Source organism: Lawsonia intracellularis PHE/MN1-00 (assembly GCF_000055945.1).
GTDB lineage: Bacteria > Desulfobacterota > Desulfovibrionia > Desulfovibrionales > Desulfovibrionaceae > Bilophila > Bilophila intracellularis.
The window spans coordinates 403,699-461,369 of sequence record NC_008011.1; the positions used below are offsets into that span (position 1 = coordinate 403,699).

General features: G+C 33.6%; 52 protein-coding genes (2 of these 52 only partly in view). 27 read left to right on the top strand and 25 right to left on the bottom strand.

The genetic code is table 11. The features are described from left to right. The 3 genes from hemA to thiE all read left to right on the top strand — a co-directional run. Window positions 1-381: the end of a glutamyl-tRNA reductase gene (gene hemA / locus LI_RS01780; RefSeq protein WP_041817038.1), read on the top strand. 912 nt of this gene lie to the left of the window's left edge; only the last 381 of its 1,293 coding nucleotides appear in the window; its start codon lies off the left edge, out of view; its stop codon occupies window positions 379-381. Window positions 382-509: 128 nt separating this feature from the next. Next, on the top strand, window positions 510-1,817 hold the full coding sequence (gene ftsY, locus LI_RS01785) for a signal recognition particle-docking protein FtsY (protein ID WP_011526408.1): 1,308 nt from the start codon (window positions 510-512) through the stop codon (window positions 1,815-1,817). Between the two features lie 69 nt (window positions 1,818-1,886). Beyond that, entirely contained in the window at window positions 1,887-2,540 is a 654-nt protein-coding gene (thiE, locus tag LI_RS01790) for a thiamine phosphate synthase (RefSeq protein ID WP_011526409.1), read from the top strand. Between the two features lie 130 nt (window positions 2,541-2,670). On the opposite strand, the gene LI_RS01795 is transcribed toward thiE, so the two are convergent. After that, the gene (locus LI_RS01795) at window positions 2,671-4,098 is read right to left on the bottom strand and encodes an NAD(P)-dependent oxidoreductase (RefSeq protein WP_011526410.1); all 1,428 of its coding nucleotides are present in this window, start codon (window positions 4,096-4,098) and stop codon (window positions 2,671-2,673) included. Window positions 4,099-4,350: 252 nt separating this feature from the next. Here LI_RS01795 and LI_RS01800 point away from each other — a divergent pair, with 252 nt between their 5' ends. Together LI_RS01800 and LI_RS01805 are read left to right on the top strand one after the other, a co-directional pair. Beyond that, entirely contained in the window at window positions 4,351-5,277 is a 927-nt protein-coding gene (locus LI_RS01800) for an SAM-dependent methyltransferase (protein ID WP_011526411.1), read from the top strand. A gap of 205 nt (window positions 5,278-5,482) precedes the next feature. Further along, window positions 5,483-5,761 carry an HU family DNA-binding protein gene (locus LI_RS01805; RefSeq protein ID WP_015353721.1) on the top strand — a complete coding sequence of 93 codons (279 nt, stop codon included), beginning with the start codon at window positions 5,483-5,485 and terminating at the stop codon, window positions 5,759-5,761. A gap of 156 nt (window positions 5,762-5,917) precedes the next feature. Here LI_RS01805 and LI_RS01810 read toward each other — a convergent pair whose 3' ends face one another. After that, window positions 5,918-6,844, bottom strand: coding sequence for a hypothetical protein (locus LI_RS01810; protein ID WP_011526412.1), 927 nt, complete (start codon window positions 6,842-6,844; stop codon window positions 5,918-5,920). A 43-nt stretch (window positions 6,845-6,887) separates the two neighbouring features. Further along, on the bottom strand, window positions 6,888-7,337 hold the full coding sequence (locus tag LI_RS01815; RefSeq protein ID WP_011526413.1) for a DciA family protein: 450 nt from the start codon (window positions 7,335-7,337) through the stop codon (window positions 6,888-6,890). 373 nt (window positions 7,338-7,710) lie between these two features. On the opposite strand from LI_RS01815, the gene LI_RS01820 reads away from it, so the two are divergent. Genes LI_RS01820 through glgP form a run of 4 tightly spaced genes read left to right on the top strand, consistent with a single transcriptional unit; the run spans window position 7,711 to window position 16,688 of the window. Then, entirely contained in the window at window positions 7,711-9,768 is a 2,058-nt protein-coding gene (locus LI_RS01820; protein WP_011526414.1) for an amylo-alpha-1,6-glucosidase, read from the top strand. A gap of 18 nt (window positions 9,769-9,786) precedes the next feature. After that, window positions 9,787-11,127 carry a glycosyltransferase gene (locus tag LI_RS01825; RefSeq protein WP_011526415.1) on the top strand — a complete coding sequence of 447 codons (1,341 nt, stop codon included), beginning with the start codon at window positions 9,787-9,789 and terminating at the stop codon, window positions 11,125-11,127. 2 nt (window positions 11,128-11,129) lie between these two features. Then, entirely contained in the window at window positions 11,130-12,416 is a 1,287-nt protein-coding gene (locus LI_RS01830; RefSeq protein WP_011526416.1) for a glycoside hydrolase family 57 protein, read from the top strand. Between the two features lie 9 nt (window positions 12,417-12,425). Further along, window positions 12,426-16,688 (top strand): alpha-glucan family phosphorylase, encoded by a 4,263-nt coding sequence (glgP, locus tag LI_RS01835; protein WP_011526417.1) that lies wholly within the window; start codon window positions 12,426-12,428, stop codon window positions 16,686-16,688. A 73-nt stretch (window positions 16,689-16,761) separates the two neighbouring features. On the opposite strand, the gene argB is transcribed toward glgP, so the two are convergent. The 7 genes from argB to LI_RS01870 all read right to left on the bottom strand — a co-directional run bounded on the left by argB (window position 16,762) and on the right by LI_RS01870 (window position 23,650). Beyond that, the gene (gene argB / locus LI_RS01840; RefSeq protein WP_011526418.1) at window positions 16,762-17,652 is read right to left on the bottom strand and encodes an acetylglutamate kinase; all 891 of its coding nucleotides are present in this window, start codon (window positions 17,650-17,652) and stop codon (window positions 16,762-16,764) included. Between the two features lie 20 nt (window positions 17,653-17,672). Continuing rightward, a complete protein-coding gene (gene hslU, locus LI_RS01845) occupies window positions 17,673-18,974 on the bottom strand; it encodes an ATP-dependent protease ATPase subunit HslU (protein WP_011526419.1) in 1,302 nt (433 codons plus the stop codon). An 84-nt stretch (window positions 18,975-19,058) separates the two neighbouring features. Then, window positions 19,059-19,766 (bottom strand): ABC transporter ATP-binding protein, encoded by a 708-nt coding sequence (locus tag LI_RS01850; RefSeq protein WP_011526420.1) that lies wholly within the window; start codon window positions 19,764-19,766, stop codon window positions 19,059-19,061. A 52-nt stretch (window positions 19,767-19,818) separates the two neighbouring features. After that, window positions 19,819-20,580: an ABC transporter ATP-binding protein gene (locus LI_RS01855; RefSeq protein WP_011526421.1), complete on the bottom strand. Its 762-nt coding sequence runs from the start codon at window positions 20,578-20,580 to the stop codon at window positions 19,819-19,821. Window positions 20,581-20,589: 9 nt separating this feature from the next. Continuing rightward, window positions 20,590-21,576, bottom strand: a complete 987-nt coding sequence (locus LI_RS01860; protein ID WP_011526422.1) for a branched-chain amino acid ABC transporter permease — start codon at window positions 21,574-21,576, stop codon at window positions 20,590-20,592. Then, the gene (locus LI_RS01865) at window positions 21,573-22,475 is read right to left on the bottom strand and encodes a branched-chain amino acid ABC transporter permease (protein ID WP_011526423.1); all 903 of its coding nucleotides are present in this window, start codon (window positions 22,473-22,475) and stop codon (window positions 21,573-21,575) included. The genes LI_RS01860 and LI_RS01865 overlap by 4 nt, the downstream gene beginning before the upstream one ends. A 50-nt stretch (window positions 22,476-22,525) precedes the next feature. Further along, on the bottom strand, window positions 22,526-23,650 hold the full coding sequence (locus LI_RS01870; protein ID WP_011526424.1) for a branched-chain amino acid ABC transporter substrate-binding protein: 1,125 nt from the start codon (window positions 23,648-23,650) through the stop codon (window positions 22,526-22,528). A gap of 365 nt (window positions 23,651-24,015) precedes the next feature. On the opposite strand from LI_RS01870, the gene LI_RS01875 reads away from it, so the two are divergent. The 6 genes from LI_RS01875 (at window position 24,016) to LI_RS01900 (ending at window position 28,898) form a co-directional block, all read left to right on the top strand. Beyond that, on the top strand, window positions 24,016-24,993 hold the full coding sequence (locus LI_RS01875) for a YIP1 family protein (RefSeq protein WP_011526425.1): 978 nt from the start codon (window positions 24,016-24,018) through the stop codon (window positions 24,991-24,993). A gap of 264 nt (window positions 24,994-25,257) precedes the next feature. Continuing rightward, window positions 25,258-25,962 (top strand): hypothetical protein, encoded by a 705-nt coding sequence (locus tag LI_RS01880; RefSeq protein WP_011526426.1) that lies wholly within the window; start codon window positions 25,258-25,260, stop codon window positions 25,960-25,962. 157 nt (window positions 25,963-26,119) lie between these two features. Continuing rightward, window positions 26,120-26,821, top strand: a complete 702-nt coding sequence (locus LI_RS01885; RefSeq protein WP_011526427.1) for an LOG family protein — start codon at window positions 26,120-26,122, stop codon at window positions 26,819-26,821. Between the two features lie 68 nt (window positions 26,822-26,889). Beyond that, entirely contained in the window at window positions 26,890-27,402 is a 513-nt protein-coding gene (gene tadA / locus LI_RS01890; RefSeq protein WP_015353722.1) for a tRNA adenosine(34) deaminase TadA, read from the top strand. Window positions 27,403-27,620: 218 nt separating this feature from the next. Continuing rightward, on the top strand, window positions 27,621-27,908 hold the full coding sequence (locus tag LI_RS01895; RefSeq protein WP_011526429.1) for a hypothetical protein: 288 nt from the start codon (window positions 27,621-27,623) through the stop codon (window positions 27,906-27,908). A gap of 198 nt (window positions 27,909-28,106) precedes the next feature. Then, window positions 28,107-28,898, top strand: coding sequence for a class I SAM-dependent methyltransferase (locus LI_RS01900; RefSeq protein ID WP_011526430.1), 792 nt, complete (start codon window positions 28,107-28,109; stop codon window positions 28,896-28,898). An 82-nt stretch (window positions 28,899-28,980) separates the two neighbouring features. Here LI_RS01900 and LI_RS01905 read toward each other — a convergent pair whose 3' ends face one another. From LI_RS01905 to LI_RS01920, 4 genes are all read right to left on the bottom strand, one after another. Next, entirely contained in the window at window positions 28,981-29,229 is a 249-nt protein-coding gene (locus LI_RS01905) for a HypC/HybG/HupF family hydrogenase formation chaperone (RefSeq protein WP_015353723.1), read from the bottom strand. 265 nt (window positions 29,230-29,494) lie between these two features. After that, window positions 29,495-30,919 (bottom strand): DegQ family serine endoprotease, encoded by a 1,425-nt coding sequence (locus LI_RS01910; protein ID WP_011526431.1) that lies wholly within the window; start codon window positions 30,917-30,919, stop codon window positions 29,495-29,497. Between the two features lie 200 nt (window positions 30,920-31,119). Then, window positions 31,120-33,534 (bottom strand): penicillin-binding protein 1A, encoded by a 2,415-nt coding sequence (locus LI_RS01915; RefSeq protein ID WP_011526432.1) that lies wholly within the window; start codon window positions 33,532-33,534, stop codon window positions 31,120-31,122. 150 nt (window positions 33,535-33,684) lie between these two features. Further along, a complete protein-coding gene (locus LI_RS01920) occupies window positions 33,685-35,193 on the bottom strand; it encodes a flagellar hook protein FlgE (RefSeq protein WP_011526433.1) in 1,509 nt (502 codons plus the stop codon). Between the two features lie 364 nt (window positions 35,194-35,557). On the opposite strand from LI_RS01920, the gene LI_RS01925 reads away from it, so the two are divergent. From LI_RS01925 to dnaB, 7 genes are all read left to right on the top strand, one after another. Then, complete coding sequence (locus tag LI_RS01925) at window positions 35,558-36,454, top strand: phosphoribosylaminoimidazolesuccinocarboxamide synthase (RefSeq protein WP_011526434.1); 897 nt, start codon at window positions 35,558-35,560, stop codon at window positions 36,452-36,454. A gap of 40 nt (window positions 36,455-36,494) precedes the next feature. After that, on the top strand, window positions 36,495-37,259 hold the full coding sequence (locus LI_RS01930; RefSeq protein ID WP_011526435.1) for an enoyl-ACP reductase FabI: 765 nt from the start codon (window positions 36,495-36,497) through the stop codon (window positions 37,257-37,259). A 179-nt stretch (window positions 37,260-37,438) separates the two neighbouring features. Beyond that, the gene (locus LI_RS01935; protein WP_011526436.1) at window positions 37,439-38,758 is read left to right on the top strand and encodes a malic enzyme-like NAD(P)-binding protein; all 1,320 of its coding nucleotides are present in this window, start codon (window positions 37,439-37,441) and stop codon (window positions 38,756-38,758) included. 197 nt (window positions 38,759-38,955) lie between these two features. Next, window positions 38,956-39,273 (top strand): 30S ribosomal protein S6, encoded by a 318-nt coding sequence (rpsF, locus tag LI_RS01940; RefSeq protein WP_011526437.1) that lies wholly within the window; start codon window positions 38,956-38,958, stop codon window positions 39,271-39,273. A gap of 1 nt (window position 39,274) precedes the next feature. After that, a complete protein-coding gene (gene rpsR / locus LI_RS01945; RefSeq protein ID WP_015353724.1) occupies window positions 39,275-39,538 on the top strand; it encodes a 30S ribosomal protein S18 in 264 nt (87 codons plus the stop codon). Between the two features lie 10 nt (window positions 39,539-39,548). After that, window positions 39,549-40,070, top strand: a complete 522-nt coding sequence (rplI, locus tag LI_RS01950; RefSeq protein WP_011526438.1) for a 50S ribosomal protein L9 — start codon at window positions 39,549-39,551, stop codon at window positions 40,068-40,070. Beyond that, the gene (gene dnaB / locus LI_RS01955) at window positions 40,000-41,496 is read left to right on the top strand and encodes a replicative DNA helicase (RefSeq protein WP_223604098.1); all 1,497 of its coding nucleotides are present in this window, start codon (window positions 40,000-40,002) and stop codon (window positions 41,494-41,496) included. The genes rplI and dnaB overlap by 71 nt, the downstream gene beginning before the upstream one ends. Before the next feature lie 254 nt (window positions 41,497-41,750). On the opposite strand, the gene LI_RS01960 is transcribed toward dnaB, so the two are convergent. Genes LI_RS01960 through LI_RS01970 form a run of 3 tightly spaced genes read right to left on the bottom strand, consistent with a single transcriptional unit; the run spans window position 41,751 to window position 45,261 of the window. After that, window positions 41,751-42,341, bottom strand: coding sequence for a TrmH family RNA methyltransferase (locus LI_RS01960; RefSeq protein ID WP_011526440.1), 591 nt, complete (start codon window positions 42,339-42,341; stop codon window positions 41,751-41,753). A gap of 49 nt (window positions 42,342-42,390) precedes the next feature. Further along, the gene (locus tag LI_RS01965; RefSeq protein ID WP_011526441.1) at window positions 42,391-44,388 is read right to left on the bottom strand and encodes an ABC-F family ATP-binding cassette domain-containing protein; all 1,998 of its coding nucleotides are present in this window, start codon (window positions 44,386-44,388) and stop codon (window positions 42,391-42,393) included. A 3-nt stretch (window positions 44,389-44,391) separates the two neighbouring features. Beyond that, window positions 44,392-45,261, bottom strand: a complete 870-nt coding sequence (locus tag LI_RS01970; RefSeq protein WP_011526442.1) for a tRNA (adenine-N1)-methyltransferase — start codon at window positions 45,259-45,261, stop codon at window positions 44,392-44,394. A 164-nt stretch (window positions 45,262-45,425) separates the two neighbouring features. On the opposite strand from LI_RS01970, the gene LI_RS01975 reads away from it, so the two are divergent. Beyond that, the gene (locus LI_RS01975; protein ID WP_011526443.1) at window positions 45,426-47,438 is read left to right on the top strand and encodes an AsmA family protein; all 2,013 of its coding nucleotides are present in this window, start codon (window positions 45,426-45,428) and stop codon (window positions 47,436-47,438) included. A 21-nt stretch (window positions 47,439-47,459) separates the two neighbouring features. Here LI_RS01975 and mgtE read toward each other — a convergent pair whose 3' ends face one another. Next, the gene (gene mgtE / locus LI_RS01980; RefSeq protein ID WP_011526444.1) at window positions 47,460-48,833 is read right to left on the bottom strand and encodes a magnesium transporter; all 1,374 of its coding nucleotides are present in this window, start codon (window positions 48,831-48,833) and stop codon (window positions 47,460-47,462) included. 229 nt (window positions 48,834-49,062) lie between these two features. On the opposite strand from mgtE, the gene nadC reads away from it, so the two are divergent. Genes nadC through nadB form a run of 3 tightly spaced genes read left to right on the top strand, consistent with a single transcriptional unit; the run spans window position 49,063 to window position 52,637 of the window. Then, entirely contained in the window at window positions 49,063-49,953 is an 891-nt protein-coding gene (nadC, locus tag LI_RS01985) for a carboxylating nicotinate-nucleotide diphosphorylase (RefSeq protein WP_011526445.1), read from the top strand. After that, window positions 49,950-51,005: a quinolinate synthase NadA gene (gene nadA, locus LI_RS01990; RefSeq protein ID WP_011526446.1), complete on the top strand. Its 1,056-nt coding sequence runs from the start codon at window positions 49,950-49,952 to the stop codon at window positions 51,003-51,005. The genes nadC and nadA overlap by 4 nt, the downstream gene beginning before the upstream one ends. A 48-nt stretch (window positions 51,006-51,053) precedes the next feature. Continuing rightward, complete coding sequence (nadB, locus tag LI_RS01995; protein WP_011526447.1) at window positions 51,054-52,637, top strand: L-aspartate oxidase; 1,584 nt, start codon at window positions 51,054-51,056, stop codon at window positions 52,635-52,637. 54 nt (window positions 52,638-52,691) lie between these two features. Here nadB and LI_RS02000 read toward each other — a convergent pair whose 3' ends face one another. Then, window positions 52,692-52,997 (bottom strand): YggT family protein, encoded by a 306-nt coding sequence (locus LI_RS02000; RefSeq protein WP_011526448.1) that lies wholly within the window; start codon window positions 52,995-52,997, stop codon window positions 52,692-52,694. Between the two features lie 105 nt (window positions 52,998-53,102). After that, window positions 53,103-53,777 carry an HAD family hydrolase gene (locus tag LI_RS02005; RefSeq protein ID WP_011526449.1) on the bottom strand — a complete coding sequence of 225 codons (675 nt, stop codon included), beginning with the start codon at window positions 53,775-53,777 and terminating at the stop codon, window positions 53,103-53,105. 170 nt (window positions 53,778-53,947) lie between these two features. On the opposite strand from LI_RS02005, the gene LI_RS02010 reads away from it, so the two are divergent. Continuing rightward, entirely contained in the window at window positions 53,948-54,145 is a 198-nt protein-coding gene (locus LI_RS02010; RefSeq protein WP_015353725.1) for a twin-arginine translocase TatA/TatE family subunit, read from the top strand. 120 nt (window positions 54,146-54,265) lie between these two features. Here the strand turns inward: LI_RS02010 and LI_RS02015 are convergent, their stop codons facing one another. The 5 genes from LI_RS02015 to fbp all read right to left on the bottom strand — a co-directional run. Continuing rightward, window positions 54,266-54,988 (bottom strand): outer membrane protein assembly factor BamD, encoded by a 723-nt coding sequence (locus tag LI_RS02015; protein WP_011526450.1) that lies wholly within the window; start codon window positions 54,986-54,988, stop codon window positions 54,266-54,268. 5 nt (window positions 54,989-54,993) lie between these two features. Next, a complete protein-coding gene (locus LI_RS02020) occupies window positions 54,994-55,920 on the bottom strand; it encodes an NAD(P)/FAD-dependent oxidoreductase (RefSeq protein WP_011526451.1) in 927 nt (308 codons plus the stop codon). Next, window positions 55,917-56,240, bottom strand: coding sequence for a thioredoxin (gene trxA, locus LI_RS02025; RefSeq protein ID WP_011526452.1), 324 nt, complete (start codon window positions 56,238-56,240; stop codon window positions 55,917-55,919). Before trxA ends, LI_RS02020 begins: the two co-directional genes overlap by 4 nt. A 125-nt stretch (window positions 56,241-56,365) precedes the next feature. Further along, window positions 56,366-57,433 carry a tRNA (adenosine(37)-N6)-threonylcarbamoyltransferase complex transferase subunit TsaD gene (tsaD, locus tag LI_RS02030; protein ID WP_011526453.1) on the bottom strand — a complete coding sequence of 356 codons (1,068 nt, stop codon included), beginning with the start codon at window positions 57,431-57,433 and terminating at the stop codon, window positions 56,366-56,368. A 103-nt stretch (window positions 57,434-57,536) separates the two neighbouring features. After that, window positions 57,537-57,671 carry the 3' end of a class 1 fructose-bisphosphatase gene (fbp, locus tag LI_RS02035; protein WP_011526454.1) on the bottom strand. Its footprint extends 873 nt past the window's final position, so 135 of the gene's 1,008 nt are visible here — the last part of the coding sequence; the start codon falls outside the window, past its right edge — the gene reads right to left on this strand; it ends in the stop codon at window positions 57,537-57,539.

Genomic DNA, 57,671 nt, shown 5'->3' on the forward strand with positions numbered 1-57,671 from the left:
ATTGTTGAAGATAATATTGTACAACGACAAGATGAAGCTATAAAGGCAAAGCATATAATACAAGATGAAATTGACTCTTTTTGTGCATGGTTACAAGCTCTTATTTTACAACCCACTATTGTTGACTTACGAAAACGCTTTTCTACTTATGCAGAAGAAGAACTTGAAAGAACATTAAAAAAGATTGGTCCTGTTGATAGAAAAACTCGAGAAGCATTAGAAACTATGATCGATGCTCTCATTCGAAAACTTACCCATGATCCTATAAGTTATTTAAAATGTGCTCATCGAACTATTGACACTAACCATATAACCTTAGCACGGCAGATGTTTAACCTAGATAAAATTCCTCAAACAAACAAGGCTGTTAATGAAGACTAACAATGGATCTAGGTATCTTTTCTTCCCTAACATTAACTATGATACAATCCTTTTACTTCTAGTAATAATAACGTATATACTATTTGAGCAACATTAAACTTATCACTTCTACCATTCAAGGTTTATCTATGGGCTTCTTTTCCTCCTTAAAAAATGCATTATTATCATCTAATAGTAAGGTAACTAATTCTACAAAGTTAAATATAGAGCTCCAACCATCCACAACAACTGCTAACAATGGCTGGAAAGAGCAACTTATTATATCATTACGGCAAGCAAAACCTCAGCTCTCTCTTTGGTTAGATTTAACACTTAAAGGGATCACTCATGCAAATGAACAACTATGGGAACGTGTTACCTTTTTACTTGTTACCTTAGGAGTTTCTGAAAATGAAGCCAGAGCTTTTACTCAAAACTTTCAACAATGGTCAATGGATCTAGGCTATACAAAATTAAGTGATTTTCGTTCTGAACTTCAATATAGATTATCTCTCACTCTTGAATTAGAAGATGAAGAAAGTGAGCAAAATAGATTACTAACCAAAATACATACAGGACTTGCTAAAACAAGAGAACATCTTAGCCAAGGACTAAAAACTGTTTTTTCTCATCATAAAAAATTATCTAACGACTTTTGGGATGAACTAGAAGAACTTTTTATTCTTTCAGATATGGGTGTAGAAACAGCAGAAATGTTAACATCCCGTCTTAAGATACGGGCCACCAAAGCTAATATTTCTATACCAGAAGAGCTTTCTCCTTTACTTGCTAATGAATTAGAAATTATTTTAAAAATTTCTCCTCGTGTTTTAGCTATCAATCCTCCTGAAGTTATCTTGCTTATTGGTGTTAATGGGGTAGGTAAAACAACCACTATTGCAAAACTAGCATATCGAATGCATTTACAAGGGAAAAAAGTCCTACTTGCTGCAGCAGACACATTCCGTGCTGCAGCTATAGAACAATTAGAAGTATGGGCTCAACGTATTGGCATTGTATTTTATACCAAAGGAACAGGAGCTGATCCTGCTGCTGTTGCATGGGAAGCTGTAGAACATGCAATCCAAAAACAGTTTGATGTTGTTCTTATAGATACAGCCGGACGTCTGCATACAAAAACAAACCTCATGGATGAACTCTCAAAAATTCGTAATGTTATTGCTAAAAAACATCCTGGAGCACCACATAGGACAATTTTAATTATTGATGCTACAACTGGACAAAATGCATTACAACAAACAAAAGTCTTTAAAGAATCCACAGGAATTGATGAAATAATTGTCACTAAACTTGATGGTACTGCCAAAGGTGGTGTAGCTATTGCTGTTTCTCTACAGTATGGTATTCCTATTACCTATGTTGGCCTTGGAGAAAAAATGGAAGATCTACAGCCATTCAACGGAGAAAAATTTGCTAAAGCTTTACTTAATATTTAATATTCCACCCTCATATAACTATAATTAGTATATCTCATACTATTTAATGATCAAACAAAAGAAATAATAATGGCATACATTCTTCCTGGATCATCTTTAGATGCAGATCTTTATGCAATTACAGATGATGCACTTTCTTTTAACAGGTCTGTTATAGAAGTTGTTAAACAACTATTAGATGCTGGAATAAGGATTATCCAATATCGTGAAAAAAATAAGTCTTCAAACAGTATGCTTAAGGACTGTATAACGATCAAAAAATTAACAGAAGAAGCTAATGCATGTTTTATTGTAAATGATCATGTAGATATTGCAGTACTATGTAATGCTGATGGAGTCCACCTTGGACAGGATGATCTCCCAGTTGATAAAGTACGGGAGCTTATAGGAAAAGAAAAAATTATTGGACTGTCAACCCATAGCCCACAACAGGCTCAAAAAGCTATTGAAATGGGCGCTGACTATATTGGTGTCGGACCTCTCTACCCTACAAAAACTAAAAAAGACGTATGTGAACCTGTTACAATTAGCTATCTTGATTGGGTTGTCAGCCATATAGCTATTCCTTTTGTTGCTATTGGTGGTATCAAGCAACATAATATCCAAGAAGTCATTCAACATGGTGCAAAGTGTTGCGCACTTGTCTCAGAAATTCTTAGTGCTCCTAATATACCTTTACGTATACAAGAATTACGTCAAGCTATACTATTGGCTCATACATAGTGATAGACCTCTTATATAAAATTCTTAATATCCTCTTTTCTTCTTATAGTCATTATAATAAGTAATTCTTTAGAGTCTATACTAATATAAAGGTAGTATCTTTTATAAGTTATAATTCATTGAAGAATAGTTATTTTTCTAATAGTCGTTTTGAAATTGCTTGAGCTGCTTTCCTTCCAGCATCCATTGCTAATACGACAGTCTGTGCACCAGTGACAATATCGCCTCCAGCAAAGACATTAGGAATAGATGTTTCCCCAACCTCATCTGTGAGAATATATCCTTCATGCGTAAGTTTAAGACCTTGTATTTTCTCTAATAATCTTTGGTTTGGTTTACTTCCAATAGCAATAATAGCAAGATCTGTTGTATATTCAAACAGCTCCCCTTTTATAGGTATAGCACATCTACGGCCAGAGGCATCAGGTTCTCCAAGAGTCATTCTTTGCAAGGTTACAGAACATAATTTGTTATTTTTATCTTTGTGAAAAGCAACAGGAGCTACTAACTCCATAATGTTTACACCTTCTTCTTCAGCATATGCAATCTCTTCATCTCTTGCTGGCATTTCTGACTTTGTACGTCTATATATGATATGTACTTTTTCTGCTCCAAGGCGGATAGCTGTACGTGAAGCATCCATAGCTACATTACCAGCTCCAAAAACTGTTACAGAACGTCCTAGATAATTATTTTGTACCGATAGTAAACGTTCCTTGTCTGACTGATTGACTTTTATATCTTTTAGATACTTGGTAGCTAAAAAAACTCCAGAAATATCTTCACCAGGAATACCTAACTGACATGATAGTCCAGCACCTATACCAATAAAAATAGCTTTGTATCCTTCATCAAAAAGATGTTGAATAGTTAAAGTATCCCCTATACCCTGTGTACTAAATGTCACACCCATACTACGTAATGCTTTAATTTCATCACTAACAACCGTATTAGGCAACCGAAAAGTAGGTATACCATAGGTAAGTATACCTCCATGTTCATAGCATGGGTCAAAAATTGTAACACCAATGCCCTGAGCTATAAGATAACCTGCAGCCGTAAGTGATGCCGGTCCAGAACCAATACATGCGACTTTACAATGTGTAACTACAGGAGGCTTTGCATCATATTCATTCAAACCAACATATAATCCAACTTCCATATTTAATATAGAATCTGCTACATATCTTTCTAAACGACCAATACATACAGGATTACCTTTTGCCTTTAGAACACAAGAACCTTCACACTGTGTATCTTGAGGACAAACTCTTCCACAAATTGCAGGTAGACTATTAGTTGTGCGAATAATTCTGTATGCTTCTTTTAAATCTCCACTTAATAATGCAGCAATAAATTCTGGGATACGTACCTGAGCAGGACAAGCTTGCTTACAGCGTGGTCTCTTACACTGAAGACACCTTGATGCTTCTATCTTTGCTTGTTCATCTGTATATCCAATTGCAACTTCATCAAAATTACATATACGATTACTAACAGGAAGACATGGTGTACCACTACTCAACACTCCTCCTACTTTTTTATGAAGAATTGTCATAATTATAACCTAATAAACAGAATAGCATTCTTAAATAACAAAAAAATTCAACTCTAATATAGAATGATCTTTTCTTTCTAACATAAAAAATAACCTTCTTACTCTTAGCTAGAAAAAATAGATTTTCTTCTATGTTGCAACTTTAACTATAATATAAGAAGATAGGTATAATACACTCTATACCCATGGTTAAAAATAGTTATATATGACCTAACATTAATTAACAATATCTAACTTATAAAAAACCTTTTTATGAATGAAACGTTTACTGTATATTTAGCTCCACATGGTTTTTTACAAGAACTTATTGATGAAATAAATACAAATATTATTTGTAGTAAAGGTCATCTTATACTTGTAAAAGGTTCTCCTAAAAAATTTGCATGGGCACAAAATACATGGTTAAGTCCAAGATTTATCCCAATAAGCTCTATTACAGATGGAGCAAAAAAACTTTTATCTATTCAAAGAAATTGGTGGTTACATTCTGAAAACCATCATCGACGTGCAACATTAATTCAACAACAATTACCTTATGTTTCAGCCAAAAAGCTTCACTTTGGAGAAATACCTCCTCAAACACCTCTTGGAAGTTGGACTTTATGGGAAAAAGACATCATCCTAGCATCACCAGACTGTTCATCAGTATTTCCTGATGGAGTTATTACATTTCATGAAAATAAAATAGAACCACCAAGTAGAGCATATCTTAAACTTTGGGAGGTTTTTACACGCTTTTCTTTTGTTCCATCTTATAAAGAGTTATGTATTGATCTTGGGGCATCTCCTGGGGGTTGGACATGGGTTCTTGCTAAGCTTGGTAGTAGTGTTATTAGTATTGATAAAGCACCATTAGCTTCACATATATCTTCTCTTCCTAATGTAGAACATTATACAGGAAGTGGCTTTAGATTTACTCCTCTTCATATTGGTAATGTTGATTGGATATTCTCAGATATGGCTTGTTATCCAAACAAACTTTATAACTTTATCCAACCATGGATTATTAATAAAAACTGTCACACAATAATCTGCACTTTAAAACTTCAAGGAAAACCTAGTAATAGTACTCTTTCTTGCTTTAAAAAAATTCAATCATCTTACCTCATACATTTATCATATAACAAACATGAACTTACATGGATCTATTCTACTAAATACCCATTAGTAATGTTGTAATTTATATTTTTATCAAATAAAATAAATATAATAACAAGTTAACTAAACCTATCTTTATTAAGAAATATATAATACTACTATAAACAAATTTTTTATAACATATAATACATTAAATCTATGACTAAGGTTTTTATTGACAATAAGAAGAATACGTTGCAAAAAACTCTGTAGAGTTTGGTTTACTTTATAAATAATGGAGCAGTTTATGACCAAAGCAGAACTTGTTGATATGATCCATGCAAAAGCAGGACTTCCCACAAAAACAAAAACAGAAGAAACCTTTGATGCTATTATTAAAGTCCTTACCGAAGCTATTGCTTCTGGTTCTCCTGTCACTTTTACTGGATTTGGAAGTTTTAAACTTTCACAACGTGCACCACGAAAAGGTAGAAATCCTCGGACAGGAAAAGAAATTAATATACCTGCTTGTAAGGTCGTAAAATTTACACCAGGTAAGGCTCTTAAAGAAGCTGTAAAACAATAATTTGACCTTTACCAGGCAATCATTCTATCTGTAATAAAAGCCATTCAAATTGAATGGCTTTTATTACAGATAGTGTAATAGTAAAATGACAGGAATCTATTAACCTAACAATATGTATAATCAACTATTAGATATGTTGTAATAGTATATTTATAATTACTGAATAAAAACTACACTACTACCAAAAGTCATGCTATAAACAAAAAATACTATAGCAAAAATCATAGATAACTTATGTCTCATTGGATTATTACTCAATGCAATTTTTGTCCAAATAAGAGCTGAAATGAGGCCTAAACCAACACTGACTGTAGCTATAGGCCACCCTATAACTATAAGAGATATTACAACGTTATACAGCATAAATACTATGAAACTTATTAAAAATATCCAAGCACCATAGGCCGCCCAAACACCACACCAGTTTGCAGCAACTACATAGTAATCACGGCCAAAATTATCTTTATTGCGTCGTATCCATAGCCAAACTAAAGCAATTCCAGCAGCAGCAGCAGCTTCAATAAAATGTGTAATAAATACAATAAGCCATAATGGACTCGTCAAAGATGGAAAAATCAATCCAACTATAATACTAAAATCAGTCTCACGTTCTAATGCTACAAAGTCTCCTGAAAAGATATACCCAAATAAAAATATAGAGATGATTATAAAGCTAGAATAACATATTCCTGATAAAAAACTTAATAGTATATATAAAATAGGCGATCCAATTAACCTATACCATAAAACAATACAAATAAGCTGAAAGATAAATCCTAGATAAAAAATACTACACGTTACCCAAAATATATATTGATATATTGGAAGAAAATGTTGAATATCAGAATAATATATTCCTGTAACTAAAAGTAATATAAGAACAAAGATACTTGTTAAAATAACTCCTAAGTACATTAATTGATATGCACATTGTATATAGAGCTTACTTTGTTTAACTATACCAAATACTATGGTAAAACAAACAATAATTGGCAATAATGCAGAAGCTAGCAAAAAAAACAAAGGAAAACCTATAGATAAAGTTAGCTTATTTAGAAATTCAATTGCTAGATAAGATTCCATTGTCTCTCCAATAAATCAAAATAATTTTAGTTAATTTCCTAAATTAGGTATCCCCCATACGTAGGTAAGTTTTATAACATCTACTAATAGGAGAATTACTATCCAAAACCAAAGAATCACTTTGTTCAGCAGCATGCTGCCTTGGAATCTTTAATTTTCTAGGTATATTTCTTTGATTTACTTGTTTTTTATAAACTAACTGCCTTCCCATACACAACTGTAAATCAACCTTATCAAAAAAAGTTCTATCCATAAAGGCATTTACTCTCTCAAGTAACTCTTCCTTCATATAGGCTAGTTCTTGTAAAGCCATTGTATCCTCTCCACCAACAATCAATGTTTTTTCACGTCTACCCAAAGGATAAGCAATACCTTCTAAGTATGGTCCCATTACCATACTCCAATTCCTCCATAGTTCCACTAAAAGTTTTTCTTCTGAACCACTACTTAAATCTAATAAAAATGTCTCTATCTGCTCTTTAATAGAAGACATTCTAAGGATTCGTTTATTATATTCCAGAGAAAAATGTTTCTTTTTCATAATGGTGAAAATATATAATACAAAATAGTAGCAATACAATAAATAATTTTATACTGTCTTAATCTATAAGAGTAAATATTTTTTACTTTAATTAATATTTTTTAACTTAAAAAATATTACTTTTTATTTTAGTTACTATTTTTTTATAAAATTTGAATATTATAATTATATATAATAAAATTTTTATATAAAAAACTATATCACAATAAATAGATAGAAAAGTGTATCTTTATTTTGTAAATAAATGTACAATTTAATACTTATATCAGTATATTGAAATACATTTTTTTTCTTTCTTTATACTCTTGCTTCAGGAGAAACACTTATGCGCTACCACACGCATGTTTCAGATCAAACACTACAAGCCATACAAAACAATGAGTGGCTAGAAACAAATATTTTGGGAGATTATTCTTCAAGTACGCTTAGTTTTAAAAACACTCGGAAATACCATGGATTACTTATTGCAAATCTTGAACAACCACATGGACGCCACTTACTTGTTTCAACCTTAGAAGATGCAATAATAACTAATGACATAACTTATGAAATATCTTCTCGTGAACATGAAAATATTGTTTATCCAGATGGACTTAAACACCTTATTTCCACAGGGATAACCTATTGTCCTCAATGTATATATACATTAGACGATATACAAATCTGTCGAGAAATAATGCTCCTTGGTGATCAAAATACAACACTTGTACGTTATACCCTCTATGGTGCTAACAATAAGCGTCATACATTAAGAATTAGGCCTTTATTAGCCTTTAGAAGTATACACAAGCTATCAACTGCCAACGACATATTACGTAAAGATGTAGAAACAGTCTATAATGGTTTTTCAATAAAACCTTATGAGTCTCTTCCAACACTATTTGTTCAATCCTTTGATCCACACTCATTTATTTATACACCAAACTGGTACTATGCTATTGAGTACCCTATAGAAAAAGAACGTGGCTATCCTTACAAAGAAGATCTTTTTGTTCCTGGAGAATTACATATAGACTTGCAACCCTATGCTCCTGTTATCATAAGTTTTAGTACTAAACTCCTAACTACAACTGAAAATCCCATTATTTTATGGAATAATGAAGTAATACGCCATCAACAAATTAACTCTTCAGAACACTCTATTACAACGACACTATATAATGCAGGCGAACAACTTTTTACGACTATTTCAAAAGAAAATAGCAATATTGTTGCTGGATATCATTGGTTTGATTCATGGGGAAGAGATACCTGTATTAGTTTGCCAGGTCTTTCATTCTGCACAAATAATATTGAACTTGGTAAAAAGGTTATCAAAACAGCTATTGATTCAATGCGCTATGGTATAATACCTAATATTTTTGGTGGAAATGACAAATCACATGCTTTCAATTGTATTGATACTTCACTATGGTTTATTTGGGCCATTCAACAGTTTATGCTCACTGAACCTCAACAACAAGAATGGATTTACGAAAACTGCTGGAGTGCCATAAAGTCTATTATTACTGCTTACCGTGATCCAACAATATCTGGATGTACTATTGATGAATCAGGCCTTATTGCTGCAGGAACCCCAATAACACAACTAACTTGGATGGATGCATCCATTAATGGAATCCCTGTAACACCAAGAAATGGATATCCTGTTGAAATTAATGCACTATGGTATAATGCATTAGCCTTTTCAGGATACCTTGCAAAACTCTATAAAGAACCATTTGATACTTACTATCAACCACTTGATACTATGCGCCAAGCTTTTAAAGAGCGGTTTCTAACAAAAGGGATATATTACTACTTAGGTGATGTATGGAATAACAATCTATTAGACACTTCTATTCGTCCTAATCAACTATTTGCTATTTCACTTCCTTTTCCTATTCTTGAAAAAGAATATCATGCAGATGTATTACGTACTGTAACAACGACATTACTTACACCCTATGGATTAAGAACTCTAGACCCATCTAATCCTGCCTACAAAGGTATCTGTGAGGGATCTCAAGAAGAAAGGGATAAAGCATATCATCAAGGTACAGTATGGCCATGGCTTCTTGGTGCATATGGTGATGCATTACTCCAGTCAGCAGCCTTCCCAGAACTTGCATTACAACAACTTCTTTTCTTTCTTACTCCACTGTTTACTATTCACCTTGAAGAGGCAGGTATAGGCTTTATATCTGAAATTTTTGATGGAGATAGCCCACATCTTCCAAGAGGATGTATTGCTCAAGCTTGGAGCATTGGAGAATGTATAAGACTTCTCTACCGTAGTGAAAAAGAATTCCCTACTGTTTTTAAAACATGGAAGAATTATTTAGCTTCTTATAAAGAAGCGCCACTTTATGATACAACAACCTTAACAAGATATTTAAAATAACTTGGAGGAGCATAAATTATGCGTATTCTCATGTTTGGTTGGGAATTTCCTCCATATTTAAGTGGAGGATTAGGAACAGCATGTTATGGAATGACTCAGGCTCTTATTCGATCAGGAGCCAAAATTGTCTTTATTCTTCCTCGATCAGAACACAGCTCACGCTATGTCGAACAAAATAAACATTTTCCTAAAATACGTTCTGCTGCTGATGTTTGTATTACACAACATAAACAACTTGGTTACTTCACTCAACAATTTCAAGAAATCTGGAAGAAAAACTTTTCTATCCGTCCTATTAAAGCAACACTTCATCCATATGTTTCCTTTAGTCAAACACTTTCTGCTTATTATTCTACTCAGAATCATTTAACTGAACACAATGAATTCTCTACAGTTAGTTCAGCATGTGCTTTACCTCCTTGTTCTGGTGGATATGGTCCACACTTAATGGAAGAAGTATTCCGTTATAGCCAAGCTGCTGCACAAATAGCTATGGAAGAAATGTATGATGTTATTCATGTCCATGACTGGATGACATACCCTGCTGGAATCATAGCTAAAAAAATTAGTAATAAACCACTTATTGCCCATGTTCATGCTACAGAATTTGATCGATGTGGTGACTCACCTAATCAAGATATTCTAAATATAGAAAAGGTTGGTCTTGAGCGTGCTGATCATATTATTGCTGTCAGCCACTATACTCGTAATCTTATTATGAAAAAATATCATATTCCAGGAGAAAAAATTAGTGTTGTTCATAATGCTGTACTTCCAGCATCTGGAAATTATACATGGCAGAAAAAAAGAAATTCAAACAAAAAGTATGTACTCTTCCTTGGAAGAGTTACACATCAAAAAGCCCCTGAACACTTTATAAATGCTGCATATCTTGTTTCAAAAAAATTACAAAATGTATGTTTTATCATGGCTGGTAGCGGGGATATGTTACCCTCAATGATCCGTAAAGTAGCTTCATTACGCCTTGGGAGTCGTTTCCACTTTACTGGCTTTTTACATAACCAACAAGTTGAACATATATATTCTCTTAGCAATGTATATGTTATGCCTAGTATTTCTGAACCATTTGGAATTACACCACTTGAAGCTATAAGACATGGAACACCTGTAATTATATCAAAACAATCCGGAGTTAGTGAAGTATTAAAGAGTGCACTCCAAGTAGACTTCTGGGATATAGAAAGACTTGCTCATTTAATTTGCTCTTTACTTACATATCCAAAACTTGAGAAATCAATAATGGGACTAGCTTATAATGAACTACAAAGTATCCGTTGGGAAAATTCAGCTCAACAACTTTGTCACATTTACTCTAAATTTAACAAAAATGGACAATAACTATGCCCTCTATTTGCTTTTACTTTCAAGTACATCAACCTTTTAGGCTAAGAAACTATTCTTTTTTTGAAATTGGCGTAAATCCTTTCTATGAGGATGAAGAACATAACCGCCATGTGATGCATAAAGTAGCAAGAGGCTGTTACTTACCAATGAATAGACTTTTGCTAAAGCTTATTCATCAATATGATCAAAAATTTAAAATAAGTTTTTCTATATCTGGAACAGCTCTTGAACAATTCGAACGCTATTCCCCAGAAGTTATTACAACATTTCAAGAGCTTGCAGATACAGGCTGTGTAGAATTTCTAACAGAAACTTACTATCATTCTCTTGCTTTCATGTTTTCACCTTATGAATTCAAAGAACAAGTGACACTTCATCAGCAAAGAATAAAAGAGCTCTTTAAAATTACCCCCCATGTATTCCGTAATACTGAACTTATTTACACAAATGAACTAGCAAAATGTATTGAAAACATGGGGTACATAGGTATTTTGGCTGAAGGAGCTGATCATATTCTTAACTGGAGAAGTCCTAATTATGTTTATCGTCCTCTGGGCTGTAATAATCTTAAACTTCTTCTTAAAAACTATAGACTTTCTGATGATATAGCATTCCGTTTTTCAAATAAAGACTGGATAGGATATCCATTAACTGCCGAACGCTTTACACAATGGATTAACGATTCAGGAGGTTCAAATGAAACTATTAATCTCTTTATGGATTATGAAACCTTTGGTGAGCACCAATGGGCAGATACAGGTATTTTTGCCTTTATGGAAGCACTACCACATTATTTGCTACAATCAAATAATCAATTTTTAACACCTACAGAAGTTGCGACTACATTCACACCAGTTGCAGAGCTTGACATACCATATCCTGTTTCTTGGGCAGATACAGAAAGAGATCTAACAGCCTGGACAGGTAATGAGATGCAACAAGATGCTATTGAACGTCTTTATCGTTTAGAACCTTTAGTAAGGGAATATGGATGTGAACAAATTCTTAATACATGGAAACGACTACAAACATCAGATCATTTTTACTACATGTGCACAAAATGGTTTTCTGATGGAGATGTTCATAAATACTTCAATCCATACCCATCACCATATGATGCCTATATTAATTATATGAATATACTTACAGATCTTGAAAGCAGAATTACCCTACAACCAAATAGTAATACTTATTCTAACCAACATACCATGAAAGCACATTATAACGATGTAACTCCTCTTTTATCACCTACAACTTGCTTCAATAATTTACAAAACCTATAAGGAATAGTTATGCAGCAGGCAGTTGAACAAACAACACTTTTTGAAGTTAGCTGGGAAGTCTGTAATAAAGTCGGAGGGATTTATACAGTAGTAACTACCAAAGTCCCTCAAGCAATAAAGACTTTTGGAGACAATTATTATCTTATTGGACCCAACTTAGGAAATAATGCAGATTTTCAAGAAACAGATGAACCTTGCTGGGAAACATTAAGCCAATCACTTGCTATAAGAAGTCTTCATTGTCGTTTTGGTCGTTGGAATATTCCAGGAAATCCTAAGGTTATTCTAGTCAACTTTAAAGATAGATATAACCAAAATCAATTATTATATGAATTTTGGAATAGATATGGTGTCGACTCTATGACAGGAGGCTGGGACTATATTGAACCAGTTATGTTTGGTTCAGCTTGTGGCGAAGTTATTAATATAGCAGTCAAAACACTTGTAGAACCTGTTGGTGGAACAGCTGTTGCTCATTTTCATGAATGGATGTGTGGTAGTGGATTACTCACTATTAAACAACTTGCTCCAGATGTAGGAACAGTTTTTACCACACATGCAACTATTCTTGGACGATCAATGGCTGGTGCAGGCATTGATATTTATGAAAATCTCTCACAAATAAATCCACAAAGAGAAGCTGCTGCTTATAATATAACTGCTAAACAATCCATGGAATCTATTACTGCTCGTGAGGCAGATTACTTCACAACAGTTAGTGAAATTACAGCTGATGAAGCAGAAGCTTTTCTTGGACGTCGTCCTGATATTATTACACCCAATGGATTAGATTTACACATCATAGCTGACTTTAGTAAGGACACTTCTCTTACTACAACAGCAAGACAATCCATCCTTAGTCGAGCTTCTCAATTTATTGGTCAACAACTTCCTAATGATACACGTATTATGATTATTTCTGGTCGATACGAGTTTCATAATAAAGGATTTGATGTCTTTCTTGATGCACTAGGAAATGTCGAACAAGCATTAAGAAACTCAAATAAATATGTTCTTGCATTATGTACAGCTATTGGAGGACATACTGGTGTCACAAAGTATGCCCTAGAGAATCATCTTGAATCAAATATGATTACTCCTCCTATGCCACTCCGTATTGTAACTCATCATGTTTATAATATAGAGCAAGATCCTATTATTACAAAATGTTTGAGATTAGGACTCACAAATCATGAAGAAGACCATGTAAAAATTATATTTGTACCTGCGCTTCTTAATGGTCAAGACGGTTTCTTTAATATGCAATATGAACAAGTACTGCCAGGATGTGACCTTGGGGTATTCCCATCATGGTATGAACCATGGGGATATACACCTCAAGAAAGTGCTGCTCATGCCGTTCCTACAGTTACAACTGATCTTTCAGGTTTTGGAATGTGGGTACGTAAACTCCAAGAAAATAACCATGTTACAGATGGTATTTCTGTCATACATCGGCTGCATATGCCATATGACGATACTGTTAATGCACTTCAATCTGTTATACTGGAATATGCAACCTGTTCATCAGAAAAACTTATGCAACATCGAATAGCTGTGCGTAAAGTCTCTGAAGAATGTTCATGGGAGAAATTTTTCCCATATTATATTCAATCATATCATTCTGCACTTGCAAAAGCCAACGAGCGTATCAGCATACATGAACCACAAAAACAAACAAACACACTTGTTATTACAGGTGTATCAAAAACACCTAATCTTAGAATGCTTACAGCAATTAACCAACTTCCACAAAAACTTGGACGACTCAGAGAAGTTGTGAATAATGTTTGGTGGACCTGGCAGCCTGAAGCAGAAACCATCTTCACTTTACTGAGCAAAGAACTATGGAAACAATCAGGCCATAACCCACTCAAAATGCTTGAAGATATATGCCCTGCAGCCCTTATGGCAGCAGAAAAAAATACAGAAATACAGGAATGTTATAACGAATTGATCACAAAATTTGATGAATATATGAAGAATAAACCTCACACAACTGATCCTTCTATTTCATCTTACCATCCTATTGCATATTTCTCTACAGAATATGGCTTACATGAGAGCATCCCGCTCTACTCTGGTGGATTAGGTATCCTTTCTGGCGATCATCTTAAGGCAGCTAGTGACTTAAACATTCCCATGGTTGCTATAGGACTTTTATACAAAAATGGCTATTTCCAACAACGAATAGATGCTCAAGGCAATCAAATTGCTATGTATCCTGAAAATAACTTCTCTCTTCTTCCTATTTCTCTTGTAAAAACACTTCAAGGAGATCCTGTTAGAATAGAGCTAGATCTTTTCCCAGGAAGACAACTTTTTGCACAAGTATGGAAAATGCAAGTAGGTCATGTACCACTCTACTTACTTGACACTGATATTCCACAAAATATTCTAGACGATCGAAGAATTACAGCACGACTTTATGAATCAGATAGAGACTGTAGAATACGACAAGAAATTCTATTAGGAATGGGTGGTGTAAGATTATTGAATCTACTTAAGATTATGCCTTCTATCTACCACATGAATGAAGGGCACTCTGCTTTTATGATTTTAGAAAGAATTCGTAACCTGATGCTTTGGTTCAATCTACCATTCAATACAGCTCAAGAATGTGTACGTGGTAATACAGTATTTACTACACATACACCTGTTGATGCTGGTAATGAACGATTTGATCCTAGTTTAATGGAAAAATATTTTTCAGATTATGCAAAATCTGTCAACCTTACATGGAATGACTTCATGAGTCTTGGCAGATTTTCCACAAATGATAGAAACATGTTTGAAATGACACTCCTTGCTATTCGGAATGCAAATAAAGTAAATGGAGTTAGTAGATTACATAGCCAAGTCTCTAAACATATGTGGGCTAATAATTGGAAAGGATTACCTGTTCCTGAAATACCTATTGGATATGTTACAAACGGAGTACATATTGCATCTTATGTTGGAGAACATACACGAAAACTTCTCAAAAAGTATGTGCATGAATTATGGGATAGCCTACCCACATCCCATGAGGCATGGAAAAATGTTGCACAAATTCCTGATGAAGAATTATGGAAAGCTAGGTTAGAACAAAAGCAGCCTCTTCTTAATGTAATAAAACATCTGGCTATGTCATCTAACCTCTCCTATAAAATCTTTGCAGAAGAACAGCAGAGTATTATACAACAGCTTTCTGAAGATGTACTTATTATTGGATTTGCAAGACGCTTTGCTCCATATAAAAGAGCTAATCTTATTCTTGCTAACCCTGACAGATTACACCATATTCTGAACAACCCTCAAAAACCAACAATTCTTGTTTTTGCTGGTAAAGCACATCCAGCTGATCAACAAGGGATTGATCTTATAAAACAAGTAATAAACTATACAAAAGATCCTAGATTTTATGGTAAAATATTCTTTATAGAAAATTATAATCTTGCTATTGCAAAAATTCTTCTACAAGGCTGTGATGTTTGGCTTAATACTCCACGTCGGCCATATGAAGCATGTGGTACAAGTGGTCAAAAAGTAGGTGCTAATGGTGGACTTAATCTTAGTATTGCTGATGGATGGTGGTGTGAAGGCTACAACAGTCATAATGGTTGGACAATTGGCAAAGAAATCGTAGACATATTACCTGAATCCGAGCAATGTGACTATAGTGATGCAGAATCCTTATATAGCCTTTTAGAAGAATCTGTACTTCCACTATATTTTAAAAAGGACACAAATAGCTTTTCTCCTTCATGGATAGCAATGGTCAAAAATGCTATGCAAACCCTTATCCCTGAATTTAATGCTGAAAGAATGCTTCATCAATATTTAGATGATTATTATCTTCCACTTGCAAAAAATCAGGTAACCTTTAGAGGTGATAACTTTGCTATTCCAAAACAAATTACCAAATGGAAACAAGGACTTGAACAACGCTTTGCTACCATTAAAATACGTAATGTCCAAATTGAAGGTTTAACAGAAGATACTGTGCTTTATGGAGAACCTCTTACTATTACTGTAACGCTTAGTCCTGAATCAATGAAAGTTGATGAACTTCTAGTTCAACTTGTTATAGGTCCTGGAAAAGATAATACATTTACAGAAATGCCAGATGTGTTAACACTCATGGTATCACAGCAATCTGGTAAAGAGGTTACATTCTCTGGAGTATATAATATTAAATATAATGGACCTAATGTTTATGGAATACGTATCTTACCTACAATGCCAGGGTTACTTTCACCATATGAAACAGGGCTTATCCTTTGGGTATAAAAAGTTCACATAAGATAAGAAGGTATGGTAATTACCATACCTTCTTATCTTATTATAAGTAATAACTATGTATTTATACTGGTTTTTTGACAATTTCTGTTCCAACACCTTGATCAGTAAATAACTCAAGTAAAATGGAATGTTCCAACCGACCATCAAGAATTACCACTTTTTCGACACCTTGTTCAATAGCTTCTATACAACATTGTAGTTTAGGTATCATACCACCAAAAACAATACCATCACTAAACAGTTTAGGTGTATCCTCTAAATAAATAGATTGAATAAGCTTTTTATTAAGATCTAAGATACCTTCTACATCTGTAAGTAAAAGAAGTCTTGTGGCTTTTAAAGCACCTGCAATAGCTCCTGCTACTTCATCAGCATTAATATTATATGTTTGTTTATTATCTGTTCCAACAGGAGCAATAATTGGAATGAAGCCTTTTTCAATCAATGTATATAGCAATGATGTTTCAATATGAACAACTCGTCCAACATTCCCAAGATTGATAATTTCAGGAGGTTGATTTTCTTTTGTAAGAATTAAATCATTTTTTTCAGCAAGAATGAATGCTCCATCTTTTCCAGAAAGTCCAACAGCTTTAGCTCCTGCTTGATTTACTTGGTTTACAATTTCTTTATTAACAGAACCAGCTAATACCATTTCAACAACATCCATGGTGGCTTTGTCTGTTACACGTAATCCTTCACGAAATTCAGACTGAATATTTAATCTAGATAACATATTGCCAATCTGTGGTCCTCCTCCATGAACTACAATAGGATGAATACCTACAAGATTAAGTAATGCTATACTTTGAGCAAAGGATTGTTTCAGCAATGTATCTTTCATTGCATGACCGCCATACTTTATGACAATCACTTTTCCTTGAAATTTTTGTAAATACGGTAAACTTTCAATCAACATATGAGATCGAAGTCTTGCTTTCTCCATATCCACCTTATATTCACTCCATAGTATTAAAGAATAAATCTGCTTAACTCTGTATTAGCACGTATATCTTCAAGATATGAAACGACATACTCTTTTGTTACTTCCAATGTAGTTCCAAACTTTTCTGGTGCATCAAAAGAGATGTCTGCAAGAATTTTTTCCATAATTGTATGTAAACGACGGGCACCAATATTTTCCGTTTGTGTATTCACATCTTCAGCAAATGCTGAAATTTCTTTTAACCCATCATCTGTAAAAACAATTTTTACACCTTCTGTTTCTAATAATGCTTCATATTGTCTTGTTAAAGCATTATCTGGCTCAGTTAATATACGATAAAATTCGTTTTTACCTAATGCTTCAAGTTCTGCTCTTAATGGGAAACGACCCTGGAGCTCAGGAATAAGATCAGAAGGTTTTGATAAATGAAATGCTCCAGCAGCAATAAATAGAATATGATCTGTCTTAATCAGACCATATTTAGTATTTACTGCACTTCCTTCGACAATAGGAAGCAAGTCACGTTGCACACCTTCTCTAGAAATATCAGAAGAGCGATGCTGTGATGCACTTGCAAGCTTGTCAATTTCATCTATAAAAACAATACCCATTTGCTCTACGCGTTCCCGTGCTAAATCTGTAAGTTTATCATTATCAACAAGTCGGTTAGACTCTTCTCCTACAAGGTGTTCCCAAGCAGCACTTACTTTCATTTTTCGACGATGTGTTTTTTGTGGAAAGATACGACTAAATGCATCTTTCATCTGATTACCTATTTGTTCCATTCCAGGAACGTTTAAAATACCAATAGGCTGTGTTTGTTCTTGCACTTCAATATCGACTTCTCGATCTTTAAGATGACCTTGTCGAAAAAGACTTCTTAATTTTTCACGTGTAGCATCACGATTTTCTCCTATAGGAAGTAACAAATCTAAAAGTCTTTCTTCTGCCAAAACTTCTGCTCGTTCACGTACTTTTTCTGCCTCTTCTTTCCTGACAAGATTAATGGATATCTCCATAAGATCACGAATCATAGACTCCACATCACGTCCAACATAGCCTACTTCAGTATACTTGGTAGCCTCAACTTTAATAAAAGGAGCATGACATAACTTAGCAAGTCTTCGGGCAATTTCTGTTTTTCCAACACCTGTAGGTCCTATCATAATAATATTACGTGGAGCTACCTCGTCTCGTAATCCTTCTTGTAACTGTTGCCTTCTCCATCGGTTTCTTACAGCAATAGCTACCATGCGTTTTGCTTGCTCTTGTCCTATAATATATTTATCAAGTTCAACAACAATTTCACGTGGTGTAAGTTCATTCATTTGTGTTCCTTCCCTAGTACGTAGTTAAATTTATACAATACATATGAACATCAAGTTGTTTATAATCCATAATTCAAAGGAACATTACCTACCTAAATATGCTTTTTGAATCTCTGGATTACCTAATAAGTTCTTAGCAGTATCTTCTATTACTATTCTGCCTAACTCTAATACATACCCACGATTTGCTAGTTTTAGTGCTGCTCGAGCATTTTGCTCAACAATAAGAATAGTAACTCCAAGTTTATTAATATGCTGTACTGCATTAAAAATTGATTTAACAATAAGAGGTGCTAATCCTAAAGATGGCTCATCAAGTAGAAGCAAGCGAGGCTGACCCATAAGGGCTCTACCAATAGCAAGCATTTGTTGTTCTCCACCAGAAAGCGTACCAGCCAACTGCTCTTTTCTCTCATATAATCTAGGGAAAAGTTCAAAAATCCAGTCTAATGTTTTTCTTATCAAATTTTTATCTTGAATAGTAAAAGCACCAAGTTGTAAATTTTCAAAGACAGTCAAAACACCAAAAACACGTCTACCTTCTGGAGATTGACAAACACCTTGTCGTGTAATCATGTAACTAGGTAATGAAGAGAGATCCTTACCTCTAAAAACAATTGAACCCTTTGTTACTTTTACAATCCCACTAATAGAAAGTAATGTCGTTGTCTTACCAGCTCCATTTGCACCCAAAATACTTACAATTTCTCCCTCATTTGCATAAAGAGATACACCATGTAAAACCTCTTCTGCACCATATCTTGCGTGTAAATCATTTACTTCTAGAAACATTAATATATTCCTTAAATAAACAATAAGATAAAGGCAAAATCATACATTAGATCTAGTCATCTTGACCAAGATATGCTTGGATAACTCTAGGATCTCTTTGTATATTCTCTGGATGACCAGAAGCAATTAATGTTCCAGACTCAAGCACTAAAAGTCTTTCACATACATTCATTACAAGATGCATATCATGTTCTATAAGAAGTATAGTAATACCTCTTTCTTTAATTGCATGTATGAGCTTAATTAAAACATTTGTTTCTGGATCATTCATGCTCCCAGCAGGTTCATCAAGAATAATAAGTTTTGGGTCAGAAGCTAGGGCCCTAGCTATCTCTAGTAACCGCTGATTACCATAGGAAAGACTTTTTGCCTGATCTATAGAATAGGAAGCTAACCCAACAAATTCAAGTTCACTTATAGCACGCTCAATAGCTGCTTGTTCTTCCTGACGTTGTGAAGAAAAACGAAACATACAGCTAAAGAAACCTGATTGCATTCTACAATGCCTACCAATAAGAACATTTTCAATAACAGAAAGATATGGGAAAAGGCGTATAGATTGAAATGTTCGAGCAATACCAAGATTTACAATAGCATAAGGCTTCATTCCTTGAATAGATTGTCCTGCAAAACAAATCTCTCCCTTATTAGGAATAGAGTTTCCTGTAATTAAATTAAATATAGTTGTCTTACCAGCTCCATTTGGCCCTATAAGACCTATAATACTTCCCTGTTTAATTTCAAAAGAAACATTGTTTACAGCTATCAACCCGCCAAAAAATTTTGTTACGTTATTAAGAGAAAGAAGTGTCATATAGTATTCCTAATTCTGTCTAGGAGCAATAGGTGATCCAAAATCAGAATGTTTCTTATGTAAAAGATTTCGAATATTATAGACACGAGGTAATGGTGGTAATAAACCTTGAGGTCTGACAATCATCATAATCATCATTGCTAAGCCAAAAATAAGCATTCTCGCATCTGCAAGGCTCCGAAATATTTCTGGCAATGCAATAACAAAACATGTTCCTAAAATCACACCCAATTGACTTCCACCTGATAAAATAACAATAACAAAAATAATGACAGATTCCCAAATAGTAAATGAAGTTGGAGAAATAACAGTCATCTTACTTGCAAAAAGGTTCCCAGCTATTCCTGCCCAAAATGCACCAACAACAAATGCTAACCACTTATAGTGAATAATATTAATTCCAGAACCTTCAGCTGCTACCTCATCTTCTTTTATACTATTAAAAGCTCTACCATATCGGGATGAAAATAACCAAGAAAAAAGGAGCATAGTCAAAAGAACAATACCCCATATTAGATAATAAAACTGAGTAGTTGTACGAATAACTATATCACCAATAGTAGGACGAGATATACCAAAAATTCCATTAGCACCACCAGTAATACCACAAATATCATTAGTAAGTGCAATTCTTACAATTTCTACAATACCAATACTAACAATAAGAAGATAATCTCCTCTTAAGGAAAGAATGGGCCGTACTATAATAAGAGCAAAAAAAGCTGTAGTAAAACCAGCTAAAGGTAATAGCCAAAGAATAGGGATCTGGTAGTATGTATTACAAATAGCAGTAAAGTAAGCTCCAACAGCATAAAATGCTGAGTGCCCCATATGAAAAATCCCTGTTTGGCCAAGAATAACATTAAGAGATAACGCAAGTAAAACATAAAGACCAACATTTGAAGCAACATCAATCCAATAATTATTAAGGAAAAGTGGTAAGATAGCAATACAAACTCCTAGTAATAGAGAGCAATATCGTCTTATTCTACTCATAATTTGTCTGCTACCCTCTCACCAAGAAGACCTGTTGGTCGAACAACCAAAATGATAATCAAAATAAAAAAAGCAACAGCATCTTTCCACCCAATAGAAAGATAAGAGGCAGCTAATGTTTCAACTACTCCTAATAATAACCCTCCTAACATTGCTCCTGGAATATTTCCTATTCCTCCTAAAATAGCTGCAGTGAATGCCTTTAAACCATATAGCCAGCCCATAGTAAAAGAAATTTGGCCATAATACATACCTACCATTACACCTGCAATACCGCCAAGGCCAGCACCAATAAAAAAAACAAGAGAAATAATTTTGTTTACATTAATACCCATAAGCCGTGCAGTAATTTGATCAATTGCAACAGCTTTTATAGCCATTCCTATAGATGTCTTATTAACAAAAAAATATAAAGTTACCATGAGGAAAAATGAAATAGAAATAATAATAAGTCGCATGAAAGAAATATGTACCCCAAAAATATCTAAACTAAGTGAAGGGAAAAATGTTTCTGGATATACATAAAAATTTCCACCATAAATAAGCATAATAGCATTCTGTAAAAAAATAGATGCACCTAAAGCTGAAACAACAGCAGATAATCTATTTGCTTTTCTTAGAGGACGGTAAGCTGTACGTTCAAGAAGAACGCCCAAAAATGCAACTATAACAAATATAGTAAACATCACTAAACCAATAGCAATAGGTTCTGCAAGTGTTGATAAACCTAAGGAAAATAAAAGAGTAAATCCTATGTATGCACCAATGGTAAAAAGTTCTCCATGTGCAAAGTTAATCAATTTAAGCACGCCATATACCATGGTATAACCAAGAGCAACTAGGGCATAAATTCCCCCTATTGCTACTCCATTAATAATCTGTTGAAAAAATTCAATCATATAGTAGAGCTTATTGACAAAAACTAAAAAGAGTTAGTTAGACTATTGCATTATTTTTCAAGAATAAATGTTCCCTGTTCATCAACATAATATACTTTATAAAAATTCCCTATACGATCTCCCTGCTCATCAAAAGAAATTGGCCCTGTCAACCCAGGAAAATCCTTTAGTGTATGTTTTAAATAAAATGCAATAGATTTAGGAGAATCTTTTCCTTGCTTTAAAGCTTCAATAATCACATTAAATGCTTCACCAGCAAAAATAGGCCAAATAGCGCTAGGTAACTTATGATATTGTTTTTTGTATTCCATAAAAAATGCTTTTGCTTCAGGTGTATTAAAGTCATATGCTGTAGGAGGACTCAAAAAAAAGTATCCTTTAGCAGCTTGTTTTCCTGCAATTTTAACAAGATCTGTATTATTTGTTGCATCTCCACCCATAATTGGAACAGACCAGTTCATCTCTGACTTTTGACGGAGTAATAAACCAGCCTCAGGGAAATAACCTGTGAAAAAAATCAGATCAGGATTTGTTGTTTGGATTTTAGTTAATATAGCAGTATAATCCTGTTCACCTGGTGTAAGCGCATCAAAAAATACAACAGAGCTACCTTTTTTTTCAAGTTCTCTCCTTGTCTCTTGTGCTAACCCTTTTGCATAAGAAGAATTATCGTGTAGTATTGCTATAGACTTATATCCTTTTTGACTAATGACATCTGCGGCTACTATACCTTGATCACTATCACGAGGGCTTGTACGAAAAAATAGTGGTAATCCTTTATCTGTTAACCTATTACTTGTAGAACCTGTAGCAATTTGTACAATTCCAGCTTCATTAATAATATTTTGTGTTGCCTCTGTAATAGATGAACCATAAGTACCAATAATTGCTACCACACCAGAGGAAACAAGTTTTTGAGCAGCTAATGCTGCTGTTCGAGGATCACTTGCATCATCCTCAATAATAAGCTCAACCCTTTTTCCATTAACTCCACCTAAATTATTAACATTTTCTGCTAATAATTTTACAATATTTTGCATCTCTTGACCTTCATTTGCCCACTTTCCTGTAAGTGGACACATTAAGCCTATACGAATCACTTCCTCACAAAAAGCATTTCCTACAAATATATTAACACATATAGCTAGTAATAATATTCTCAACCATTTCTTCATGCATACTCCAACTATATACATAGCTTATAACAACAATACACTAAAAAATAAGACATACTAAATATAATACATATTCATATTTTTTAATACCTATATTAGTCTACCTGATATATCAACCAAAAACATGGCTATATATGACACAGACACCAAAATAATAGTTACATTTTTTAACAAACTATCCTAGCATTATGTTTTTATAATAAAAATATTAGAAATGATAAAAGAGTATAGTTTATACTCTTGCCTTACCTAAAAATCCAACATATACTCTTCTAATATATGTTTGTTCCCTATAATCAATCTATCGAATTATTAATAATAGAAGGATATTTTTAACTCATCCTCATTATGGATAGAGGTATCCCATGCTGATTCATTGTCCACAGTGTCATTTTTATCGTGAACTTAATACTTCCCAAATTCCAGATAATGCTGTTATGGCAACATGCCCAAAGTGTCAAACTCGATTTCGTTTTCGTAATCTTGATAGTGAATATGTTGATCCAAGTTCATCTAACACTATTCACCTATTACAGCAAGCTGAGTCAAAAACATTTACTAATCCACCTACAAACAATACTAGTATATCTCATTCTGATACAGAGTGTTTAAAAAACTCCTCTAGTGAATACAATCAACAAAACAACTATAAAAATGTACTTGAAAAACTAAAAAAATATACATTAACTAATCAAACCAGGCAGCCTACAGATGGTTATGTAGATCTTATTCCATGGGAACATCCAGAAAAATTTGATTTTTTTTCTAGTTTTTACCAAACAATAGTAAGAGTTATGTTTAACCCTGCAACATTTTTTGGTAATATAAGTAATGCAACAAGTTCATTATTAAGACCTTTATTTTTTTATATCTTAGTAAGACTTTTTCAGACACTTATGGATGGAATGTGGTTTATGGTGAGCTTTCAAGCTCTTGAACCATCAATAACAGAGTCATCTCTCCATGATTTATTAAGCTCCATTGCACAAGAAATGACAATTCCAATGACACTTATAATGACACCTGTTACACTTGCTCTTCAACTTGGAATCTATGTTTTATTGTTTTATCTTATGATTAGATTCATTCAACCTGAACAAACATATTTTCACACAATATTCCGTGTTATTGCTTATAGTGCCGCTCCAACTATTGTTTGTATTATTCCTATTATTGGCTCTCTTGTAGGTAGTATTTGGTTTTCTATATCCTGCTTTATTGGTTGCAAATATGCATTAAAACTTTCATGGACTAAAACTGCCTTAGCTCTTATACCTCTTTACCTTATAGCAATGGCTATTGGGCTTCAAGGAGCAAAACAGTTTATACACATTGCTGGATAAACACATAATATCTAAAACTGACAGAATCTATACTACCTAGTTAAGATATAAGACTATTTATTATACTGTAATTCTTCAAACATTCTTTCTATTAGATATACCTGTGATTAATACTTTTAATTATTACTATAGCCTAGTATAGCAGTACTTTTTATTTATAACATATTTTTATATTATTTCTCTATATAACAATAGCATAAATATACCCTATAGGCTATACTCTTTATATTAATTAACTGTTCCATCATACCTATGGAGTTAGCTATGCGTATAGTTGTATTACTATGTGTTATACAGTTATGTATCCTTGGAACAGCTTGTGACCTTACATCTACCGGAAAAGCTTTAAGAAATACTATACATATAAACTCATATGGACAAGCTGAAGTTATTCTTGATAACTGGATAAATACTAGTCAAATTCAAGTATATGTCTATCCCCAATCTCCTCCAGTTGAACCTACAAAAGTTCTTTTTGTTCCATTTAGAGTAACACAACAAATGGAAAATTTTTTGACTGTTGGTAACAATATTTCACGTATTATTTGGCAAAACTGGTTACAGAATAGCATATTTTCTACACTTGAATTTCTACAGAATGGAACAGCATTTCGTCCAGATGTATCCCTCACTATTGCTAAACAAAAAGGTGCTAACTTAGTGGTAGGTGGATATATTACAGATTTTATTGATGGAGGCTTAAGTGGTGATACACGTGTTTCTATTGCAATAGAAATTTATGACGTATCAACAGGTAATTTAATATGGTCATTATCACAAGCAGGTAGTATACAAGCAGCTAGTGTAAATGATTTTATTATCTTTGCTACAAAAACCCGTATGCCAACAAACCCTAGTGCTGCAGTCATCAACCTTCTTGCAGAGGATATGGGTAAAAAAATTAAAGAGTGGACAAACCCTTCATTTCAAGAAGAAACATGGCTTATGCCAGAACCATTAGCATTTTGATAAAAACACTTTCCTTCATATAGTACAGTTACTACTTATAGAAACCTATAGCATATAGTAACAAAAAGTTATGATATTGTTTTTATCTACAATTTATTATATGCTAAAAACATTAATTTAATATATTAAAAATATTAATTCATGCTAAAGGAACATAATGGAAGAATGCTCTCCTATTGACCTTCTCTCTACTAAAGAAACATGGCGACTATTTAGAATTATTTCTGAGACAGTCGACGGCTTTGAAGCAATGAGTAAAGCAGGCCCTTGTGTATCTATCTTTGGATCAGCACGGGCAAAACCTGATAATCCTCTGTATAAAGAAACAGAAGCCATTTCCAAGCTTCTTGTTTCTGCAGGTTTTGGAATTATTACTGGTGGCGGACCAGGTTTAATGGAAGCAGCAAATAAAGCAGCTTTTGAAGCTGGTGGACGCTCCATTGGATTACATATTCATCTCCCTCATGAAGAAGGATGTAATAACTATCTTACAATACGTACAGAATATAGATATTTTTTTATAAGAAAGCTTATGTTTGTGAAGTACGCTCAAGCCTATGTCGTAATGCCAGGTGGAATGGGTACTATAGACGAATTTTCAGAAGCATTTGTTCTTACGCAAACAAAGCGTATCCATCCTTTCCCTATTATACTCTATAATAGCCAATTTTGGAATGGATTAGTCGATTGGATGCGACAAACAATGTCTAAAGAAGGTTTTATTGAACCATCAGAGATTGATGCTCTTCTTAATATCTGTGATACACCTGAAGAAGTTCTCAAAATTATTCAAGAAAAAGTTCCCACTGCAATAACACATAAAAAAAATAAACATAAGCAGTTACATTCATATCCTTAATATCTAATATTCCTTAATTGAACTTAATACAACTTAAGATATAGTTAGTTATTTTTCATCAAATAAGAATGGATTATAAACCAGAAAAAATAATGTGTTGGGGGCCTATACCAACACCACCATTAGGCTGGACTTGGGACAACTTAATGGATGAAGCACTTATTGAAGCAAATCAATGTACAAAAAAAAATGAAGTACCTGTTGGAGCCATTATTGTTCATAAAAATGGTAAAATTATTGGTAAAGGTCATAATGCTCCAATAACAACTTCAGATCCAACAGCCCATGCAGAAATACTTGCATTAAGAACCGCAGGAGCAGTCCAACAAAACTATAGATTACAAGATTGTTTTCTAATTGTTACTCTTGAACCATGTTTAATGTGTGTAGGTGCTATTATACAAGCTAGGATTGATGGTATTGTATATGGGGCAGCAGAACTAAATACAGGAAGTATTACTTCCTGTATTGCTGGTTTTGATTTACCTTTTAATAACTATAAGCCATGGCATATGGGAGGAATAAAAGCAACACAGTGCTCTCAGTTATTGCATAACTTCTTTTATAAATTACGAAAATAAAATTATCAGTTAAAATTTAAGGATACCTACCCTAACGTTTAAAATATCTTGTTTGTACTTAACCATCTGTTGTGATTACCTATATAATATGTAATACATAAAAAGTAGATAAACACTATAGTTTTATTTTTTCCAACTAGGGTGTTACTAAAAAAATATTTTTTTCTTTGAAAAGAAGATAATACTTTTAAAACTTTTATTTTATAAATGAGGATATTGTGGCGAAATCAGCTGAAGAAATTACTATTGAATATGAAGAGGCAGGTCAAATTCTTGTCAAAGAACTTGATAAAGTCATTCTTTCTAAAGGAGCATGGACAACTATACTCTTTCGATATCAAGAGTTTGATCCAGAAACTGGTGGATATGGGCCAGAAAAGTATAGTATTCGTCGTTATCAAAAAGTTGCAGGCGAATATCGACAAAAATCTAAGTTCAATATATCAAGCATAGAACAAGCAAAAAAAATTATTGAAGCACTCACCCATTGGATCTCTGAATCATAACAATAACTCAATCAAAAATGATAAAGGGCTATATTTTCCAATATAGACATAATAAACTAGAACAAAAACATAAGTAACTTTAATCAACAAATAGATATTCTATTTATTAAAAACTTATAATACATTCTCTTAACACAGCATAAAAAGCAGATTAATATATTATAGTTTTAAGCTTATAAATAAAAATATGGATGTATTATGTGGAACGCTGAAAAAGTTAAGCAGCTTGCTGAGTGGTATGTATCACCACAAGGTTCCTTTGCATTAGAACAAGAATATAAACTATTCCAAAATCTGATATCTATATGGCCAAGACGTGACTATACCTTACTTAATATTGGTTGTGGAGTTGGTGCATTTCTTGAAATGTTCTGGGATTATGGATTTGATGTTACTGGACTTGATAATAATTTAGAAGTATTAGAACTTTCTTCTAATCGACTAAAAAATCGTGCAGAATTCCAATTAGGTGCCTTAGATGATCTTCCATTTGAAGATGAAAGTTTTAACTACGCATCATTAGTGACTATTTTAGAATATGTTGAAGATCCAAAAAAAATTTTAGCAGAAGCATTTCGTGTTGCATCTGATGGTATTATTGTTGGATTCACAAATAAATGGTCTATAAATCATATCATTAATAGTACATTACAGCTGCTTCATAAAAAACCAAAAAAAGACAGTCAATGGGTGAGTCCTTGGCAACTTATTCGTCTAACAAAGCAGCTTTATCCTGAATGTAGAATTTATTGTCGCTCTACTTTACTAGGTCCTAAGCGTACTTGGGATGTAACCTCTTCATGGTCTAAACTTAACCGTATTATTCTTTCTTTTCCTATAGGGACATACGTTGGAATGCGTATTGAAAAACGCCCAAAGCCCACACTGACTCCTTTACTTCTCAAAGCAAAAGAACAAGCAGTAAATGTATATAATGCATTAAGTCCTGAAGCAACAAGCACTATTCAACATAATAGAACTAACAAATAATAATAACTAAAAATTCATTGCACCTATCTAGTATTTTTCTTTTACTGTATCTAACTACTTTATCTATTAATTAGATTAATAATTAAAAATTAGGTGTATCACCAACGGCAATAGAAAGCTCTCTGAATAACCGTAAACTTTCTTCAGCTTCAGTTGCCTCCAGTTTATGTATAGCAAATCCAGCATGCACAATAATATAATCTCCAACAGTTACTGGTTCTGGAAGTAACATACCTGAAACAGTCAATATTGTTGTACTATCGCCAACCGTAGCACGAATAATATCATTATCCAACAGTTCAATAACTTTTACAGGGATAGCATGACACATCAACTTATCCTTTATTCTATATTATTTTAAACAAACTTTTACCCTCTTGTATCACATAATAATTAGTAACTATATGGAATACAATAACTATATCTATGAAAATCATTTTATCCTTTTCTTATATCCTAACATATTATTTATAAAATTGATAGATAAAAATAGTATTAATATACCTCTAACAAGCTCAAACTATAAAAAAGAATACTCCTTACAAAAGTAAAGAGTATTCTTTATACTTGTTATAAGTTTAATAAATAAGGAAGAGTTAGTTGCTATCTTCAGTTAAAGACAATGTTTTAAAAAACGTTTGTCCATTTCTTTGTAATTGTAACATAATAACCCCTTTCTTCTTAGCATCTCCACAAATAATATTTGCAAGGTCATCAGCCGATTGAAGAGGTTTTAAGTTAGCAGAAAGGATTATATCTTGCTCTCTGATACCAGCTTCTGACGCTGGCTTATTAGGCTCAACGCTTACAACTAACAAGCCTATACCAAGCTTAACATCAAAAGATTTAGACTCTTCTTGTGTTAAAGGACGTACAGATAATCCAAGAGCACCTGGTAAAGATTCTGGTGAGCTTTGTTTTTGACTTGAAGTTGTCTTACGCTCTCCTAGTGTAATGGATATATCTTTACTCTTTCCATCACGCCAAACTTTTAATTTCACAACAGAAAAAGGAGGTTTAGTAGCAATAGCTTTTAACAATGAGCTTGCACTATCAATTTGTTTACCATCAGCTTGTGTTACAATATCGCCAACTTTAAGACCAGCCTTATCAGCAGGATCTCCAGGAACAACAGAACCTACAAGCGCACCTTTTGCCTGAGATAATCCAAGAGCTTTAGCTGTATTAGTATCTACATCCTGAATTGTTACACCTATCCAACCTCTACTTACCTTTTTATTTGTCTTTAACTGCTCTATAATACGATCTGCCATACTACTTGGGATAGCGAAACCAATACCTTGCCCACTTGCCATAATAGCTGTGTTAATGCCTACAACTTGTCCTGACATATTGATTAATGGACCACCACTATTCCCAGGATTGATAGATGCATCAGTTTGTAAAAAGTTATCAAATGGTCCAGCATGAATATCACGTCCTTTAGCACTTAATATACCTGCTGTAACTGTATGGCCTAACCCAAAAGGATTACCAATAGCTAGCACCCATTCACCAACTTCCATAGTATCTGAATTTCCAAATATAAGATAAGGTAATGAGTCTTTACTTTTAACTTTTAATAAAGCAAGATCTGTTTCTTCATCTCTACCTATCACTTCTGCAGGTAGTGATTCTTCTTTGCCTGAGGTACCTTCAAGATTTACTCTAACAGAATCTGCTCCTTCTATCACATGATTATTGGTAACAATATATCCATCTGAAGAAATGATAAAACCAGTTCCTAATGAACGTTGTTTATGTATCTGACTATCAGGCCCTTTAGGTTCAAATTGTTCAAAAAAGCGTTCAAAACCTGGGGGAAGACCACGAAACATTTCCATAGGGAACTCTGTACGACCACGAGGAATTTTTTTTTCTGTACTAATATTGACAACAGCTTTACTAGCATCTTTTACAAGGGGTACAAAGTTTGGTAAGGCACTTTCTGCAATTGTTGGAACCACAGTTATAATAAACATAAGAGTTATGCATATTATCACCTTTAACTTACAAAACATATAACTCTCCTTAAAACTATCAACCTTGAATAATTAGGGATTAAAAATAAGATAAACGTATATTATAAATCTAGCTCTTATGAAATATTATCAAGGATACTAACTTGCCTCAATATTTGAGTATATAAATATAACTTATGATAATGATAACAAAAAATATGTAACAAACTCCATTTTTATAATCAGCTACATAAAAATGGTTAAAAAAATTGTTTTAATAAATCCTCACCACGTTCAATAGTATTCACCTCATTATCTTTACTATCAAAATATTCTGGAACTGTACCTACATAAAAAGGTAATACAACACTATTGGTACTATTAGCAGTTGCTCTATTCCCTGTCTGAGTATCTATTGAAGCAAAAGTAATCCCATCAGGAACAGGAAAGTCACTTTCAGGATATTTTTTCAATACTACTTTTGAATATTCTGTAAAAATAGGAAGAGCAGCAACAGCACCTGTGCCATCTTTACCTAATGTCTGTGGATGATCATTACCAACATAAACACCTGTAACAAGATAGGGTGTAAATCCAATAAACCATGCATCATGCTCCCCATTTGTAGTTCCTGTCTTTCCTGCTAGAGGACGCTCAAGTACTTTTGCTTTTCTTGCTGTACCAATATTAACAACATTTTTTAATAGTGAAGCCATAATATACGCATTCTGTGGTGAAATAACAGGATGTTGTTCTATTTCCTGGCGGTAAATAACAGTATTATTAGAATCTTTAATAGAAAGAATAAACCGTGGCGTGGCTAAGTTACCACCATTTGCAAATGCTGTATAGGCATTTACAAGACGAATAGGAGTTACTTCAACTGCACCTAAACTAATAGAAAAAAATTCAGGGAAATTACCATTAAATCCTAAAGCCTTAGCTCTTTCAATAACAGCAGGTAATCCTATAGACTGTGCAATTCTTACTGTACATAAATTTCTTGAAAGTGCAAGAGCATTGCTAAATAACATTGGTCCTTTAAAATTTTTTTCGTAATTACCTGGTCTCCAAATATCCCCACTTTCCATAAATTCTACTATAGGTGCATCAAGCACCATAGTTGCAGATGTATAATCATGATCAAGTGCTGCAGAGTATACAATTGGCTTAAATGCAGAACCTGGTTGCCTCATTGCCTGTACAGCTCTATTAAATTGGCTCTTTCCAAACTCATAACCACCAATCATAGCTATCACATCGCCTGTATTTGGCTCTATAGAAATTAATGCTCCTTGGATTTGTGGTAACTGTTGAAGAGCTAAAGGAATAGGTTTAGAAGTATCTAGTGTTTTAGAACTATACCTATGTGTAGAGTCTGGGCCAACTCCAGATACCCATATAATATCTCCAGGATTTAAAACACTACGTGCATCTTTGATAGGAGCACAATAAGCTGATCGAACTTCTGGATTAGGTTTACGTGCCCAACCCATAGTCTCTACACTAACAAACCCTTTATAAATGCTACTAAGGAATACTTCTGCACCTTCTTGACTAACTTTACTAACAATTGCTTTAGCCCATGCACCACCATCAAGTTTTTCAGGTGTAAATGTAGCATTTTCTAGGTAATGCTGAATCATTGTTGAAGAAATGTGCTCAATAGGTCCTTTCCAACCTTGTCGTTTACTAAAATTTTCAAGTCCATTTCTTAAAACATCATATGCCACAAGTTGTGCCTGAGGATCCATTGCTGTCTGGATAGTAAACCCAAGTTCATAAAGTGCATCTTCTCCATATAAAGGGAGCACAATTCCATACTGAGAAATATTTTCTTTACTAAGAAAGGAAACAAGCTGCTTACGGACTTCTTCCATATACCAACTTGATTCAGCTCCTAACCCTTCTTTCATTGAAGAAAAATATAGTGGTTCTTGAAGAGCCTCCTCATATTCAGCCTGGGTAATCCAACCAACATCATGTAGCCTACGAAGAGCATAACGTTGTCTAATTTTTGCAGCCTCAGGATCTTTATAGGGATTATACCGAGAAGGTGCTTGTGGAAGTCCTGCAAGAAGAGCACATTCAGCTAATGAAAGATCTTTAGCATGCTTAGCAAAATAAGTCCTTGCGGCTGCCTCAACCCCATAAGAATGAGCACCTAAAAATGTCTGATTTAAGTATATAGTTAAAATTTCATCTTTAGAAAGATATTTCTCTAGACGGTAGGCAAGAATTGCCTCTTTTATCTTACGCTCATAACTTCTTTCAGGGCTTAACAAAAGACGTTTAATGACTTGTTGAGTAATCGTACTTCCACCTTGGCGTGTTGTCCCTGATTGAAGATTTATTAAAAAAGCCCGGATAATAGCAAGCGGATTAACACCTTCATGTTCATAAAACTCAGCATCTTCTGCAGCTAAAAATGCCTTAGGCAAAAAAGGAGACATTTCGCTTAATGGGATAAGAAAACGCTTCTCTCGATATATATACCCAATAAGTGTTCCATCTCTAGCAAGAACTGTTGTTACTAAAGCTGGTCTATAGTCATTAAGCTTTGTAATATTAGGAAGATCTCTACTAACCCAAAAATAAAGACCTATTAGTCCTATAATAGATAGTAAAATAATACCAAAACAAAAAATAACAATATTCAGAAAAAACTTTTTCATGTCAAAGCTGATAACCTGTTTCATCCTTGACGTAAAGAAAAAGTAGTAACATATCAAAATAAATAATTATAAGTTGAAATACTATTAATATATAATACATACTAAGATTACAATAGATTAAAAAATACAAAATTAACAATAAAATACATATTAACGCTTTAGTTCAAGTGCTTTTTGTAGCATTGTGTCTGCTGTTGTAACAGATTTACTATTCATCTGAAAACCACGTTGAATAATAATCATATTAACCATTTCTCTGCTCATGTCTACGTTAGAAGTCTCAAGTTGATTCACACTAAGTTTTCCATAGTTAGATGTTCCTGGCAATCCAAACTCTGGCCCACCTGAGTCAAGTGTTGCGGAATAATGGTTATTCCCTTCTCGTCTTAATCCATCCTCACTTGTAAAGCGTGCTAAAGGAATATTATAAAAATCAACAACCTGACTATTACTATACTTACCTTGTAATTTCCCTTCAGAGGTAATTGTGACATCTACTAGATCTCCCTGAGGATAACCATCTTGGCTATATCTTCTTGTTGAAGATGATCCATTTCTTGCTGTAGAATTACCGCTGGATGTTTGTATTGGCATCATTGATGGCAATTTCCCAATATCTGTACCTATGGCAGCAGCGGATGCTGGAGCTCCTGCCCACATATTCTGTTGGCTTTTAATTCCAAAGTCTAATGTTAAAGGCTGTATTCCTGCACCAACAAAATTTGCTGAAAACTGTGGTAAACCATTGACTAATGGTGCTGGTTGCCATGCATTTAAATCTTTTGTTGCAGAGCCAGTAGGAGTAAAAGCTGTCATATTTTTTAATTCGCCATTACTTGAAAATGTCATAGTTCCAGACATTAAGAGACCTGCACTATCTGTTCCTGATGCAGCACTTCCATCTTCACTAGGATTCATAGCTACAAGGTATTCAAATGTTTTACTTCCTGTTGAAGAGGGTGCTCCATCAAAATATACAGTTATATCGTGAGAATTTCCTTGTTGATCATATACTCTCATAGGTTGTGCATATGAGTAGTTTGATGTAGAAATAGGAGGTGTTCCATTTCCTTTCCAGCTCTCAAGAAGTGCAAAGTATGGATTAGCTTCACTTTGTGTTTTATCTGTACTATCACCAAGGTTTACCACAGCGTTTAATGCTGTACTTGTTTTTGCAGGAGACTTTGCTACTGTAGGATCATTAAAGTCTAACTGAATTGGTTCAAGGGTTTCCTTTTTTATGTTAGGATTATTAGATATTCTTGAGCCCATTAAAGTAAATCCGCTAGGATCATTTAAAAAACCATCTTGAGTAAAACGAAAATTCCCTGCTCGTGTATAGTGTACTTTATCCTCTAATGTAACCTGAAAAAAACCTTTTCCACCAATAGCAAGATCTGTTACACTATTGCCAGGTTCAAAAGCACCCTGTGTAAAAATTGTGCGAACACTTCCAACCTGTGCTCCCATACCAGCCTGGTTTGGCCCCTGACTTCCAGTAGAACCTATTGCTAAATCTTGACTAAACAGGTCTTGAAACACTACCTGTTGCTGCTTATACCCAATGGTATTTGCGTTAGCAATATTATTGGAGACAGTACCCAACCCTGTACTATGGGTTTTCATACCTGTTGCACCAATAAACAAACTCCCCATCATGATAACATCTCCTAAAAATAGTTTCATGCGGCAAAATGTACCTACACATCTCTATATAAAGCAGAAGCCATGCCAAGAAATTTTTGCCTATTATATACTTATCTATAACTTTTTGTAATAAAAGATTTATTTTTAACTTGTTTACCAACTATCTCTACTTTAACAATGATACAGAAAATACACTTATTATTAGTAGTAACAAGGCTAATAACCAAGTAAAAAATCAAATAAAATTTTTATAAAACTTTATGAAAGGTATGATAAGTATCTACTTGCGAACTGTATATATAATACGTTATTAACACGCAGTTAAAAATATATTGAATTATTCTTTCATTCTTAATAACTCGTTAGGTATCTTACTATGCAAGTTGTAACAAACACAGACCTCAAAGAATTTCCTCTCTATAGTCGTGGTAAAGTCCGTGATATTTACTCTATTGATCAAAATACCCTTCTTATTATAACAACAGATAGAATGTCTGCTTTTGATGTTATTTTACAAGAACCTATTCCTTATAAAGGTATCATCCTCAACCAACTTACTCTATTTTGGATGAAAAAATTTCAACACCTTGTTCCAAATCATATAATAGAAAGCAATGTAGATAACTTTCCCAGCAACCTTGAGCCATATAAAAATTTACTTGAAGGACGATCTGTTTTAGTAAAAAAAACAACGCCATTGCCTATTGAATGTATTGTCCGTGGGTATATCTCTGGATCTGGCTGGAAAGATTATCTTACAACTAATTCTATTTGTGGTTATCCTCTTCCTCCAGGACTAAAAGAGTCTGAAAAATTAGCAACAGCACTGTTTACACCATCAACAAAAGCAGATTTGGGTCAACATGATGAAAATATTTCAATAGAAACAACAGAGCATCTCTTAGGGAAAGATACTACTACATTAGTAGCTTCACTTTCTCTCCTTATGTTTAATGAAGCTTCGGTTTGGGCTGAAGATCGTGGGATTATCATTGCTGACACAAAATTTGAATTTGGTATACTTGATGGACAAGTCATACTAATAGATGAAGTACTCACACCAGACTCATCACGTTTTTGGCCTACAAAAAACTATATACCAGGTAAAAGTCAACCAAGTTTTGATAAACAATATCTAAGAGACTGGCTTGAAACACAGCTATGGAATAAAACATCCCCTGCCCCCAACCTACCTAAAGATGTTATTCAAACAACCTATGATAAATACCATGAAGCCTATACTATTTTGACAGGAGAAAATATTGGTATATAAATGCGTTGCAAATATAAAATACTATGAGTAAGAGGTCCCTATGCTCTTAAAAAATAAAAAATGCCTTATTCTTGGAATTGCTAATAACAAAAGTATTGCCTATGGAATTGCTTCATCTTTTAAAGAACATGGTGCTAAGTTAGCATTTAACTATGTTAATGATGCTATCCAAAAACGTGTGGAACCTATTTCACAGGAGTTAAATGGAGATTTTATCTTCCAATGTGATGTTAGTAAAGATGATGAAATTAAAGAAGCTGTAAAACTGGTTCAAAAAGAATGGGGGCATATTGATGTCCTTGTTCATTCTGTAGCTTTTGCTAACAGAGAAGATTTAACAAAACGTTTTATTGAAACATCACGTGATGGTTTTCACTTAGCCTTAGATATTTCTACCTATTCTCTTATCACATTATGTCATGCATTTGAACCACTCTTTGTCCATGGCTCTTCTGTTCTTACGATGACATATTATGGTGCTCAAAAAGTAATTCCTCATTATAATGTAATGGGTGTAGCTAAAGCTGCTCTTGAATCTTCTGTACGATACTTATCTGTCGAGTTAGGCGAAAAAAACATCCGTATTAATGCTATCAGTGCAGGTCCTATTAAAACATTAGCTGCCTCTGGTATTTCTGACTTCAAAAAAATTTTTAATCATATAGAAGAACATTCACCATTAAAACGTAATGTAACTATCGAAGATGTAGGTAAATCTGCTGTTTTTTTAGCTTCAGACCTATCATCAGGAGTAACAGGTGAAATTCTTTTTGTTGATGCTGGCTACAATAATTTAGGTATTTAACAATACATGCTTTATACAACATATTGTGAGTTACAATAGCCATAACACATTTATATTCTATATAATAACAGTAGAATAATAATAGAATATTTTTTATGACCTATTGTATCTATACAATAGTAAATAGATTAATACATATAAGACTATATTCTTTTTGAGAACAACTTAAAGGAGCGGTTATGGCTTTAGTTACAAAAGAAGAAGTACTTCAATACCATAGTGAACCCCGACCAGGTAAACTTGAAGTATTTCCTATAAAACCATGTAAAACACAAAAAGATCTCTCTATGGCTTATAGTCCTGGTGTAGCAGAAGCCTGCCTAGCTATTTCTGAAGATAAAGATACTTCATTTCTATACACAGATAAAGCAAACTTAGTTGGAATCATTTCTAATGGTTCAGCTGTATTAGGACTTGGGAATATTGGTCCAGAAGCTGCAAAACCTGTTATGGAAGGAAAAGCTATCCTTTTTAAACAATTTGCTGATATAGATTGTTATGATATCGAAATTAAAGCAACAGAGATTGATCATATTTGTGAAGTTATTAAAGCACTTGAACCAACATTTGGTGCAATTAACCTTGAAGATATTAAATCACCAGAATGCTTTGCCATTGAAGAGCGACTAAAAAATGAAATGAATATCCCTATATTTCATGATGATCAACATGGAACTGCAATTATTTCATCTGCAGCACTTCTTAATGCATTAGAAATTGCAAACAAGAAAATTGAAGATATCCGTATGGTCATTTCTGGTGCAGGAGCAGCTGCTATTGGATGTGGACGTCTGTTTAAAATTCTTGGTGTTACTCCTGAAAATATTGCAATGTTTGACTCTGAAGGTCATATTAATGTCTCTCGAACAAACCTTAACCAAGAAAAAAAAGAATTTGCTACACAAAAAACATATACAACCATTAGTGAAGCAATAGATGGTGCAGACTGCTTTATTGGTTGCTCTGTTCCTGGAGTCATCACTGAAAGAATGGTTGAAACAATGGCTAAAACACCTATCATTTTTGCATGTGCAAATCCTGTTCCTGAAATTGGTTACAATGAAGTAAAATCAATACGACCTGACGCTATCATGGCTACAGGACGCTCTGATTTTCCTAATCAAGTCAACAATGTCCTTGGATTCCCTTTTATTTTTCGTGGAGCAATAGATACATATGCAACAACAATTAATACAGAAATGAAGATTGCTGCAGCTTATGCCATTGCAGCACTTGCCAAAGAATCTGTACCTGAATCCATATGTATGGCTTATAATGTTAAAAATCTTAAATTTGGCCCTGACTATATCATTCCAAAAGCTCTTGATCTACGTCTACTTGAGTGGGTTGCTCCAGCTGTAGCTCAAGCTGCTATAGCATCTGGGGTTGCCCGTAAAGAACTTGATATTGCCAATTATGCATTAACCCTACATAAACGTCTATCTGCAGCACATAAGCGTCAAGAATTACTTCTTAACTCATATGGCTTTTATAGTTGAAAACTAATATAACCCACTCTAACTAATGTACTAATGCTTAATTTATTCATTCTATGTAATCAAAGATAAACAAGTTACTTTTTTATTGTTATAATTATATCTTGACAAAGATATATAAAGACATCTAAAAAGTTCCTAACTTAACCTTGTCTATTCAATTGAGAATAGACCATAAGTCCATAAGGGGATTTTTTATCATGAGAAAATTTGAAACATTATTACTTTTATCTCCAGAACTTTCTCCAGATGCACGTGAAGCACTACTAGTAAAGCTTGTTAGTATTATTGAAAAAAATAAAGGACAATTTACTGTAAATCACTGGGGTATGAGAGATCTTGCTTATCCTGTACAAAAACACATGCGTGGGTATTACGTTCTTCTTGAATATACAACGTATCCAAATATTATAGAAGAATTAGAGCGTATTATACGCATTACTAATGGAATATTTAAATTCATGACGATTAAACTTGAAGAACACATTGAAGAAAAACAACTCGAGGAGGTAGTATAATATGACTTTTAAGAAAAAATTTGCTCCTCGTCGTAAATTCTGTCGTTTTTGTTCAGATAAAGAGCTTCCTTTAAATTATAAACGACCTGATATATTAAGAGACTATATTACAGAACGAGGAAAAATTATTGCTCGTCGTATTACAGGAACTTGTGCAAAACATCAACGTTTGCTTTCCACAGAGATTAAACGTGCTCGACAAATGGCACTACTTTTCTTTACATCTAGTCACTCTTCTGATGTAAAAAGAAAGAGTAATATTTAGGAGACTAACTATGAAAGTCATTTTACGTTCTGATGTGGAAAACTTAGGCCGTCTTGGAGATATTGTTACAGTAAAATCAGGATATGGGCGAAACTACTTATTACCCCAAGGTCTTGCTATGCTTGTAACACCAGGAAACATGAAAGTATTTGAATTAGAATTTAAAAAGCTACAAGAACGAATGAATGATATACGTTCTAAAGCAGATGAATTAGCTAAACGTATTTCAGGATTAATTGTTACTGTACTCATGCGTGCTGGTGATAATGATAAACTTTATGGCTCTGTTACTACAAGCATTATTGGTCATGCACTAGCAGAACAAGGTATAGATATTGATCGACGCCGTATTTTGCTTGATGCACCTATTCGTACACTTGGACAACATACTGTACGCGTACGGCTACATGCTGATGTTATTGCAGAATTTATTGTAAATGTAGCCTCTGAAGAAAAACTGTATGACGATACTCCAGACAGAACCGAAACAGAAGAATCTACAAAAGAACTCCAAGAAGAACACGCAGAGTAACTCTTCATCTCTTAATGTAAAAAATAAGAATGATTCTTCCGTAAATCATGTATCACATGATTTGCTTCGTAGAGTTCCTCCGCATAATGTTGAGGCTGAACAAGCAGTTCTTGGTGGCATTTTTTTACGTAATACTGTTTTTCATACATTAATAGATATTGTTAGAGCTGAAGATTTTTATATTCCCAGCCATCAAATTCTTTACACAACTTTTTGTGAGTTATATAGAAAAAGTGCACCTATTGACCTAGTCTCTGTAGCAGCTTTTCTAAATGACCAAGGGTTGCTTGAACAAGTTGGTGGTGCTTCCTATTTAGCAGAATTAGCACAAACAGTAGTTAGTGGTGCTAATGCAGAATATTATGCAACAATAGTAAGAGATAAATCTCTTCATCGTACTCTTATTAATGCCTGTTCAACAATTATAACAAACTGTTTTGATCCTTCTTGTAATGTAGATTCGCTTCTTGATGAGTCAGAACAAACTATTTTTTCTATCTCAGAGCGCACGGTAGGAAAAGCATTTAAAAGCTCTAAAGATCTTATTTCTAATGTCTTTCAAGAACTTGAAAAACGGTTTGAACGTAAAGAGCAAGTTACTGGAATCACAACAGGCTATAATAGGCTTGATAAACTCACAGCTGGTCTGCAACCTTCAGATCTTATTATTGTTGCTGCACGTCCATCTATGGGAAAAACTGCCTTTAGTTTAAATATGGCTATGCGTTCTGCTATCCAGCAAGGTACTCCTGTTGCTATTTACTCACTTGAAATGTCTATGAATCAACTTATGATGAGAATGTTATGTGCATGGGGTAAAGTTGATCTTTCTCATTTAAGACATGGATATCTAAATAGTGATGAGTGGAGTAGACTTTATCATGCTGCAGATGTTCTAGGACAAGCGCCTATATTTATTGATGATACACCAGCACTATCTCCTCTTGAGTTACGTGCAAGAACTCGTAGATTGAAAATAGAATCAGATGTTGGTCTTGTTGTTATTGATTATCTTCAACTTATGCGTGGTAATAAACGTACTGATTCTCGTGAACAAGAAATTTCAGAAATTTCACGCTCACTTAAATCATTAGCAAAAGAAATCAATATTCCTGTGGTAGCATTGTCACAATTAAATCGTAAACTTGAAGATCGGACAGATAAACGACCTCAACTCTCTGACTTACGTGAATCAGGAGCTATTGAGCAAGATGCAGATGTCATCATGTTTATTTATAGAGATGAAGTCTACCATAAACAACAAGATAATGCTAAAAAAGGTACGGCAGAAATTATTATAGGTAAACAACGTAATGGACCTATTGGAACAGCTACACTTGCTTACCTTGCAAATTACACTGCATTTGAGGACTTAGAGCCTGGTCTTTCGGCTTCACCTTCTGAAACTTATAGCAACATAGCTTAATTCTATAAGTTACCCATCATAATTTAAAAGTATTTGGTTAGTATTAGTTATTAAACAAACTGGAGCCTTACAATATCTTAAATTAATTAAAAAATGTTAACTGACTAACCTATATGATAATATATAAAACTTGATTAACTTAAAAACTAATTAACATATATAATATAATTCATTTAGATAAATAAATTATCACTCATTTTTTGATGGATATGCATCCTACTACTCTATCCTATTTTAACTAACCAAATTACAATTTATTTATTTATCCATAAACTAAGATTAGTTGCAAACTCAGTTTCAGTATATGTTGGTGTATTGTACATACCTGCAGATAACCTTTGACGTGAAGCTTCTGCTAAAATAATAGCTGCTGCAACAGAAACATTAAAACTTTGAACCATACCATACATAGGAATATAAAGTTCACTGTCAACTAATCCTGTAAGTTCTGGAGGGACGCCAGCATGTTCATTACCCATAATAATAGCTGTTGAACCAGTAAAATTATGTGATAATAATGGTTGAGCTTGTGACGTACAACTTGTAGCAATTACTTTATAGTTATCCTCTTTTAACATTCTAATAAGTTTATTAGCAGACTGATGGTAGATAGTTTTTACCCACTTTTTTGCTGAAGCAGAACTTTTACTACCTAACTTTGGGAAAGGTGTATCTGTGTAATAAAGATGTATTGTATCAATGCCAAAAGCATCTGCACTACGATAAATAGCAGATACGTTATGTGGATCATGTATATTTGCTAATACAAGTGTCAAATTTTTTTGTCGTAACGAAAGGACATGTTTAATTTTTGCTAATCGTTCTGAAGTAATATTTTTTCCCACATATTTTCTCGCTTAAAATAAATTGCCTACTCAACATACAAAGTATTTTTTAGGAAATAGCTATACGTTGTTGTTCTAATGCATTAATTTCTAATTCAAGTTTTTCAAGCTTATCTATAATTCTGTCTGTTTGATCTTTTACTTCACTAAATTGCTTAAGAAGTTTTGCTGTTTCTATTCCACTTCCATGCCCTGCAGGAGTGGCTAATAGTTGTTCAAGATTATGCTGTTTTTCTAATAAAATAGAAAGCTCTTCTTCAAGACGTTTGTAAGCTATTTGCTTTGGCTTTATCGTATTATACAGTTCATTTCTCTTTTTAGCTTGTTCTCTTTTTAAACTTTTTAGTTCATCACGACTATAACTAATAACGCTATTTTTTTTATTTTTTTGGGTAAGACAATTTTTTTGATTATCCTGAGTTTCAACTATTGTTACTTGCTTTAACCCCTGTTTTCTAGCTTCATCATACTGTAAAAAACCTTGCTCATATCGAGTAAGTCCTTCAGAAGAAAGAGCCCAAGCTTCGTCTGTTACATTAGAACATAAATAACGATCATGAGCTACAACAAGAAGAGTACCACTAAAATTACTAAGTGCATTAACAAGTGCTTCACGACTCTCTAAATCAAGATGATTTGTTGGTTCATCAAGAACTAAAAAGTTTGCTTTATTAAGAAAAAGAGACGCAAGTACAAGCCTAGCCTTTTCCCCACCAGAAAGCATTTGAATAGTGCGATCAAAATATCCTTGTCCAAGAAGAAATAATCCTAGAACACTCATAAGTTCTTCTTCTGTCATTTTAGGATCAGAAAGTCTCCTTATTTCTCCAAGGACTGTACCTGAAGTATTTAGTATTTCTGTCTGATGTTGGCTATAATAACCTAACCGTACCCCTGATCCTAGGGTTAGAGAACCTCCTGTAGATTTTAGTTGTCCTGCAATAATCTTGAGCAATGTTGATTTTCCACAGCCATTAGGACCAACAAGTGCAATACGTTGACCATTTAAAAGACTAAACGTAAGAGAAGGCCATAATTGACGACCATCTGGAAAAGAAAATGATAATGCTGCTGCAGAAAGAATAACTTTATCAGCCTTAAGAGGGGTTGGCCATATAAACTTAAGCTCTTTTCGCTTGATTTCAGGTTTATATTCTTCAAGCTCCTGTTCAAGCTTTTTTGCCATCTTTTGCCGAGACGATGCTTGGCGTGCCTTTGTAGCCTTAGCACCAAACCTTCTCACAAATTCCATTTTCCTTTCAATTTCATCTGTAATACGTTGTGTTTCTCGTGCTTTTTGTTCTTCAATTTCTTCACGTAACACCATAAATTGTGAAAATGTGAGTTTCCGAAAAACTGGCTTCAATCCACCAAGGTATAAAATATGTGTACCAACATTATCCATGAAAACCCTATCATGAGCTACAAATATGAGTATCCCTTTATATTCTCTTAAAAACTCTTCAAGCCACTCAACAGATTCAATATCAAGATGATTTGTTGGTTCATCTAATAAAAGAACATCTGCACCAGCAACTAAAACTCTAGCTAACTTTGCCCTTTCTCTCCAACCACCAGACAGTTTAGAAAGTGGTAAATCAAACATATTATCAGTAAAACCTAAACCAGAAAGAATCTCTTTTGCTTTATATTCAGGATGATATCCATATAGAGTTTCAAGCTCTGTATGTTTTAAACTTAGCTCTGATAACTTCTTTGAATCATTTGCTTGAATAGCTTCTTCCCATGTAGCCCAAAAGTCATGCCAATCAGGTAGAACTTCAAGAACCCATGTAAGTAAAGAAACATCCAGAGCACTAGGAGCTAATTCTTGCTCTACATATCCTATACGAGTTCCTTTTGGAATAATCACTCTTCCAGAATCAGGTATATCAACTTCAGCAATAATACGTAATAACGTAGACTTACCACATCCATTTGGACCAGAAACACATAACCGAATACCAGAATCAATATCTAACGAAAAATCTGAAAAGATATCTTGTCCACCAAAAGACTTAGAAAAATTTTGAATAGTAATTTTCATGTATTATTCATCTATATGTTGAACGTCAGCTTTCATTCTCTTGTTACGAGCAGCCTCTTGTTTTCGCTCACGGGTTCCTAATATTTTATATTTATTCCAAGAAGAAGAATGCTCTTGATGACGTGCAAAAATAAGAAATCCTGTATGAGCTATCATTCTATCTTCAGGTCTAATTCGATCAATAATAGGCTTCCAATGACGAATCAAAATTTCACAAATCTCTATATTATCAAATGGACCATTATCTAAACCAAGTAAAAGTTCATTTATTTGGTTTGTAGTAGGTACAAAAAAAGCTAACGATGCTCCAGGAGATACTGCCTTAGGAATAAATGTTAGGTATTCCCAGGGTGTTCTCACATCAAGAAATAAGGCATCAGCCCCTGTTACCTGACCAAAACCTTCTGATATATCTTGATGATGCATAGTTACATTATCTCCTAATCCAGCCCATTGTAAATTATGCTTTGCAAGAGTATAAAATTCTTCTCGTGCCTCAAAGGTGTGTACATGCCCAGTTGGGCCTGAAAACCATGATAATGCCATAGTTAAACTTCCTGAACCTGTGCCTGCCTCAATAACTGTTCTTCCTGGCCCAACACCAAGACGTATACAAATATAACTTATATCTTTTGGATAAAGCACTTGTGTTTGTCTTTTAGTATTTCTAATAATATCATTAATAGTAGGTCGTTGAATGCAACAGGGTGTACCAAGTGTAGTAAAAATTTCAGTCCCATATGATGCATGTACAATGTCATCCACCTTAAGAATGCCATCTTGTGTATGTATATCCTGATTTTTTTCAATTCGATAAAGTTTAGATTTACCTCTTGGTGTTATAATACAAACAAGATCTCCATATGCTGGCATATAATTTCCTTTTAATACTTACTATATAAAATTTAATTCTACTATGTAGTCATACAAGGTATAAAACAAGTTCCTAGAATATATAAAGCCTTATACCTTGCTAATAAGGCTTAACAATACTATCTTAAAAAATTATTTCCATTCTAAGTAGTGAGGGGAAAATTGTGAAGAAATTTTTTATTATACTATTTGTTATTATTATTCTACTTATATCAGGTATCGCCATATTCATATATACCAATAAAGATAAAATTACGTTAGCTATTTCAAAGGCTGTTGAGTCTGCCACAGGACAACCACTTTACACAGATAGTATACCAAGTCTTTCTTTTTTCCCCACCCCTGGGATTGAACTTGGAAAATCCTCTTGGGGAAACCCTGATACTAATGAAATTTCTGTAGAGCTAATAAAGTGTGTCTTTAGATTTTCTCTCTTAAAATTATTTACTGGTACTATTGCTATTGATGAAATATTTTTTGAACAACCTTCCATTATTATACAAAAGAAAAATGCACAAAATAAAAAAATACAATCTACAGCTGCAGTAACTTCAACTAATGCCATTAATCCTCAAGAAGATAAAAAAGCATCCTTTCAACTTCCAGAAATAAGTATTTCCTCTGTCACCATAAAAGATGGGATGTTAAAATTTTTTGATGGACGTAAACAGATAATACTTACCGGACTACAATTAACTGCAAAAAATATTTATCCTCAAAGCACAGGTAAAATTTCTATACATACTCAAGCGTTATTTCAACCAGAAAATATTTCCTTTGTAACAGAAGGGAATGTATCAATTATTCTTGATAAAAATATACTTTCTATAGAACATATAAAATTTATTATTAATCCTAAAACTGGATTAACAGTCTCAACTCCCATAACTATAGAAGGAAATGGACGCTACCTTTTTGATAAAAATTTGTTAGAAAAATCAGATATACAAGTAAAACTAGATCAATTTAAAATAAATGCTAATGGTTCGTTAGAACTTAATAAACTTCAAGGAACAGCAGTAATTAATGCGTCTGGTTCATTAAAAAAACTTGCTAGCACCTTAGGAATGATGCTTATCACTCCTGAAACAAAAATTTTTGAGAACTTCTCTGCTCAAAGTAAAGTACAAGTTAATGGACAATATATTCAACTAACAGATCTCAAAATTATGCTTGATGATAGCCAAGTTACCGGAAAGCTAGCTCTAAATCTTCCTAATAAACTTTCTGGAAATCTTTCCCTAACAACTATTAATCTTGATCAATACCTACCTATATCTTTTGCTAAACATACACCAGTAACAAAAAATCTAATACAAACATCATCTGTAACTACTGCTCAACATACTATAAAAAACACTCAACAACAAACAATCTCTTCTTCACTTCCAACATTAGATCTTAAGTTAACTGCTGATAGTATTATTATATCTAAATTACATATAGAAAAATTAAATAGTCAACTACATGGTAATCCATCAAATTATGTCCTTGATCCATGTACTTTTATTTTTTACGAAAGTCCTATTTCTGTAAAAGGAAAAGGAAATCTTACTGCATCTAACCCAAGATATGAAGCAACAATTACAGGCTCACATATTAATCTTACATCCCTTCTTAGTGATATTTCTAAAACAGCTATAATCAAAAAAGGTACTGTTGATCTGTCTGCAGAAATAACAACCACAGGATCAAATAGTATACAGTTAAAGCAAACATTAAATGGTAAAGCCACTATTGAAGGAAAAGATATTAATATTCAATTTGGTGCATTACCTGTCCAAAGCCCAGAACTTACTCGGATATCACAACAACCCTTCACAGAACTTAATGGAAAATTAAAAGCTGTTAATGGAACTATTAATATAGAACAATTTATTCTTAAAGGAACTCCAGTTGCTGCAGCAGCAAATGGTTCAATTTTACTTCCTAATAACACTATGAAAATTAATGTTGATATTGCTGTAAAAGATACTGTTATTCCACTTCATATATATGGTGACTTATCAAACCCATCATATCGAGTTGACCCTGCAAGACTATTACAAGGTGCTATAACAAAGATACTTAATAAAAAAGAAAAGGATATTTTTGATAAGCTTCCTTTACCCCAAAATGCAAAAGAGTCTATTCAAAATACAGCAGAAAAAGTCTTTAACAAAATTTTCGGCCGATAATATAACTTTTTAAACATTGCATCATAATAAAAAAAGAGTTGCAAGACCAAGAAAAATAAAAAAACCAAAACTATCTGTTATAGCTGTGAGAAAAATACTAGAAGCTTGAGCAGGATCACGCCCTATATAACGGAAGAAAAGAGGAATAGCTCCCCCTGCAAGGGATCCTGCAACCATATCCGTCATAAGAGCACCACCCATTACACAACCCAATACAACATTTTGTGTCATCCACATTACAATAACTGAAACAAAAAGCCCCATAATTAACCCTGAAGTAATACCTATTTTACCTTCTCGAAAAACAGCAAGCCATGCTCTTTTAACTTCAAAACGTTCTGTTGCAAGTTGACGAATCATAACAGCTAATGCCTGCTGACCTGTATTACCTGCTTGGTTAGCAACCATAGGCATTAAGACTGCCAAAATAGCCATATGTGCAATCGAACCCTCAAATAAATAAACAACAAATGCAGACAATGCAGAAGTTAACATATTAACAATAAGCCAAGGTAATCGCATAAAAACAGATACATACCATGGGGTATCTACGGTTTCATCCTGGCCTGCCCCTACCATTCCTAAAAGATCAGAACTTGCTTCATCTTGAATGATATCAATAATATCATCATATGTAGCAACACCAAGAAGATGGCCTTCATAGTCAATAACAGGTATAGCCATCAAGTTATAATGACTAATTTCCTTAGCAACATCATGTTTATCAGTGTCATAATAAGCAACAATAAGATCTTGATGCTTTAAAGCATGCTGTAATACAGTTCCAGGTTTTAATAACATTAAATCCCTTAAAGAAAGAACACCAACAAGTCTACTTTCTTCATCAATAACATATGCATAATAAATAATTTCTTTATACTCTATAGTAGTACGAATTTGTGTAATAGCTTCATCAACAGTAATGTCTTGTTTAAACATAGACACTTCTGTATTCATAATCCCGCCTGCTGTATTTGGGTCAAATGATAACAGCTTGCGAAGTTCTTCTGCATCTTTTTCAACAAGGTTATCTAATAATGCATCCCTATGCTCCTTATCTATTTCATCAAGAACATCTGTTGCATCATCAGGAGACATTTCTGAAATAATTTTAGCTGCATCTGCAGGATCAAGATGTTCTAATATATCTCCAGCTACATCCTCACTCAACTCTGCAAGAGCTTCTGCTGCTTCCTCTACAGGAAGATTTTGTACTAAAGAAAGTTGTTTCTCAGTAGAGAGTGTTTCTAAGTATTCAGCTATATCTGCTGGATGTATAAAGTCTTTATTATTCTTTAAATGATTTAATGAAATTGCTACTGCTGTATAATCAGTTAGTCGAGAAATATTCTCCCTAGTTAAACTATGTGGACGTATTTTATGAGACAATTTCATATTACTCTCAGATAATAAACTTAATCTTTTAGGGCATCCAAAACTGCTTGACGAAAATTGCCATGATACTTAATTTTAATGATTCTTATTAACTATAAAAAGTACTATTATAGTTTCAATTCTTAATCTGTTTCTAAGCAAAGTTAGGGTATATGATCCAACTTCCTATCCGGCAAGAAAAATTTTTATAAATATAATCTCTAGTCTTAATTATAAGTAAAAAAATTATATGCATTGCCCAACATTTTCAAAATACTTTCAAGGTAAACCTTATAATCTTCTTATAACAATGCTCAAATTAGCTCTTGAAGAAGACGGGATAGATTTTACTTCAAAAGGAATATTTTCTTCCACAGAACAAATCCATACACAAATTATTGCTAAAGAACAGACATGTGTTTCAGGACTGCCTGTTATCCCTATTATTATGCAATTATCTTCTCTTACTCATAATGACTATGTATTAAATATCCTTGTAGATGAAGGTCAAGAAGTTCCTATAAATACACCTATAGCAGAGATTATTGGCCCTGCCTTTACTATACTCCAAACAGAAAGGACTATACTGAATTTTATTAGTCATCTCTCTGGGATCACAACTACTACTAAAAAATATGTTAATGCTCTTAAAGGCTCTGATATTATACTATTAGATACTCGCAAGACTCTGCCTGGATTACGTTATCCAGATAAATATGCTGTTCTGTGTGGTGGTGGCATGAATCATAGATGTAATCTAGAAGAATTATTACTAATAAAGGACAACCATATTGATAAAGCTGGTTCATTAACAAATGCAGTTAAATCATTACGTAACACATATAACCCTTGTCCGCCTATTGAAGTAGAATGTCGAAACCATAGTGAAGTCATTGAAGCTGTTGAATGCCAAGTTAACCGTATTATGCTTGATAATATGTCTATAGATACTCTTTGCTCATCACTTATGGTTATCCCTAAATCTATTCAAGTAGAAGTAAGTGGAGGTATTACTCTTAATAATCTCAAAAATATTGTAACTAGCCAATATAAGCCTCACTATGTCTCTGTAGGATGTATTACAAACTCTGCATCAGCTGCTGATTTTAGCATGCGTGTTATAAGGGAGAAAAGGGTATGAGTCGCTTTTTGAATAAAGAAGAAAAAAGTAAACATATAACAAGCCTAAAGTCATCACTTGGAAATCAAGTTTCTATATTAGGACATCATTATCAAGAACAAGGAGTTATTGATCACTGTGACTACACAGGTGACTCTCTTGAGCTAGCTCAACGTATTGCTCATTTGGACTCAGAACATATTGTTTTTTGTGGTGTTTATTTTATGGCTGAATCTGCAGCATTACTTGCAAAAGAAGAACAATCTGTTTACCTTCCTGAACCTGCAGCCAATTGCGTTATGTCTCTTATGAGCCCTGCATATCTTATAGAACGACTATTTAAAAAACTTACTGCTTCTGGAAGAAAACTTATTCCTGTTGCTTATGTTAATACTGAAGTCGATGTCAAAGCTATTGTTGGAAAATATGGTGGAGCGACTTGCACTTCCTCTAGTGCTGATAAAGTATTAAAATGGGCTCTAAATGAAGGAGATGGTGTTTTTTTTCTTCCTGATAAAAATTTAGCATATAATACTGCAAAAAATATAGGTATTCCTAAAAAAAACTTACATATTCTTGATATCCGAAAAAAAGGGGATGTTGCAGATCTTGAAGCATCTAAACAAGCCGATATTATTGTTTGGCCAGGACTGTGTGCCATTCACGCACGATTCCTTATGCAACATATCCATTTAGCAAGAGAAAATTATCCTAATTGTACTATTGTAGTACATCCTGAATGTACACCAGAAGTTGTAAAGGCTTCTGATGCAGTAGGTTCAACATCTTTCATTATTAATTATGCTAAAAATGCTCCTGATGGTTCTCATATTGTTATTGGAACTGAAATTAATCTTGTTAGTCGTCTTAAAAATGAACATAAACATAGAATAAAAACCACTCCACTTAGAGCAAGTGCATGTTCACATATGGCTAAATGTAACCCTGATAAACTTTATACCACACTACATAGTATTGCTAATAATAATGCAACACCAATATCAATTGAACAGGAAACTAAAACGTTTGCTCGTGCAGCACTTGAACGTATGATGCAAATTATTACTGTATAGAACTATATCAAAACCAATGACTCTAAGTAAATAGTCAAGGTATTATTTATGAATCAACACCGATATTACTCTCAAGTACTTATTATTGGTGGTGGCATTGCTGGAGTAACTACAGCACTTGTCTTAGCAGATGCAGGATTTGAAATCACACTTATTGTTCCTAGTAAAGAACTTGATGGTGGTAATTCTCAGCTTGCTCAAGGAGGTATTGTTTTCCATTCACAAGATGATAACAAACAGCTTGAAAATGATATCCTCAATGCAGGCCATCAACATAACTATTTAAAAGCTGTACGTTTCCTTTGTAAAAAAGGACCAGAAGTAGTTCATCGTCTATTAATAGAACGTATAGGTATTCCATTTGAAATCGATAAACAGAAAGGAACATGGAGTGTTACTCGTGAAGGAGGACATAGCTCTGCTCGGATTATTCATTGTGCTGATCATACAGGAAAATCTATTATGGAAGGTCTTCTAAAAGAAATACAAAAAACTTCTAATATTCAAATCCTTACTCATAGAACAGCTATAGACCTTATTACAACACATCATCATGCAAAACTGAAAGAATATCGTTATAATCCTGAGAATCAGTGTTTAGGAGCATATGTTTTTAACGAACAGACAAATGAAGTAGAAACACTACTTGCAGATTGGACAGTATTAGCAACAGGAGGAATAGGACAAATATATCTTCATACTACAAATACAGAGGCTTCTATAGGCTCTGGTATTGCTATGGCGCATCGTGCAAGTGTTAAACTCACTGACTTAGAATATATACAATTTCACCCTACTGCTTTATATAGTTGTAATAAAACACAAAAATTTTTAATTACTGAAGCATTACGTGGTGAAGGTGCAAAGCTTACGAATACACAAGGTAAAGCATTTATGAAAAAATATGATACACGTGCTGAACTTGCACCTCGTGATATCGTTGCCAGAGCAATTATGGAAGAATTATTACATACTGGAGAACAATGTGTATACCTAGATCTTTCAAACGTATCACATGATATTACCAAACGTTTTCCTACTATCTATAATTATTGTTATCAACAAGGTCTTTCAATAAAAAATTCTCCTATCCCTGTTGTTCCTGCAGCCCATTATTTTTGTGGCGGGATTCTTACTGATACCCAAGGACAAACCTCTCTTTCAAGATTGTTTGCTGTTGGAGAATGTAGTTGTACAGGTGTACATGGAGCTAATCGCCTTGCAAGTACTTCATTACTTGAAGGGTTACTATGGGGTTATAGCACAGGATTACATATTTCCCGAAAAAAAAATAAAAAGAACTTTTTATCTACACGTATTATCAATGCTATTCCAAATTGGGAGTGTACAGGTAATGAAAAAAATGATGATCCAGCACTTATTACACAAGACTGGACTTCTATACGACACATTATGTGGAATTATGTAGGAATTTGCCGAACAGGTAGTCGACTCAAGAGAGCTTTTGAAGAACTTAGGGATCTTTCAAGACATCTTCATGATTTTTATAAAAATACTCCTATTTCAAAACCAATTATAGATCTCTTTCATGGTAGTCAAACTGCTTATATTATAACCCAAAAAGCACTTCTCAACACAAAAAGTATAGGTTGTCACTACCGTATAAATTAATGTAGGATTAAGTATAACCTTTAGTTTCTCTCATATCTTTTTATGAATGTAGACTTATCCTTCTAGCATCCCTGCATACTGAAATAATGATCGAACTACAATTGTTTGTAATAACTGTATAATAATCAAGACAACAATAGGAGATAAGTCTAACCCACCAACAAGTGTAAAAGGAAGAAATTTTCTAACTTTATAAAAAACTGGCTCTGTAAGGGCATAAAACATACGAACAATATTATTATATGGATCAGGTCTTACCCATGTTAATAATACAGCTATAATGACAATCCAAAAGTACAAAGAAAGAATAATATCAAGAACCCTTGCAATACCTAATAAAATATTTCCAAAAACAAACATAGTCCCTCCAATAAAATCTTCCTCAAATGTTCTATAACCCTTAATATCTTATAATTCCCTATAAACTCTAAGGAATATAGCTAGTATCCAATACCATTTTTTTACTTATTGATAAAGACCTTGAAGGGCATCATATAAGTCTGAAAATTTCTCAATATGTATTGATGCAGAAAGAGATGTATTGCAATAAGCTATTAATGGTATAGAAGCAGCACGAGCTGCTCCTTCATCAGTTAAACTATCTCCAATAAAAGCTACTTTAGAAGGTTCAGTATTCCATATTTCTAGTATTGTTAGAAGTCCTTCAGGATCTGGTTTTGCAGGAAAAAGATCAGATGTTATAATAGGATCAAAAAATCCATTTAAATCTAATGAAAGTAGCACATCATTTATTCCTTTGGAAACTCGATTTGTATTAATACCAAGTTGTATTCCTCTACTTTTTAACCAATGTAATAAATTCATCAATCCTGGCTCTATCTTAAGGTGCGGTAATACTTCATTTTTATAAGAAAAACGTTGTGTTACTTCTTTTAGTTTTTCTCTATCTTCATGTGCAATAAGAAAGTTCATAGCATCTTGCACAGAAGCCATCTGCACATAATCTGCTTCTTCTTTTGTCATATTAGGATAACCAAGCTCTTGAAGTATTTTATTAAAATAACCTACATTAATACTTTTAGAATCAATAATAACACCATCACAGTCAAAAATAATTCCTACTATACCCTGAGGAAATATATTTTTTACTTGGTTAAATAACGAGTTATTATATGACATATAAATCCTTATCTTAATGTTATCTTATATAACAAATGGAAACACTTTCTTTTTAAAAAGAACAGGTGTAATTACATAGTAAAAGATATATTTAAATATAGTTAGATTAATTCCAAATCCTTGACCTATAGATATTGAATAGATATTCTATACTGATAATTGGAGGCAATATGTATGGTATTGGCATGCAAGAGCTCTTAGTAATTCTTGTCATAGCAGTTATTATCTTTGGCGCTAAAAAACTCCCTGAGATTGGGGGAGGGCTAGGAAAAGCTATACGCAACTTTAAACGTTCAAGTTCTGAACCTGATGAAATTGATATCACCCCTACGACTAATAAAACTGATAAAGTTGATAATGATAACTAGCTAATAATAATAATAATAATAATAATTTATATTATACTATCATATAGTAACTCTATTCTTATGCTATACCTACAGTAAAAATATACTATAACTTGCATAGGATACAGTCAAAGTTATACATTACAACCAATTAAATAACCTTTTCCAACTACCATGAATTTGTTCTCTTTCAGCTTGTGACTCTTGTTTCCTGTATAAAAAATATGCTGCTAACGATCTTTCTTTTGTATACTCAGACACACTAGGAACATCAGAAAAGTTTTCTAAAATAAAGGTATATCTCTTCCATGCTGGACCATACTTACCCATATTCCAAAATACATTAGCAATATAAAGTTCATGTTCTACCATAATCAATCGACAAGCTTTCATTTCATTTACAGCAGCTTCAGCATAGGGAGAATCAGGGAAAGTTTCCTGAACTCTTTGAAAATACTCATAAGCTTCTTGTATAGACGTTGTTGGCCTATCAATAGAAATAAAAGTTTTTAAATTTGACATTCCAATTTGATATAAGACATATGGAATATCTGGATGACGAGGATGAAGCGTCTCAAATTCTTTATAAGCTTCTACAGCTTCAGCGTACTTTTCATCAAAAAAAAGAGCATCACCAAGTGCACGCTCTGCTTCAACTGTATATGGACTAAGTGGATAATTATCTTTTAATTTTTCATAATACTCTGCTGCTTGTGCATAATGTTTTTCTTCCATTGCATCTTTTGCATTTTCATAAAGTTCTTGTGCTGTTTGTTCAGGCCTAGGTACTGCAAAATAATCAATTATACCACAACCAGGAAGATAAACTAACATTATAACTAATACTACATAACGAATATACATATAAATTAAACATCCAATTGTTCAATATAGCTAAAGGCTGCTGTTGCTGCTGTTGCTCCATCACCAACAGCTGTAACCACTTGACGACATTGCTTTGAACGTATGTCACCAGCAGCAAAAACACCTGGTAAATTTGTTCTCATCTCACTATCTGTTAAAACAAAACCACTTGCGTCTAAAGCAAGTTCTGAAGGTAAAAAATCACTTTTTGGCTCATAACCAATAAAGATAAATAAACCACTTACTTCAATCTTTGATATCACTTGTGTTTTAACATTTTCAACTTCAAGAGCTTCAAGCTCACTTTCACCATGAAGCATAGTGATACGGCTATCTAAAATAAGCTTTATTTTATTAGTAGTAGCCATTATTTTATCTTGATAATGTTTATTTGCACGAAATTTATCACGACGATGTATTAAATACAATTTTTTTACAATACGAGAAAGATATAACGCTTCTTCAAGGGCTGTATTTCCTCCACCAACAACGGCTACAACCTGATCACGAAAAAAGTTTCCATCACATAATGCACAATATGAAACACCTCGACCTCTAAGCTCGCTTTCTCTCTGCAACCCTAACATTTTAGGGGAAGCACCTGTACAAATAATAATACTTTTCCCAATAATGTCTTTTTCACCGACTGTAAGCTTATTTTCACCTGGAGTATGAATAAAAGAAGTTACATTATCATTATAACGAGTAAGTGTATATCCGTCGAGATGTGCTGAAAAAAAGTCAGCTAACTCCCAACCTTTAATACCTAAAGGGAATCCGGGATAATTTGTAACCTCTTCTGTTTTCAGAAGTTGACCTCCTGGGGCAAGCATTTCTATTAGTGCTACAGATAATCCTGAACGACATAAATATAATGCAGCAGTTAAACCTGCAGGTCCACCACCTACGACAATACTGTCGTATTGCTTCATGATAACGCCTTTTCTTTAAGCATAGTAATAATACTTGTTTTAGAGACAGCTCCTGTAAGTTGCTCTACCACTTCACCATTTTTAAAGAGAATAAGTGTAGGAATAGCTTTAATACCATACTGCCCAGGTGTTATCGTATTTTCATCTACATTCAACTTTACTACATGTATATCACTTGCATACTCAAGAGCTATTTCGTCTATAATAGGACCAATAGCACGACATGGCCCACACCAAGGAGCCCAAAAATCTACTAACACTGGTTTATTAGATTTTAAAACAATAGTATCAAAATTTGTATCTGTAACTTGGGCAGCCATAGGTTCCTCCTTAATAGAGAACTATCATCTTTTAATAAAAACAACTGTTATACTTTAGAAGCTAGTTATAAAAACTGTCAAGATGAAAGCATTACTATGTTATAATTTCATTGATGATAGTAAAATTATACTTTCACCATGTCATCTGGAATATGTTGTCCTCTTGGAATAGCAGAAAGATCTAATCTATGACAATATCCTTTCTCTGCTAATAACTCTCCATAATAAGCTATCATTACTGCATTATCTGTACAAAGCTTTTGTTCAGGTAACAATATTTTTTTATTATAATTGATAGCAAGATTATGCATAGCTTGACGGACAAAAGAATTTGCAGCTAACCCTCCAGCAACAATAATAGTTTTTATCTCATTAGTATATTTTTGAAGTGCTCTTTCCATCTTTATATATAGTGTTTCAGAAATCGCAAGTAAATAGGAGGAACAAACATTATAAAGCTCTTCTTTAATGGCTACTTTACTATTATTTGAACAATAACGTTGACCTTCTTCAATAAGTTGAGGATATTGCTTTAGATACATTGCAGCAGACGTCTTAAGACCACTAAAGCTGAAATCTAGTTCTGAATTATGTATATATGGTCGAGGAAACAAATATGGATCTGGGATTCCTTGTTGAGCTAATTTATCAATAATAACTCCACCAGGATAAGGTAGCCCTAACATTTTTGCAAACTTATCACAGGCTTCACCAGCAGCATCGTCCAATGTTCTTGCCAAAAGAATAAAAATATCTGGAGCATCTATTTTATAAATGTGTGTATGACCTCCAGAAACAAGGAGTCCTAATGCTGGATACTCTATAGGTTCCTCAATAGCTGCCACAAGGAGATGAGCATGTAGATGATTAATACCTATTAAAGTCTTACCAGATGCTAATGCTAGACCTTTTGCAAAAGCTAACCCAACAAGTAGTGCTCCCAATAAACCTGGTCCACGTGTTACAGCAATAACGTCTAAGTCAGCTAAGGTAACCTTCGCATCTTCCATAAGTTTATCATATAATGGTCCAAGGCACCTATAATGCTCTCGAGATGCAAGCTCAGGAACAACGCCACCAAATAGAGCATGTAAAGGTGCTTGTGTTCCTAAGATAGAACCTATACATTTTCCATTTTCAACAAGGGCAACAGCAGTCTCATCACAAGATGTTTCAATTCCAAGACATAACATAAGAATAATAAATAATATGATGTAATAATTAAATAAAATAGTGAATTAAGATGATTACTAGTTAAGAAATAGGAAAAAATATGGTAGATTATATATAGATATATTACTTATACTTTGCATAGATGTTAGCAACAGCCTCAACATCTTTCTTAGATCCTATGACTAGTGGAACTCGGTTATGTAAACTTAATGGTACATAATCCAAAGTTCTATAAAGGCCATCAGTTGCAGCACCTCC

Bases quoted from the DNA above. Each gene is read 5' to 3' on its own strand.
- nadA (WP_011526446.1), top strand. From the start codon at position 49,950: ATGAGTCGCTTTTTGAATAAAGAAGAAAAAAGTAAACATATAACAAGC.
- LI_RS02020 (WP_011526451.1), bottom strand. From the start codon at position 55,920: ATGAAGCAATACGACAGTATTGTCGTAGGTGGTGGACCTGCAGGTTTA.
- glgP (WP_011526417.1), top strand. From the start codon at position 12,426: ATGCAGCAGGCAGTTGAACAAACAACACTTTTTGAAGTTAGCTGGGAA.
- LI_RS01865 (WP_011526423.1), bottom strand. From the start codon at position 22,475: ATGATTGAATTTTTTCAACAGATTATTAATGGAGTAGCAATAGGGGGA.
- nadB (WP_011526447.1), top strand. From the start codon at position 51,054: ATGAATCAACACCGATATTACTCTCAAGTACTTATTATTGGTGGTGGC.
- LI_RS01875 (WP_011526425.1), top strand. From the start codon at position 24,016: ATGCTGATTCATTGTCCACAGTGTCATTTTTATCGTGAACTTAATACT.
- LI_RS01910 (WP_011526431.1), bottom strand. From the start codon at position 30,919: ATGTTTTGTAAGTTAAAGGTGATAATATGCATAACTCTTATGTTTATT.
- rpsR (WP_015353724.1), top strand. From the start codon at position 39,275: ATGACTTTTAAGAAAAAATTTGCTCCTCGTCGTAAATTCTGTCGTTTT.
- trxA (WP_011526452.1), bottom strand. From the start codon at position 56,240: ATGGCTGCCCAAGTTACAGATACAAATTTTGATACTATTGTTTTAAAA.
- LI_RS02010 (WP_015353725.1), top strand. From the start codon at position 53,948: ATGTATGGTATTGGCATGCAAGAGCTCTTAGTAATTCTTGTCATAGCA.
- LI_RS01815 (WP_011526413.1), bottom strand. From the start codon at position 7,337: ATGTCTTCTATTAAAGAGCAGATAGAGACATTTTTATTAGATTTAAGT.
- nadC (WP_011526445.1), top strand. From the start codon at position 49,063: ATGCATTGCCCAACATTTTCAAAATACTTTCAAGGTAAACCTTATAAT.
- LI_RS01965 (WP_011526441.1), bottom strand. From the start codon at position 44,388: ATGAAAATTACTATTCAAAATTTTTCTAAGTCTTTTGGTGGACAAGAT.
- LI_RS01810 (WP_011526412.1), bottom strand. From the start codon at position 6,844: ATGGAATCTTATCTAGCAATTGAATTTCTAAATAAGCTAACTTTATCT.
- LI_RS01870 (WP_011526424.1), bottom strand. From the start codon at position 23,650: ATGAAGAAATGGTTGAGAATATTATTACTAGCTATATGTGTTAATATA.
- LI_RS01795 (WP_011526410.1), bottom strand. From the start codon at position 4,098: ATGACAATTCTTCATAAAAAAGTAGGAGGAGTGTTGAGTAGTGGTACA.
- tadA (WP_015353722.1), top strand. From the start codon at position 26,890: ATGGATTATAAACCAGAAAAAATAATGTGTTGGGGGCCTATACCAACA.
- LI_RS01805 (WP_015353721.1), top strand. From the start codon at position 5,483: ATGACCAAAGCAGAACTTGTTGATATGATCCATGCAAAAGCAGGACTT.
- dnaB (WP_223604098.1), top strand. From the start codon at position 40,000: ATGACGATACTCCAGACAGAACCGAAACAGAAGAATCTACAAAAGAAC.
- LI_RS01830 (WP_011526416.1), top strand. From the start codon at position 11,130: ATGCCCTCTATTTGCTTTTACTTTCAAGTACATCAACCTTTTAGGCTA.
- LI_RS01860 (WP_011526422.1), bottom strand. From the start codon at position 21,576: ATGAGTAGAATAAGACGATATTGCTCTCTATTACTAGGAGTTTGTATT.
- rpsF (WP_011526437.1), top strand. From the start codon at position 38,956: ATGAGAAAATTTGAAACATTATTACTTTTATCTCCAGAACTTTCTCCA.
- rplI (WP_011526438.1), top strand. From the start codon at position 39,549: ATGAAAGTCATTTTACGTTCTGATGTGGAAAACTTAGGCCGTCTTGGA.
- LI_RS01850 (WP_011526420.1), bottom strand. From the start codon at position 19,766: ATGTTTCTAGAAGTAAATGATTTACACGCAAGATATGGTGCAGAAGAG.
- LI_RS01915 (WP_011526432.1), bottom strand. From the start codon at position 33,534: ATGAAAAAGTTTTTTCTGAATATTGTTATTTTTTGTTTTGGTATTATT.
- LI_RS01880 (WP_011526426.1), top strand. From the start codon at position 25,258: ATGCGTATAGTTGTATTACTATGTGTTATACAGTTATGTATCCTTGGA.
- hslU (WP_011526419.1), bottom strand. From the start codon at position 18,974: ATGAATGAACTTACACCACGTGAAATTGTTGTTGAACTTGATAAATAT.
- LI_RS01930 (WP_011526435.1), top strand. From the start codon at position 36,495: ATGCTCTTAAAAAATAAAAAATGCCTTATTCTTGGAATTGCTAATAAC.
- mgtE (WP_011526444.1), bottom strand. From the start codon at position 48,833: ATGAAATTGTCTCATAAAATACGTCCACATAGTTTAACTAGGGAGAAT.
- LI_RS02000 (WP_011526448.1), bottom strand. From the start codon at position 52,997: ATGTTTGTTTTTGGAAATATTTTATTAGGTATTGCAAGGGTTCTTGAT.
- LI_RS01900 (WP_011526430.1), top strand. From the start codon at position 28,107: ATGTGGAACGCTGAAAAAGTTAAGCAGCTTGCTGAGTGGTATGTATCA.
- LI_RS01825 (WP_011526415.1), top strand. From the start codon at position 9,787: ATGCGTATTCTCATGTTTGGTTGGGAATTTCCTCCATATTTAAGTGGA.
- LI_RS01970 (WP_011526442.1), bottom strand. From the start codon at position 45,261: ATGCCAGCATATGGAGATCTTGTTTGTATTATAACACCAAGAGGTAAA.
- LI_RS01885 (WP_011526427.1), top strand. From the start codon at position 26,120: ATGGAAGAATGCTCTCCTATTGACCTTCTCTCTACTAAAGAAACATGG.
- LI_RS02005 (WP_011526449.1), bottom strand. From the start codon at position 53,777: ATGTCATATAATAACTCGTTATTTAACCAAGTAAAAAATATATTTCCT.
- LI_RS02015 (WP_011526450.1), bottom strand. From the start codon at position 54,988: ATGTATATTCGTTATGTAGTATTAGTTATAATGTTAGTTTATCTTCCT.
- LI_RS01855 (WP_011526421.1), bottom strand. From the start codon at position 20,580: ATGACACTTCTTTCTCTTAATAACGTAACAAAATTTTTTGGCGGGTTG.
- tsaD (WP_011526453.1), bottom strand. From the start codon at position 57,433: ATGTTATGTCTTGGAATTGAAACATCTTGTGATGAGACTGCTGTTGCC.
- LI_RS01800 (WP_011526411.1), top strand. From the start codon at position 4,351: ATGAATGAAACGTTTACTGTATATTTAGCTCCACATGGTTTTTTACAA.
- LI_RS01820 (WP_011526414.1), top strand. From the start codon at position 7,711: ATGCGCTACCACACGCATGTTTCAGATCAAACACTACAAGCCATACAA.
- LI_RS01935 (WP_011526436.1), top strand. From the start codon at position 37,439: ATGGCTTTAGTTACAAAAGAAGAAGTACTTCAATACCATAGTGAACCC.
- ftsY (WP_011526408.1), top strand. From the start codon at position 510: ATGGGCTTCTTTTCCTCCTTAAAAAATGCATTATTATCATCTAATAGT.
- LI_RS01920 (WP_011526433.1), bottom strand. From the start codon at position 35,193: ATGATGGGGAGTTTGTTTATTGGTGCAACAGGTATGAAAACCCATAGT.
- LI_RS01925 (WP_011526434.1), top strand. From the start codon at position 35,558: ATGCAAGTTGTAACAAACACAGACCTCAAAGAATTTCCTCTCTATAGT.
- thiE (WP_011526409.1), top strand. From the start codon at position 1,887: ATGGCATACATTCTTCCTGGATCATCTTTAGATGCAGATCTTTATGCA.
- LI_RS01905 (WP_015353723.1), bottom strand. From the start codon at position 29,229: ATGTGTCATGCTATCCCTGTAAAAGTTATTGAACTGTTGGATAATGAT.